Source organism: Streptomyces sp. TLI_55 (assembly GCF_900206255.1).
Classification (GTDB): Bacteria; Actinomycetota; Actinomycetes; order Streptomycetales; family Streptomycetaceae; genus Streptomyces; species Streptomyces aquilus.
Genome location: NZ_OAOJ01000001.1, coordinates 2,220,210 through 2,277,880, shown reverse-complemented (window position 1 = coordinate 2,277,880; position 57,671 = coordinate 2,220,210). Strand labels below are relative to the sequence as shown.

General features: G+C 70.8%; 50 protein-coding genes (2 of these 50 cut by a window edge). 29 read left to right on the top strand and 21 right to left on the bottom strand.

Annotated elements, in window-relative coordinates; all coding sequences use genetic code 11:
- The 4 genes from CRP56_RS10630 to CRP56_RS10615 all read left to right on the top strand — a co-directional run.
- Positions 1-369, top strand: partial view of a winged helix-turn-helix transcriptional regulator gene (locus CRP56_RS10630; protein ID WP_097262608.1) — the 3' portion only. The gene continues 3 nt to the left of window position 1, outside the view; only the last 369 of its 372 coding nucleotides appear in the window; the start codon falls outside the window, past its left edge; it ends in the stop codon at positions 367-369.
- A 198-nt stretch (positions 370-567) separates the two neighbouring features.
- Positions 568-1,209, top strand: a complete 642-nt coding sequence (locus CRP56_RS10625) for a uridine kinase (protein ID WP_097262606.1) — start codon at positions 568-570, stop codon at positions 1,207-1,209.
- Positions 1,210-1,288: 79 nt separating this feature from the next.
- Positions 1,289-1,702, top strand: a complete 414-nt coding sequence (locus CRP56_RS10620) for a PPOX class F420-dependent oxidoreductase (protein WP_079308809.1) — start codon at positions 1,289-1,291, stop codon at positions 1,700-1,702.
- A 124-nt stretch (positions 1,703-1,826) separates the two neighbouring features.
- On the top strand, positions 1,827-2,255 hold the full coding sequence (locus tag CRP56_RS10615; protein WP_097262604.1) for a CBS domain-containing protein: 429 nt from the start codon (positions 1,827-1,829) through the stop codon (positions 2,253-2,255).
- A 62-nt stretch (positions 2,256-2,317) separates the two neighbouring features.
- On the opposite strand, the gene corA is transcribed toward CRP56_RS10615, so the two are convergent.
- Positions 2,318-3,445, bottom strand: coding sequence for a magnesium/cobalt transporter CorA (corA, locus tag CRP56_RS10610; protein ID WP_097262601.1), 1,128 nt, complete (start codon positions 3,443-3,445; stop codon positions 2,318-2,320).
- A gap of 266 nt (positions 3,446-3,711) precedes the next feature.
- On the opposite strand from corA, the gene CRP56_RS10605 reads away from it, so the two are divergent.
- A complete protein-coding gene (locus CRP56_RS10605) occupies positions 3,712-4,506 on the top strand; it encodes a methyltransferase (RefSeq protein ID WP_097273909.1) in 795 nt (264 codons plus the stop codon).
- A gap of 150 nt (positions 4,507-4,656) precedes the next feature.
- On the opposite strand, the gene CRP56_RS10595 is transcribed toward CRP56_RS10605, so the two are convergent.
- The 5 genes from CRP56_RS10595 to CRP56_RS10575 form a co-directional block, all read right to left on the bottom strand.
- Positions 4,657-5,637 carry a carbohydrate kinase family protein gene (locus tag CRP56_RS10595; RefSeq protein WP_097273907.1) on the bottom strand — a complete coding sequence of 327 codons (981 nt, stop codon included), beginning with the start codon at positions 5,635-5,637 and terminating at the stop codon, positions 4,657-4,659.
- A 2-nt stretch (positions 5,638-5,639) separates the two neighbouring features.
- Positions 5,640-6,554 carry a pseudouridine-5'-phosphate glycosidase gene (locus CRP56_RS10590; RefSeq protein ID WP_059197381.1) on the bottom strand — a complete coding sequence of 305 codons (915 nt, stop codon included), beginning with the start codon at positions 6,552-6,554 and terminating at the stop codon, positions 5,640-5,642.
- Positions 6,555-6,743: 189 nt separating this feature from the next.
- On the bottom strand, positions 6,744-7,976 hold the full coding sequence (gene fdhA, locus CRP56_RS10585) for a formaldehyde dehydrogenase, glutathione-independent (protein ID WP_097262599.1): 1,233 nt from the start codon (positions 7,974-7,976) through the stop codon (positions 6,744-6,746).
- Between the two features lie 152 nt (positions 7,977-8,128).
- A complete protein-coding gene (locus CRP56_RS10580; RefSeq protein WP_097262597.1) occupies positions 8,129-8,683 on the bottom strand; it encodes a methylated-DNA--[protein]-cysteine S-methyltransferase in 555 nt (184 codons plus the stop codon).
- A gap of 81 nt (positions 8,684-8,764) precedes the next feature.
- Positions 8,765-9,640 (bottom strand): glycerophosphodiester phosphodiesterase, encoded by an 876-nt coding sequence (locus tag CRP56_RS10575; RefSeq protein ID WP_097262593.1) that lies wholly within the window; start codon positions 9,638-9,640, stop codon positions 8,765-8,767.
- 290 nt (positions 9,641-9,930) lie between these two features.
- Between CRP56_RS10575 and CRP56_RS10570 the strand changes: the two genes are divergently transcribed.
- From CRP56_RS10570 to CRP56_RS10540, 7 genes are all read left to right on the top strand, one after another.
- The gene (locus CRP56_RS10570) at positions 9,931-10,800 is read left to right on the top strand and encodes an MHYT domain-containing protein (RefSeq protein ID WP_097262590.1); all 870 of its coding nucleotides are present in this window, start codon (positions 9,931-9,933) and stop codon (positions 10,798-10,800) included.
- A 39-nt stretch (positions 10,801-10,839) separates the two neighbouring features.
- Complete coding sequence (gene uvrB, locus CRP56_RS10565; protein ID WP_097262587.1) at positions 10,840-12,975, top strand: excinuclease ABC subunit UvrB; 2,136 nt, start codon at positions 10,840-10,842, stop codon at positions 12,973-12,975.
- A 152-nt stretch (positions 12,976-13,127) separates the two neighbouring features.
- Positions 13,128-13,706, top strand: coding sequence for a TerD family protein (locus tag CRP56_RS10560; protein WP_097262584.1), 579 nt, complete (start codon positions 13,128-13,130; stop codon positions 13,704-13,706).
- A gap of 90 nt (positions 13,707-13,796) precedes the next feature.
- Positions 13,797-15,902 carry a TerD family protein gene (locus CRP56_RS10555; protein WP_097262581.1) on the top strand — a complete coding sequence of 702 codons (2,106 nt, stop codon included), beginning with the start codon at positions 13,797-13,799 and terminating at the stop codon, positions 15,900-15,902.
- Between the two features lie 234 nt (positions 15,903-16,136).
- Positions 16,137-17,138 (top strand): TerC/Alx family metal homeostasis membrane protein, encoded by a 1,002-nt coding sequence (locus CRP56_RS10550; protein WP_097262578.1) that lies wholly within the window; start codon positions 16,137-16,139, stop codon positions 17,136-17,138.
- A 128-nt stretch (positions 17,139-17,266) separates the two neighbouring features.
- Complete coding sequence (locus CRP56_RS10545) at positions 17,267-17,569, top strand: hypothetical protein (RefSeq protein ID WP_097262576.1); 303 nt, start codon at positions 17,267-17,269, stop codon at positions 17,567-17,569.
- Positions 17,570-17,639: 70 nt separating this feature from the next.
- Complete coding sequence (locus CRP56_RS10540; protein ID WP_097262574.1) at positions 17,640-18,740, top strand: calcium:proton antiporter; 1,101 nt, start codon at positions 17,640-17,642, stop codon at positions 18,738-18,740.
- A gap of 54 nt (positions 18,741-18,794) precedes the next feature.
- Here the strand turns inward: CRP56_RS10540 and CRP56_RS10535 are convergent, their stop codons facing one another.
- Together CRP56_RS10535 and CRP56_RS10530 are read right to left on the bottom strand one after the other, a co-directional pair.
- Positions 18,795-20,108 carry an MFS transporter gene (locus CRP56_RS10535; RefSeq protein WP_257040507.1) on the bottom strand — a complete coding sequence of 438 codons (1,314 nt, stop codon included), beginning with the start codon at positions 20,106-20,108 and terminating at the stop codon, positions 18,795-18,797.
- A 51-nt stretch (positions 20,109-20,159) separates the two neighbouring features.
- The gene (locus tag CRP56_RS10530) at positions 20,160-21,206 is read right to left on the bottom strand and encodes a S66 family peptidase (protein ID WP_097262571.1); all 1,047 of its coding nucleotides are present in this window, start codon (positions 21,204-21,206) and stop codon (positions 20,160-20,162) included.
- Positions 21,207-21,309: 103 nt separating this feature from the next.
- Between CRP56_RS10530 and aroQ the strand changes: the two genes are divergently transcribed.
- Positions 21,310-21,783, top strand: a complete 474-nt coding sequence (gene aroQ / locus CRP56_RS10525) for a type II 3-dehydroquinate dehydratase (protein ID WP_097262569.1) — start codon at positions 21,310-21,312, stop codon at positions 21,781-21,783.
- 73 nt (positions 21,784-21,856) lie between these two features.
- Here the strand turns inward: aroQ and CRP56_RS10520 are convergent, their stop codons facing one another.
- The 5 genes from CRP56_RS10520 to CRP56_RS10500 form a co-directional block, all read right to left on the bottom strand.
- Complete coding sequence (locus CRP56_RS10520; protein WP_179850978.1) at positions 21,857-22,615, bottom strand: amino acid ABC transporter ATP-binding protein; 759 nt, start codon at positions 22,613-22,615, stop codon at positions 21,857-21,859.
- Positions 22,612-23,508 (bottom strand): amino acid ABC transporter permease, encoded by an 897-nt coding sequence (locus CRP56_RS10515; RefSeq protein WP_097262567.1) that lies wholly within the window; start codon positions 23,506-23,508, stop codon positions 22,612-22,614. The genes CRP56_RS10520 and CRP56_RS10515 overlap by 4 nt, the downstream gene beginning before the upstream one ends.
- Positions 23,505-24,392, bottom strand: coding sequence for an ABC transporter substrate-binding protein (locus CRP56_RS10510; protein WP_097262565.1), 888 nt, complete (start codon positions 24,390-24,392; stop codon positions 23,505-23,507). Before CRP56_RS10510 ends, CRP56_RS10515 begins: the two co-directional genes overlap by 4 nt.
- Positions 24,393-24,725: 333 nt before the next feature.
- Positions 24,726-25,382, bottom strand: coding sequence for an MBL fold metallo-hydrolase (locus CRP56_RS10505; protein ID WP_097262562.1), 657 nt, complete (start codon positions 25,380-25,382; stop codon positions 24,726-24,728).
- A gap of 20 nt (positions 25,383-25,402) precedes the next feature.
- Entirely contained in the window at positions 25,403-26,089 is a 687-nt protein-coding gene (locus CRP56_RS10500) for a maleylpyruvate isomerase family mycothiol-dependent enzyme (protein ID WP_097262560.1), read from the bottom strand.
- A 224-nt stretch (positions 26,090-26,313) separates the two neighbouring features.
- Between CRP56_RS10500 and uvrA the strand changes: the two genes are divergently transcribed.
- Complete coding sequence (gene uvrA, locus CRP56_RS10495) at positions 26,314-29,376, top strand: excinuclease ABC subunit UvrA (RefSeq protein ID WP_097262558.1); 3,063 nt, start codon at positions 26,314-26,316, stop codon at positions 29,374-29,376.
- An 87-nt stretch (positions 29,377-29,463) separates the two neighbouring features.
- On the opposite strand, the gene CRP56_RS10490 is transcribed toward uvrA, so the two are convergent.
- The 4 genes from CRP56_RS10490 to CRP56_RS10475 all read right to left on the bottom strand — a co-directional run bounded on the left by CRP56_RS10490 (position 29,464) and on the right by CRP56_RS10475 (position 33,122).
- A complete protein-coding gene (locus CRP56_RS10490; protein WP_097262555.1) occupies positions 29,464-30,375 on the bottom strand; it encodes a carbohydrate kinase family protein in 912 nt (303 codons plus the stop codon).
- A complete protein-coding gene (locus CRP56_RS10485; RefSeq protein ID WP_097262553.1) occupies positions 30,372-31,445 on the bottom strand; it encodes a LacI family DNA-binding transcriptional regulator in 1,074 nt (357 codons plus the stop codon). Before CRP56_RS10485 ends, CRP56_RS10490 begins: the two co-directional genes overlap by 4 nt.
- 116 nt (positions 31,446-31,561) lie before the next feature.
- Positions 31,562-32,521: a hypothetical protein gene (locus CRP56_RS10480; protein ID WP_097262551.1), complete on the bottom strand. Its 960-nt coding sequence runs from the start codon at positions 32,519-32,521 to the stop codon at positions 31,562-31,564.
- 226 nt (positions 32,522-32,747) lie between these two features.
- Positions 32,748-33,122, bottom strand: coding sequence for a response regulator (locus tag CRP56_RS10475; RefSeq protein WP_097273901.1), 375 nt, complete (start codon positions 33,120-33,122; stop codon positions 32,748-32,750).
- 327 nt (positions 33,123-33,449) lie between these two features.
- On the opposite strand from CRP56_RS10475, the gene CRP56_RS10470 reads away from it, so the two are divergent.
- From CRP56_RS10470 to CRP56_RS10400, 15 genes are all read left to right on the top strand, one after another.
- Positions 33,450-36,230, top strand: coding sequence for a PAS domain S-box protein (locus CRP56_RS10470; protein ID WP_257040497.1), 2,781 nt, complete (start codon positions 33,450-33,452; stop codon positions 36,228-36,230).
- Between the two features lie 362 nt (positions 36,231-36,592).
- Positions 36,593-37,267 carry a response regulator transcription factor gene (locus CRP56_RS10465; RefSeq protein WP_097262549.1) on the top strand — a complete coding sequence of 225 codons (675 nt, stop codon included), beginning with the start codon at positions 36,593-36,595 and terminating at the stop codon, positions 37,265-37,267.
- Positions 37,268-37,507: 240 nt separating this feature from the next.
- The gene (gene uvrC, locus CRP56_RS10460) at positions 37,508-39,580 is read left to right on the top strand and encodes an excinuclease ABC subunit UvrC (protein WP_097262547.1); all 2,073 of its coding nucleotides are present in this window, start codon (positions 37,508-37,510) and stop codon (positions 39,578-39,580) included.
- Positions 39,577-40,563, top strand: coding sequence for an RNase adapter RapZ (gene rapZ, locus CRP56_RS10455; RefSeq protein ID WP_097262545.1), 987 nt, complete (start codon positions 39,577-39,579; stop codon positions 40,561-40,563). The genes uvrC and rapZ overlap by 4 nt, the downstream gene beginning before the upstream one ends.
- Positions 40,560-41,636, top strand: a complete 1,077-nt coding sequence (locus tag CRP56_RS10450) for a gluconeogenesis factor YvcK family protein (RefSeq protein ID WP_097262543.1) — start codon at positions 40,560-40,562, stop codon at positions 41,634-41,636. The genes rapZ and CRP56_RS10450 overlap by 4 nt, the downstream gene beginning before the upstream one ends.
- Positions 41,627-42,616 carry a DNA-binding protein WhiA gene (gene whiA / locus CRP56_RS10445; RefSeq protein WP_097262541.1) on the top strand — a complete coding sequence of 330 codons (990 nt, stop codon included), beginning with the start codon at positions 41,627-41,629 and terminating at the stop codon, positions 42,614-42,616. The genes CRP56_RS10450 and whiA overlap by 10 nt, the downstream gene beginning before the upstream one ends.
- Positions 42,617-42,762: 146 nt before the next feature.
- Positions 42,763-45,714, top strand: coding sequence for a M14 family metallopeptidase (locus CRP56_RS10440; protein ID WP_097262539.1), 2,952 nt, complete (start codon positions 42,763-42,765; stop codon positions 45,712-45,714).
- Between the two features lie 255 nt (positions 45,715-45,969).
- Positions 45,970-46,980 (top strand): type I glyceraldehyde-3-phosphate dehydrogenase, encoded by a 1,011-nt coding sequence (gene gap, locus CRP56_RS10435; protein WP_097262537.1) that lies wholly within the window; start codon positions 45,970-45,972, stop codon positions 46,978-46,980.
- Between the two features lie 122 nt (positions 46,981-47,102).
- The gene (locus CRP56_RS10430; protein WP_097262535.1) at positions 47,103-48,314 is read left to right on the top strand and encodes a phosphoglycerate kinase; all 1,212 of its coding nucleotides are present in this window, start codon (positions 47,103-47,105) and stop codon (positions 48,312-48,314) included.
- A 6-nt stretch (positions 48,315-48,320) separates the two neighbouring features.
- On the top strand, positions 48,321-49,097 hold the full coding sequence (tpiA, locus tag CRP56_RS10425; protein WP_097262532.1) for a triose-phosphate isomerase: 777 nt from the start codon (positions 48,321-48,323) through the stop codon (positions 49,095-49,097).
- Between the two features lie 102 nt (positions 49,098-49,199).
- The gene (gene secG / locus CRP56_RS10420) at positions 49,200-49,430 is read left to right on the top strand and encodes a preprotein translocase subunit SecG (protein ID WP_059197350.1); all 231 of its coding nucleotides are present in this window, start codon (positions 49,200-49,202) and stop codon (positions 49,428-49,430) included.
- Positions 49,431-49,629: 199 nt separating this feature from the next.
- Positions 49,630-49,965, top strand: coding sequence for an RNA polymerase-binding protein RbpA (locus tag CRP56_RS10415; RefSeq protein WP_003976875.1), 336 nt, complete (start codon positions 49,630-49,632; stop codon positions 49,963-49,965).
- Positions 49,966-50,158: 193 nt separating this feature from the next.
- Positions 50,159-51,427: an MFS transporter gene (locus CRP56_RS10410; RefSeq protein WP_097262530.1), complete on the top strand. Its 1,269-nt coding sequence runs from the start codon at positions 50,159-50,161 to the stop codon at positions 51,425-51,427.
- 53 nt (positions 51,428-51,480) lie between these two features.
- Entirely contained in the window at positions 51,481-53,133 is a 1,653-nt protein-coding gene (gene pgi / locus CRP56_RS10405; protein ID WP_097262528.1) for a glucose-6-phosphate isomerase, read from the top strand.
- A 103-nt stretch (positions 53,134-53,236) separates the two neighbouring features.
- Positions 53,237-54,205, top strand: a complete 969-nt coding sequence (locus CRP56_RS10400; protein WP_097262525.1) for a hypothetical protein — start codon at positions 53,237-53,239, stop codon at positions 54,203-54,205.
- A gap of 30 nt (positions 54,206-54,235) precedes the next feature.
- On the opposite strand, the gene pgl is transcribed toward CRP56_RS10400, so the two are convergent.
- The 4 genes in view from pgl to tal are tightly spaced (at most 3 nt apart) and all read right to left on the bottom strand, a layout consistent with a single transcriptional unit that may run on beyond the window.
- Positions 54,236-55,018 (bottom strand): 6-phosphogluconolactonase, encoded by a 783-nt coding sequence (pgl, locus tag CRP56_RS10395; protein ID WP_097262523.1) that lies wholly within the window; start codon positions 55,016-55,018, stop codon positions 54,236-54,238.
- Positions 55,015-56,094 (bottom strand): glucose-6-phosphate dehydrogenase assembly protein OpcA, encoded by a 1,080-nt coding sequence (gene opcA, locus CRP56_RS10390; protein WP_097262521.1) that lies wholly within the window; start codon positions 56,092-56,094, stop codon positions 55,015-55,017. The genes pgl and opcA overlap by 4 nt, the downstream gene beginning before the upstream one ends.
- Positions 56,091-57,629, bottom strand: coding sequence for a glucose-6-phosphate dehydrogenase (gene zwf / locus CRP56_RS10385; protein WP_097262519.1), 1,539 nt, complete (start codon positions 57,627-57,629; stop codon positions 56,091-56,093). Before zwf ends, opcA begins: the two co-directional genes overlap by 4 nt.
- Positions 57,630-57,632: 3 nt before the next feature.
- A protein-coding gene (tal, locus tag CRP56_RS10380) for a transaldolase (protein WP_097262517.1) crosses the window boundary here: on the bottom strand, positions 57,633-57,671 show its final stretch. 1,080 nt of this gene lie beyond the right edge of the window; only the last 39 of its 1,119 coding nucleotides appear in the window; its start codon lies beyond the right edge, outside the window; its stop codon occupies positions 57,633-57,635.

Here is a 57,671-nt window from a genome sequence, read left to right as displayed (position 1 = left end):
ACCGCTCCCCTCGACCCCGACATGTTCGACGCCTTGTGCCCTTCCTCCGCGATGCCCTTCCGGGTGGGGGACAAGTGGACCGGCATGGTCATCCGCTGTCTGGAGGGCGGCCCGCGCCGGTTCACCGAACTCCGCGTCCCGCTGCGGGCCGTCACCCCCAAGGTCCTCAGCGAGACCCTGCGCGCGATGGAGCGCGACGGCCTGCTCACCCGCACCGCGTACGACGAGAACCCGCCCCGCGTGGAATACGCCCTCACTCCGCTCGGCCGCACCCTGATCCCCCTCCTCGACGCCGCCCGCGCCTGGAGCGAGACCCACCTCCCGCACCTGCTCGCCGCCCGCCGGTCCCACGAGCGGGACGCGTCCTGACCGCCGGTCCCACGAGGGGAGGCGGCCCTGTCGTCGGTCCCACGAGGGGGCGCGTCCCTGCCGCCGGTCCCACGAGGGGAGGCGGCCCTGTCGTCGGTCCCACGAGGGGGCGCGTCCCTGCCGCCGGTCCTGCGAGGGGCGCGCGTCCCTGCCGCCGGTCCCACGAGGGGACGCGGCCATGTCGTCGGTTGACGCATCATGGGCCCTGTGCGACTCGAAGCGATCACCTGGGACCGGCTCGGCGACCTCCTCGCCGACCGCCTTCTCGACCTGAAGCCGGCCGACGGCGGCCCCTGGCCGCGCATCGCCTTCGACGGCGCCCCGACGGCTCGCCCCCAGGACCTCGCCGAACGCGTCGCGGAAGCGCTGCGCGTACGAGGCCGCCCCTCTGTCGTCGTCGGCACCCAGGGCTTCCTGCGCCCCGCCTCGCTCCGCTTCGAGTACGGCCACCAGGATGTGGAGGCCTATTACGACGGCTGGTTCGACACCGGCGCCCTGTGGCGCGAGGTCTTCGGCCCCCTCGAACCCGGCGGCGACGGCCGCGTCCTGCCCGACCTGTGGGACCCCGACACCGACCGCGCCACCCGCAGCCCCTACGTCCAACTCCCGCCCGGCGGTGTCCTGTTGCTGCACGGCCCCCTCCTGCTGCGGCACTGGTTCCCCTTCGACCTGACCGTCCACGTCCTCCTCTCCCCGGGCGCCCTGCGCCGCCGCACCCCCGAGCCCGAGCAGTGGACCCTGGAAGCCTTCGAGCGCTACGAGCGCGAGACCGACCCCGCGGGCACCGCCGACGTCCTGGTGCGCGCCGACGACCCACGGCACCCGGCATGGCGGGGCTGACCGGGCTCCCGGAGATCCGCTTCCGGAAGATCCAGCAAACCACTTTTATATGCGCGTGCATGTAACTACGCTGGGTGCCATGACGACTTCCACGAGCGGTCAGCTCTCTTTCGACGACTCCGTCCGAGCCCTCCTCGACGGCAAGAACTTCGCCAGCGTCGCCACCCTCGGCCCCGACGGCGCCCCGCAGAACTCCGTGGTCTGGATCAAACGCGAGGGCGACGCCGTCCTCTTCTCGTCCATCGACAACCGCCAGAAGATCCGCAACCTCCGCCGCGACCCCCGCATCAGCGTCTCGGTCTACGACCTGGCCAACCCCTACACCTCGGTCGAGATCCGCGGCACCGCCGAGATCCTCCCGGACCCCGACAAGCGCCTCCCGCACGACCTCGCGCACAAGTACCTCGGGATCGACCCGCCCGCCGAGAAGGAGGACGAGACCCGCGTGATCATCCGCGTCGTCCCCCGGAAGATCGTGGGCTTCTCCGCCTGATCCACCTCGCTCCCGGCTCTCGCCTCCGGGTGCGGCGGCGGCCCGGCGCGGCGAGAATGAACGGCGCCGGGACCAGCGGAGCACTCCCGCTCCGCGCCGGCCGTCCGGCACCGGGAGGTACTTCATGACCACCGCCGGAGACATCATGCACCGCGGCGCCCAGTGGATCCCCGCGCACGAGACCCTGGACCGCGCCGCCCAGCTGATGCGTGAGCTCAACGTCGGAGCCCTGCCCATCAGCGACGCGGACGAACGGCTCTGCGGCATCCTCACCGACCGCGACATCGTCGTCGGCTGTGTGGCCGTGGGGCACGACCCGGCCAAGGTCACCGCCGGTGAGATGGCCCAGGGGACACCCCGCTGGATCGACGCGGACGCCGATGTCAGCGACGTGCTCCGGGAGATGCAGGACCACCAGATCCGCCGGCTCCCCGTCATCGAGAACAAGCGCCTGGTCGGCATGATCAGCGAGGCCGACCTCGCCCACCATCTGACGGAGGACCAGATCGCGGCCTGGGTGGAGAGCGTCTACGCGAAGAGTGCGACGCGCTGACCTTCATCCACGGGTGCCGTCCACGGGCGTGCCGTCCACGGGCGTGCCGTCCACGGACGTGCTCAGAGCCAGCCGTTGCGCCGGAAGCCGCGGTACAGCACCAGGCACGCCACGGATATGACGCCGAGGACCATGGGGTAGCCGAACGTCCAGCGCAGCTCCGGCATGTACTTGAAGTTCATGCCGTACACCCCGCAGACCATCGTCGGCACGGCGACGATCGCCGCCCAGGCCGTGATCTTCCGCATGTCCTCGTTCTGCGCGACCGTCACCTGGGCGAGGTGTGCCTGGAGGATCGAGTTGAGGAGTTCGTCGAAGGCGGCGATCTGCTCCTTGGCGCGCAGCAGATGGTCCGAGACGTCGCGGAAGTACGCCTGTATCTCCGAGCTCACCACCCGTATCGGACGCGTGGACAACTCCTCGATCGGACGGGTCAGCGGCACCACGGCCCGCTTCAGTTCGAGGAGTTCACGCTTGAGCTGGTAGATCCGGCCCGGGTCGGCCCGCGCGCCGTCCGGCGAGAAGACGTCCGTCTCGACCTGGTCGATGTCCGCCTGGACCGCGTCCGTGACGTTCAGATAGTCGTCCACCACATGGTCCGCGATCGCGTGCAGCACCGCGGCCGGTCCCTTGGCCAGTTGCTGGGGGTCCGCCTCGAGTTCCTCGCGCAACGGGCCCAGTGAGCCGTGCATCCCGTGGCGCACGGTGATCACGAAGTCCTCGCCGACGAACACCATGATCTCGCCGGTGTTCACCACCTCGCTCGTCGCCGTGAGTTCCTCGTGCTCCACGTAGCAGACGGTCTTGAACACCGCGAACAGCGTCTCGTCGTACCGCTCCAGCTTCGGACGCTGATGCGCCTCGATCGCGTCCTCCACCGCCAGCGGGTGCAGTTCGAACAGCTCCGCGATGCCCGCGAACTCCTGGTCCGTCGGCTCATGGAGGCCGAGCCACACGAAACCGTCCCCGTGCTTGCGCACCCGCTCCACGGTGTCGACCAGGTCGCCGCCGCCCGGGACCCTGGCCCCGTCCCGGTACGACACGCAGTTCACCACCGAGGAGCCCAGCGGCGACCGGGCGGGATGGCTCAGGTCCACACGCGGGCGGCGCCGCGCCAGCCTCGCCACCCTGCGGAGGCCGCCGACCCTGCCGAGGTTCGTGACCTTCCGCAGATTCCCTGCCATGGACATCTGGATCTCCTTGCGTGGATCCCCGCTCGCCGCATTGCTGCGCCCTGGCGTGCCAGTGTGCCAGCCCTGCGTGAAACGCGGGTAAGCCTGTGGGAGCAGGGCATTCCGCTTTGTTCCCGCCTGTGGACGACGGGTTTCCGAGGCGGCGCGGGATACTCGGTCACCCCTCGTAGAGTTGCGTCGCCGTGCTGTCGTAGGCGTCGCCGTGCTGTCGTATCGGAGCGTCGACCACCATGGACAAGCAGGACAACTGGGATGATCGCGACATGATGCGAACCGACGGGTATCTCCTCGACAACCGGCAGACCGAGGCCGGAGAGCGCTTCGACGCCTTCGCCTCCCTCTTCGACCCCACGACGTTCCGGCACTTCGAACGATTCGGTATCGGACCCGGCTGGCGCTGCTGGGAGGTCGGGGCCGGTGGTACGTCCGTCGTGTCCTGGCTGGCCAAGAAGGTGGGGCCGACCGGCAGGGTCGTCGCGACCGACATCGACACCTCCCGGGTCGCCCCGGCGGCCCGGCCGCCGGTGGAGGTGCGGGTCCACGACGTCGGTGCGGAGGACCCGCCGGGGGAGGGCTTCGACCTCGTGCACGCGAGGCTCGTACTCGTCCATGTGCCGGACCGGGAGCGGGCGTTGCGGTCGATGGTGGAGTCCCTGCGGCCCGGCGGACGGCTGCTGATCGAGGACGCCGACCCCGCGCTGCAGCCCCTGACCTGCCCCGACGAACACGGTCCCGCCGAGCAGTTGGCGAACCGGCTGCGCACCGGATTCCGCCGGCTCCTCGCCGACCGCGGCGCCGACCTCTCCTACGGCCGCCGACTCCCGCGCCTTCTCCGGGAGGCCGGTCTGCGTCGCGTGGAGGCCGACGCGTACTTCCCGCTGACCTCACCCGCCTGCGCGGCCCTGGAGTCCGCCACGATCCGCCAGATTCGCACCGACCTCGTCACGGCGGACCTGGCCACGGACGAGGAGATCGACCGGCACCTGGCGAACGTCGAGTCCGGGGCGATGGATCTGGCTACCGCGCCGATGATTTCTGCGTGGGGGCGGAAGGCGTAGGGGGTGACTCGGGCGGAGGCGAGCCGGGGCGGCTGGGTGGAGGCGAGCCCGGGCGGCTGGGTGGAGGCGAGCCGGGACGGCTGGGTGGAGGCGAGCCGGGACGGCTTGTACGGAAGTGCGCCAGGGTGATCCGGACGTTCGGGGATCGGGTCACCCCTGCCCATCGGGTGGAGTGTCCCGCCCGTGCTGCGCGGGCCGGCGCGTCGCCGGTGGGCGGCCTCCTACCGTCTCGACCGCTCGCGCCCCCGCCCGGCACCCTTCCCGCGCCGCGTCCTCGGGATCGGCGCCGGTGAGAAGGGTGGCGAGGAAGGCGCCGGTGAAGGCGTCGCCGGCCCCGGTCGTGTCCGTGGGGGTGGCCGGGACCGCGGGGATGCGGGCGGACACCGTGCCCGAGCGGGCCACCAGCGCACCGTCCGCGCCCAGCTTGGTGACCACCAGCGGAACATGACGGCTGAGCTTGGCCGCCGCGTCGTCCGCGTCGGGCAGCCCCGTCAGCAGACAGACCTCGTCGCGGCTGGGCAGGAGGACGTCGATGCCCTCCACGAGCGCGAGGAACCGGTCGACGCCCAACTCCACGAGGAAGCCCGCCGACGCCGGATCCAGGCTCACCGGCACCCCACGCGCGCGTGCCGCCTCCAGAGCCACCGCCACGAACGCCCGGCTCCCCGCGGAGAACAGCAGATACCCCGACAGGTGCAGCCGGGTCACCCCGTCGAGCAGCGTGTCCGACCAGTCGTCCGGAGTGAGCCGCAGGGACGCCCCGCTGTCCGTGACCAACGTCCGCTCGGCGGCGGCGCTCGTGTCGACGAGACAGATCACCGTGCCGGTCGGCGCTTCCGGGTCGACGACGAGACGGGGCCGTACCCCGCACACCGTCAGCTCCCGCTCGTGCCAAGCCGCCGCATCCGAGCCCACCCGTCCGAGCAACCGGACCTCGCCACCACCCCAATGGGCCGCCCAACAGGCCACGTTGGCACCGGCCCCGCCGGGCAGCGTCCGAATCGCCGCGACGGTGTCCGTACGCGCCGCGAGCGGCCCCCGATGCCGGGCGACGATGTCGGTGATGACGTCCCCGACAACCAGCAACGCCCCGGCCGGCACCACCTCGCCCGCGCCCCTCACCGCGCTCACCCCTAGGCCCCGGCCCAAGCCCACGCCGCCGCGATCCGCCCCGCCAACCGCACATTGCCCCGGACCGCCGCCAGATTGGCCTCCAGTGAGGCGCCGTCGGTGTGTCGTACCAGGTAGTCGAGGAGGAACGGGGTGACGCCCTGGCCCGTGATGCCCCGTTCCTCGCACGCGTGCAGAGCGTCGGCCAGTACGCGCGCGTGCAGGTCGGGATCCAACTGCTCGGCCTCGGGCACGGGGTTGGCGACGATCAGCGCCGACTCCGGGCCGGCCACGGCGTCCTGAGCCCGCATCACGGCCGCCACCTGTTCCGGGGACTCCAGCGTCCAGTCCACCGGGTGGCCCGAGTCCGACAGGTAGAAGCCGGGGAAGCGGTCCGTGCCGTACCCGGCCACGGCGACGCCCAGCGTCTCCAGCCGTTGCAGGGTCGCCGGCACGTCCAGGATCGACTTCACGCCCGCGCAGACCACCGTGATCCGCGTCCGCGCCAGCAGCCCCAGGTCGGCCGACTCGTCCTGCGTCACCGTCCACTCCCGGTGCACCCCGCCGAGCCCGCCCGTCGCGAACACCCGGACGCCCGCCAGCGCCGCCAGCAGCGCGGTCGCCGACACCGTGGTCGCCCCGCTCGCCCCCGCGGCCACCGCGAGCGGCAGATCGCGATGACCCAGCTTTCGGATACCGTCCTCGTTCGCGACCCGCTCCAACTGCTGCTTGTCCAGGCCGACATGAGGCCGCCCGTCCAGCACCGCGATCGTCGCGGGAACGGCGCCCTCACGCCGTACGACGTCCTCCAGCTCCAGCGCCACCTGGAGATTGCGCGGCCGCGGCAGCCCGTGCGCGATGATCGTGGACTCCAGGGCCACCACGGGTCGACGCGCGTCGATCGCCTCGCGCACTTCTTCGGAAACCACCAGCACCACGCGCCTGCCTCCTGTCGATCGTCCTTCCCTCATCTCTGGCGGGCGGCACGCCCGGCCAAACCCCTGCGGGCCGTGGGGGACGACACCAGCCTGGGGTGCATGACGGGAACGTCTTCGAGGTACGGCACCACGACTGGCCCGCGCGCGAGGGGGCCCACACGCGTGGGCCCCCTCCTCGGGCGACAGATGTCAGACCGGTTGGACGCCCTTGAGCGCCCCATGCGGGTCGAGCACGTACTTGCGGCTCGCGCCCTGGTCGAACTCGGCGTAGCCGCGCGGCGCGTCCTCGATGCCGATGACGGTCGCGTTGACCGCCTTGGCGATGTGCACGCGCTCGTGCAGGATCGCCATCATCAGGCCCCGGTGGTACCTCATCACCGGGCACTGTCCGGTGGTGAACCGGTGACTCTTGGCCCAGCCGAGCCCGAGCCGCACCTTCAGCGTCCCGGACTTCGCGTCCTCGTCGACCCCGCCGGGGTCGTCCGTGACGTACAGACCGGGGATGCCGAGGGCGCCGCCCGCGCGCGTGAGCCCCATCAGCGAGTTGAGGACCGTGGCGGGCGCCTCCGGGGCCTCGGGGCCGTGGGCCCGGGCCTCGAAGCCGACCGCGTCGACCGCGGCGTCCACCTCGGGCTCGCCGAGGATCTGCTCGATCTGCTCGCCCACGTTGCCGCGCGAGACGTCGACGGTCTCACAGCCGAAGCTGCGCGCCTGCGCGAGCCGCTCGGCGTTGAGGTCGCCGACGATCACGACCGCGGCCCCCAGCAGCTGCGCGGACGCGGCAGCCGCCAGTCCGACCGGCCCCGCCCCGGCGACGTACACCGTCGAACCGACACCGGCGCCCGAACTCACCACGCCGTGGAAGCCGGTCGGGAAGATGTCCGACAGCATGGTCAGGTCGAGCAGCTTCGCGCGCGCCTGGTCCCGGTCCGGGAACTTCAGCAGGTTGAAGTCCGCGTACGGCACCATCGCGTACTCGGCCTGACCGCCGACCCAGCCGCCCATGTCGACATAGCCGTAGGCCGCCCCGGGCCGTGCCGGGTTGACGTTCAGACAGATGCCGGTGGCGCGCTCCTTGCAGTTGCGGCACCGGCCGCAGGCGATGTTGAACGGTACGGAGACGATGTCGCCGACGTCGATCGTCTCGACGTCCGGCCCCCGTTCGACGACCTCTCCGGTGATCTCGTGTCCGAGGACCAGTCCCTCGGGCGCGGTCGTCCGCCCGCGCACCATGTGCTGGTCGCTGCCGCAGATGTTGCTGGCGAGGACCTTGAGGATCACACCGTGCCGGCACTTCCGGCCGACGTTCTCGGGTGCCACCCCCGGTCCGTCCTGGAGTTCCAGCGTCGGGTGGTCGATGGTCCTGACCTCCACCGCTCCCGGCTTGAGATACGCGACTGCCCTGTTCCCGCTTCCGCTCATGCGTGATCGCCGTCCCTTCGGCTCCGAAGTCTTCGGATGCCAGTGGCTGTGCGCATGGCGGAGTCTGCTACCGGGTCGGCCTTCCGGCCAGCCGTCGCGCGCGGACCGGAGACAGTCGTTGCCGAGAACAGCGGACCGGAGACGGTCGGCTCCTAGAAGAGCGGTTCGGGGAGCACGCCCTCCAGGGCGAGCAGCTTCCGCTTGGTCTCCAGACCGCCCCCGAACCCGCCGATCCCGCCGTCGCTCTCCACGACCCGGTGGCAGGGCACGACCACCGGCAACGGGTTGGAGCCCATCGCCACCCCGACCGCCTGCGCCGCACCCGGCTGACCGACCCGGCCGGCCAGATCGCCGTACCCCACGACACTGCCGTACGGCACCCCGGCCGCCAGCTCGCGCAGCACCTGCCGGTTGAAGCCGGAGATCAGCGACCAGTCCAGGGGCAGCTCGAAATCACGCCGCCGACCCGCGAAGTACGCCTCTACCTGGTGTATCGGCTCGGCCAGCAGCGGGGAGCCGGGCGCCTCGACGGGCTCGCTGCCCAGACGGGAGGCGAGCCGGTCCAGCGCCTTGTCGCGCACCGGGTCGGTGGCGTGGAACACGACGTTGACGAGGCCCGCGCGGGTCGCGGCCAGGAGCAGGGGGCCGATGCCGGTGCCGACGACGGCCCATACGACCTGCTGCTCGTTCTGCCCATGGCTGTCCATGCGCCCACCGTACGACCCACCACTGACAACGCCCCGCGGAGCGGACCCGCGGGCCTCGGGGCCCGCCCGGTCCGGTGCGTCTCAGGACCCGCCGGTCGCGTCCCGCACCACGTCCGGCTTGTTGCTGATGACGCCGTCGACGTCGTACCCGGCGACCCGGCGGGCCGTCGCCGCGTCGTTGACGGTCCAGGCGAAGACCTTCAGCGGTTTGTCGTGCGCCCCGTCGAACGCGTGGACCGAGGCGACGTACCCGGGGGAGATGGTGCTGTACGACGGGTTGATCTGGTCGGTGAACGTCGCGTACGTCGCCAGGTTCGCGACGGACGGCGTACCGAGGATGGCGGTCTTGACGCCGGGCTTCAGCGCGTGGACGGTGCGCACGCTGTCCACGCTGAAGCTCTGCACGATCAGCCGGCTCGCGCGGTGCGCCTCGTCGAGCCAGCCCTCGTCGGAGAGGACCTTCAGCGTCTGCTGCTCGATGCCCGGGTAGAGCGCGGGGTTCTTGATCTCCAGGAGCAGGTTCTGGTGGTTGCGCTCGACCCTGCGCATGTACTGCTCCAGGGTCGGTACGCGCGCGCCCGCGTAGGAGGCGCCGAACCAGCTGCCCGCGTCGAGGCGCGCGATCTCGGCGGCGGTGAAGTCCTTCACCTTCCAGGGCGCCCGGCCGGGGAACACCTCTTCGACGTCGGTGGTGCGCTGGAGGCTGTCGTCGTGGATGACGACAAGCTCGCCGTCCTTGGTGCGCTGGACGTCGTTCTCGACCCAGTGGATGCCCAGCCGGGCCGCCGCGTCGACGGCGGCCAGGGTGTTCTCCGGCGCGTAGGCGGAGGCGCCCCGGTGGGCGATGACCGTGGGCGGCTCACCGTCCTCGGCGGCGCGGACGTCGGAGGAAGGCAGCAGGAGGGCGGCGGTCCCCAGAAGCGCGGTGGTCGTGGCGGCAACGGCGCGCGCGTGCATGCGTACTCCTTGCGTCGAGCGTGCACGGACAGCTCCACTGTGACAGCAGAGGGTCAACAGCAGCGGAGTACAGAATGGCCACAGATTGAATGGAGTTGCCCAACTCCGCTCACGGGTGCCGCACAACTGCGGCAACGGCGTGGCAAGGGCGTGTTTCTTTGCCGGAAAATCGTTCGACCATTCCGGTGGAGGTCATACTCTTCGCCTCGACCCTGACCGCTTCAGCGGTCCTGGGAAGGGGCGCTTTTCAGCACATTCCGGGACGCAAGAAGGCGGAAGGGTAGCCGCGCATGCAAGGCACGGTCGACGGATTCAGCTACGGACTCGTCACACCGCTGGTGGCCTACCTCATGGCTTGCCTGGGAGGCGCCCTCGGCCTGCGCTGCACCACCAGATCCATGCTGGTCTCGAACTCGTGGCGCCCGGGCTGGCTGGCCCTCGGCTCCGCCGCGATCGGCTCCGGCATATGGACCATGCATTTCGTCGCCATGATGGGGTTCACCGTCAAGGACGCCCCGATCCACTACGACAAGCCGACGACGTTCGCGAGCCTCGGCGTCGCGATCGTCATGGTGGGCGTCGGGATCTTCATCGTCGGCTACAAGGGCGCGAGGGGAACAGCCCTGTTCACCGGGGGCACCATCACCGGGCTCGGCGTCGCCTCCATGCACTACTTGGGCATGGCCGGCATGCGGCTCAACGGGAACCTGGAGTACAACACGCTCACCGTCACCGCCTCCGTCGTCATAGCCATGGTGGCCGCCACCGCCGCCCTGTGGGCGGCCGGCCAGGTCAGGGGGCTGATGTGGAGCGTGGGCGCGAGCCTCGTCATGGGGCTCGCCGTCACCGGCATGCACTACACGGGCATGGCCGCCCTCAACGTCCATCTGCACGGCAGCTCCGCCGCCCCGTCCGCGGGCGACTCGCCCGCGGAACTGCTCGCGCCCATGATGGTCGGCCCCCTCGCCTTCCTGCTGATCGCCGGCGTCGTCGTGATGTTCGACCCGCTGATGGTCATGGGCAAACCCGACTGGGCCCCCGTCGAGAACAAGCCAGGTATTCCGGCCCACGCCGAAGCCGCGCACACCGCCCGCCGCCCGACGGTCCGCACCCGCCGCGGCGTCGGCCCCCGAAGCTCCCGCACCCCGCAGAACCGCTGATCGGACCGCGTTGTCAGTGGGGGGTCGTACGGTGGTTCCATGCGGCCCGTTTCCCACATCGAACGCACGGTGGCGCCCTTCGAGGTCGTCAGCCCCTACCAGCCCAGCGGTGACCAGCCGGCGGCCATCGCCGAGCTGGCCAAGCGCATCGAGGCCGGTGAGAAGGACGTCGTCCTCCTCGGCGCGACCGGCACCGGCAAGTCCGCCACCACCGCGTGGATGATCGAGAAGCTCCAGCGGCCCACCCTGGTGATGGCCCCGAACAAGACCCTCGCCGCCCAGCTGGCGAACGAGTTCCGGGAGCTCCTGCCCAACAACGCCGTCGAATACTTCGTCTCGTACTACGACTACTACCAGCCCGAGGCCTACGTCCCGCAGTCGGACACCTACATCGAGAAGGACTCTTCGATCAACGAGGAGGTCGAGCGCCTGCGCCACTCCGCGACCAACTCACTGCTCACCCGCCGTGACGTCGTCGTGGTCGCCTCGGTCTCCTGCATCTACGGCCTCGGCACCCCGCAGGAGTACGTGGACCGGATGGTCCCCCTCAGGGTCGGCGACGAACTCGACCGCGACGAGCTGCTGCGCCGCTTCGTGGACATCCAGTACACGCGCAATGACCTGGCCTTCACCCGAGGCACCTTCCGGGTGCGCGGCGACACCATCGAGATCTTCCCGGTCTACGAGGAGCTCGCCGTCCGCATCGAGATGTTCGGCGACGAGATCGAGGCGCTGTCCACGCTCCACCCGCTCACCGGCGAGATCATCAGCGACGACCAGCAGCTGTACGTCTTCCCGGCCTCCCACTACGTCGCCGGTCCCGAGCGCATGGAGCGGGCCGTCAACGACATCGAGAAGGAGCTGGGCGAGCGCCTGACCGAACTGGAGAAGCAGGGCAAGCTCCTCGAGGCCCAGCGGCTGCGCATGCGCACCACGTACGACCTGGAGATGCTCCGCCAGATCGGCTCCTGCTCCGGCGTCGAGAACTACTCGATGCACTTCGACGGCCGGCAGCCCGGCTCCCCGCCGAACACCCTGCTGGACTACTTCCCGGACGACTTCCTCCTCGTCATCGACGAGTCCCACAACACCGTCCCCCAGATCGGCGCCATGTACGAGGGCGACGCCTCCCGCAAGCGCACGCTCGTCGACCACGGCTTCCGGCTCCCGTCCGCGCTGGACAACCGCCCCCTGAAGTGGGAGGAGTTCCAGGAGCGCATCGGGCAGACCGTCTACCTGTCGGCCACTCCGGGCAAGTACGAGCTCTCCCGGGCGGAGGGCGTCGTCGAGCAGATCATCCGCCCGACCGGCCTGGTCGACCCCGAGGTCGTGGTCAAGCCCACCGAGGGCCAGATCGACGACCTGGTGCACGAGATCCGCACCCGCACCGAGAAGGACGAGCGCGTCCTGGTCACCACGCTCACCAAGAAGATGGCCGAGGACCTCACGGACTACTTCCTGGAGCTAGGCATCCAGGTCCGCTATCTCCACAGCGACGTCGACACCCTGCGCCGCGTGGAACTGCTGCGCGAACTGCGCTCCGGTGAGTTCGACGTCCTGGTCGGCATCAACCTCCTCCGCGAGGGCCTCGACCTGCCCGAGGTGTCCCTGGTGGCGATCCTCGACGCCGACAAGGAGGGCTTCCTGCGCTCCGGCACCTCGCTGATCCAGACCATCGGCCGCGCGGCGCGCAACGTCTCCGGCCAGGTCCACATGTACGCCGACAAGATCACCCCGGCGATGGCGAAGGCCATCGACGAGACCAACCGGCGCCGGGAGAAGCAGGTCGCGTACAACACCGAGCGCGGGATCGACCCCCAGCCGCTCCGCAAGAAGATCAACGACATCGTGGCCCAGATCGCCCGCGAGGACGTCGACACCGAGCAGCTGCTCGGTTCCGGCTACCGCAAGCAGAAGGACGGCAAGGGCGCCAAGGCCCCCGTGCCCGCCCTCGGCGGCAAGGCGGCGGTCGGCAAGGCGGCCAAGGGCAAGGCCAAGGAGACCGTGCCGACCGACCGGCCCGCGGCCGAGCTGGCCGAGCAGATCGAGGAGATGACCGCGCGGATGCGCGCCGCCGCCGCGGACCTCCAGTTCGAGATCGCGGCCCGGCTGCGCGACGAGGTCTCCGAGATGAAGAAGGAACTGCGCCAGATGCGGGAGGCGGGTATCGCCTGACGGACACGCGACGCCCCTGTTGTACGCGCAGTGTTGCAAGACCGACACAAAGTGCGGCCCCGGGTAGCGGCACTGTCAGTGCTCCTGCGTAGGGTTCTGGTCAACCGCGGACTCCGCGGCAACAGGGGACAGTTCGAGAGGGGAATCAGCGCGTGACCGTCAACATGACCAAGGGTCAGGCCATCAGTCTGCAGAAGAACGACGGCGGCAGCCTGACCGCGGTGCGCATGGGTCTCGGCTGGCAGGCGGCCCCCCGTCGCGGCCTGTTCGGTTCGCGCACCCGCGAGATCGACCTGGACGCCTCCGCCGTGCTGTTCGCGGACAAGCAGCCCGTCGACGTCGTCTTCTTCCGCCACCTGGTGAGCGACGACGGCTCGGTGCGCCACACCGGTGACAACCTCGTCGGCGGTGTCGGCCAGGGCGGCGACGACGAGGCGATCCTCGTCGACCTCGCGCGCATCCCGGTCCACATCGACCAGATCGTCTTCACCGTGAACTCCTTCACGGGCCAGACCTTCCAGGAAGTGCAGAACGCGTTCTGCCGGCTGGTCGACGAGACCAACGGCCAGGAGCTGGCCCGCTACACCCTCGCGGGCGGCGGCGCCTACACGGCCCAGATCATGGCGAAGGTGCACCGCACCGGCGCCGGCTGGACGATGACGGCGCTCGGCACCCCGGCCAACGGCCGCACCTTCCAGGACCTGATGCCGGCGATCCTGCCGCATCTGTAGGCCGCCCGGCCAGGGCCCGTCCGCCGGCATGATCCGGCGGACGGGCCCTGGCGGCATCCGACACCGAAAGCGACACAGGGGGACGAAGGCATGACGGCCGAGCTGGTGCGGGGGCAGAACCACCCGCTCTCCCAGGCCCGCCTCGAGATCCGGGTCTCGGCCGGCAAGCCGGTCGTCGCCGGCGCGACGCTCAGCGACGAGCACGGCAAGATCCACGGCGCGGAGTGGGTGGCCCACCCGGGCGCCCCCACCCTGCCGGGCCTGGAGGTCTCCCGGCAGGCCGCCGCCGACCACCGTCTCGCGGTGGACCTCGGCGCCATGCCGGAGGCCGTGCACCGGATCAGCGTGCTGCTCGCCCTGCCCACCGGGGTGGGCGGACCCGTCCGGTTCGGCGGTCTCCCCGCCCCCTTCCTCGCGGTCACCGGCCTCGACGGCTCCGAGGTCGCCAACTACACCGTCACCGGCCTGGAGGCCGAGTCCGCCGTCATCGCCCTGGAGCTCTACCGCCGCCAGGGCGCCTGGAAGGTCCGTGCCGTCGGTCAGGGATACGCGGGCGGTCTCGCCGACCTCTTCGCCGACCAGGGCCTGCCCGAGGCCCACCAGCTGGCCGCCGGTATCAACGACGCGGTGGCCCAGGGCCTCGCCCGCTCGGTGCAGGCTCCCCGCACGACCGACGGCGACCGCACCCGACACGCGGCGACCCCGACCCTCGGCGCCGACCAGAACGGCGCCGCGACTCCGGGTGCCGTACCGCCCCCGCCCGTGTCGCCGTACGGCTCCCCGGCATCGGGCGCCCCCGGACAGTCGCCTGCCTCGCCGTACGCCACCCCGGCATCGAGCGCTCCGGGACAGCCGCTCGGCTCTCCGTACGACTCCCCGGCATCGGGCACCCCCGGACAGCCGCCTGCCTCGCCCTACGACCCCCCGGGCGCCCCGGACCCGTCCGCCACCCCGCAGCCCGGCTCCACCACCGGCGGCCCCGTCGACTACAGCCACCCGCGCCGCCAGACCACCGCCCCGCCGCCACCCCCGCCGACCGCGCCCCCGGCCCAGCCCGGACAGCCCGCGCAGCCCGTCGCGGGAGATGCGACCGGGTGGTCCATGGACGAGCGGCTCTACAACCAGGTGTGGGGCATGTTCGAGGACCTGGCCCGGACCATGGCCGCGTACCGCAGTGCCGTCGACTTCGCCGACTCGCGTATGGAGAAGGAGCTCGACCAGGCCCTGTCCGACCCGCGCAGCCGGATCGGCGGTCAGAGCGAGGCCGCGCGCGAGGCGGCCCGTGCCAAGCACACCCAGCTCGTCGACCAGGCCCGTACGGTCCTGGACCGGGACCTCGCCCAGCTCGCCGCCGAGGCCGACGTCGTCGAGCCCGCGCTGCCCGCGGCCTACGCCCGCTGGGACAACCCCGTCTGGCACGGCTACCGGGTGCCGATGGAGATCCCCATGGCCCTGCGCCTGGGCGACCTGCATCTTCCCGAGGCCCCGCAGCTGCGCATCCCGATGCTGGTCAGGCTGCCGCTGGAGCGCGGCTTGTGGATCGACAGCGGACGGGCCGACTCGCTCGACGGCTCCTTCACCGACTCCCATGAACTCAAGCGGCTGGCCATGGAGTCGGCGGTGGCGCACGCCGCCCGGCTGCTCGCCGTCTATCCGGCGCGCGAGTTCACCGTCCACGTCATCGACCCGGCCGGCTCCGGCGGACAGGCGCTCGTCCCGCTGGTGCAGAGCGGTGTGCTCGCAGGTCCGCCGGCCCTCGGCGCGGCCGGTGTCGTGGACGTCCTGGCCCGGCTCACCCAGCGCGTCGACCTGGTGCAGATGGCGGTGCGCGGAGGGGCGCCCGACGCGCTCCCGCCGGGCTTCGACACCTCCGAGCAGCTGCTGATCGTCAACGACTTCCCGCACGGCTTCGACGACCGCGCCGTGACCCAGCTGCGCTACCTCGCCGACGAGGGCCCGGCGGTCGGCGTCCATCTGATGATGGTCGCGGACCGCGAGGAGGCCTCCGCGTACGGCCCGTTGCTCGACCCGCTGTGGCGTTCGCTGCTGCGACTGAGCCCGGTGCCCGACGACCATCTCGCCGACCCGTGGGTGGGTCACGCCTGGACGTACGAGCCCTCGCTCGTACCGCAGGGCAGTCAGGTGCTCCAGCGGGTGCTCAATCAGGTGGCGGCTGCCCGTACCAAGTACACGTAAAGGCGCCTGACCAGCCACTTTGACCTTTCTTTTGCCAATCGCTTTACCTTTCCTTGGTGATTGGGGTACCGTTTTCCTCGCGGAGGGGAGTACTCCCTGTCGACTGCGGCGTACCCGTCAATACGGAACAGATCCGATGGATCTGCTCCCGGGGCGTCGGCCCATCCTGGGTGGAAGAGACCTCCGGCAGCGCGACGACGCTGTTATTTGCCGTTACGTAATGCCGGAGGATCAGTGGATGTTTCCGTGACCCTGTGGGTCCTGACCATCGTGGGCCTCGCCGCCCTCATCGCGGTCGACTTCTTCATCGGCCGCAAGCCGCACGACGTGTCCATCAAGGAAGCCGGAATCTGGACCGTCGTCTGGATCGCCCTGGCCGGCCTCTTCGGCCTCGGCCTGCTGATCTTCGGCGGGGGCCAGGCCGGCGGAGAGTTCTTCGCGGGCTTCATCACCGAGAAGTCGCTGAGCGTCGACAACCTCTTCGTCTTCGTCCTGATCATGGCGAAGTTCGCGGTGCCCTCGCAGTACCAGCAGCGGGTGCTCCTCGTCGGTGTCCTCATAGCCCTGGTCCTGCGGGCGATCTTCATCGCCGCGGGCGCCGCGATCCTCGCCAGCTTCGCGTGGGTCTTCTACCTCTTCGGTGCCTTCCTGATCTGGACCGCCTGGAAGCTCATCCAGGAGGCCCGGGCCGACGAGGACGACGAGGAGTTCGAGGAGAACAAGCTCCTCAAGGCCGCCGAGCGCCGCTTCGGCGTCGCCGACCGCTACCACGGCACCAAGCTGTGGATCGTGGAGAACGGCAAGCGGGTCATGACCCCGATGCTGGTCGTGATGCTCGCGATCGGCACCACCGACGTGCTCTTCGCCCTCGACTCCATCCCCGCGATCTTCGGCCTGACCCAGGACCCGTACATCGTCTTCACGGCCAACGCGTTCGCCCTGATGGGTCTGCGCCAGCTGTACTTCCTCATCGGCGGCCTGCTGAAGAAGCTGGTCCACCTCAGCTACGGCCTGTCGATCATCCTGGGCTTCATCGGAGTCAAGCTGGTCCTGCACGCACTGCACGAGTCCGGAGTCCACGTCCCCGAGATCAGCATCCCAGTCTCCCTCGGCGTGATCTGCGGTGTCCTCGTCGTCACCACGATCACCAGCCTCCGCGCCTCCAAGAAGCAGGCGGCGGCCGAGGCGGCGCAGACGCGGAGCGATGGCGCTCCGAAGGACAGCATCGACGCCTGACCACGTCGGACGTAGGAACAACCAGCACCGGGAGCGGCGTACGGCCGATTGCCGCTCACCGCTCCCGGTGCTTGCTTTGTTCTGAGCGCGTTCCCCGCTCGGGGACGCCCCGGCCGACGGAGGCAGCCATGAAGTTCGTGCAGATCATCGACTTCGAAACAGAGCGGCTCGACGAGATGGAGCAGCTGCTCGAAGGCGCCAGGCAGCGCATGGAGGGCCAGGAAGGCGGCCCCACCCACCGCATCCTGCTGAAGGACCGCGACACGCCCGGACGCTACCTCGCCGTGATCGAGTTCGAGTCCTTCGAGGAGGCCATGCGCAACAACGAACGCCCCGAGACGAGCAGGATGGCCGAGCAGTTGGGCGAGTTGTGTACCCGGGCGCCGCGCTTCGTCAACTGCGACCTGCTGGACTCGCGCGAGCTGAAGTAACTCGAAACCGCCGTATGAGGCCCCGCGGCGACGAAATGCGGGGCCTCTGTACCTTTGGGAGGATCCCTGCATGATCGTTCGGCTCAGGTCGCTCACCACCCAGTGGACGGTCCTCGTGCCGGTGCTCGCGGCCGTCCTCCTGGCGTTCACCTGGGGACGCGACCTGCCGGGCGCGGTCGTGGCCTTGGTGACGCTGGTGCTCGCGGGGGCGGTCCTGGCTGCCGTGCATCATGCCGAGGTCGTCGCCCACCGGGTCGGTGAACCCTTCGGCTCGCTCGTCCTCGCCGTCGCCGTCACCATCATCGAGGTCGCGCTGATCGTCACCCTCATGGCCGACGGCGGCGACAAGAGCTCGACCCTCGCCCGGGACACGGTCTTCGCGGCCGTCATGATCACCTGCAACGGCATCGTCGGCCTCTGCCTCCTGGTCGCCTCGCTGCGCCACGGTCTCGCGGTCTTCAACCCCGAGGGCACCGGCGCCGCCCTCGCGACCGTCGCCACCCTGGCCACCCTCAGCCTGGTGCTGCCGACGTTCACCACGAGCAAGCCGGGCCCGGAGTTCTCCGGCGTCCAGCTGACCTTCGCCGCGCTGTCCTCGCTGGTCCTGTACGGCCTGTTCGTCACGACCCAGACCGTGCGGCACCGCGACTACTTCCTCCCCATCACCCGGCAGGGCGAGGTCATCGCCGCCGACGACCACGCCGACGCGCCCACCGCCCGCACCGCCCTCATCAGCCTGAGCCTGCTGGGCGTCGCCCTGATCGGCGTCGTAGGACTGGCCAAGGGCGTGTCGCCCACCATCGAGTCCGGCGTGGCGGCCGCCGGTCTGCCGCATGCCGTCGTCGGCGTGATCATCGCCCTGCTGGTGCTGCTGCCCGAGACCATCGCCGCGCTGCGCTCGGCCCGCCGCGACCGCGTCCAGACCAGCCTCAACCTCGCGCTCGGTTCGGCGATGGCCAGCATCGGCCTGACCATCCCCGCGGTCGCGCTGGCCTCCGTCTGGCTCTCCGGCCCCCTCGTCCTCGGCCTCGGCGCCACCCACATGGTGCTGCTCGCCCTCACGGTGGTCGTGAGCTCCCTGACCGTGGTGCCCGGTCGGGCCACCCCGCTCCAGGGCGGCGTGCACCTGGTGCTGTTCGCGGCGTATCTGGAGCTGGCGATCAATCCCTAGGCGACCGGCTCTCGGCTCAGCCCAGGGCCGGTTCCGCCGCGCCCGGTCCCCGGCTCAGTCCAAGGCCGGTTCCGCCGCGCCCGCCACCGCGAGGGCCACCGGCCGCGTCTCCGGCAGCAGCGTGAAGCACCCCAGGCTGAGCAGCGCGATCCCCGTCAGATACGCCCCGACCCCCCACGGCACCCGACCGCCCTGTTCGGCCAGCGCCGTCGCCACGATCGGCGTGAGCGCGCCCCCGAGGACCCCGCCGAGGTTGTAGCCGACCGCGGCCCCCGTGCAGCGCACCCGCGGCTCGTACAGCTCCGGCAGGTAGGCGGCGATCACCGCGAACATGGTGATGAACGCGAGCATCGCGCCGAGGAACCCCAGGAACATCAGCAGGGGTTCACCGGTCGAGAGCAGCGCGACCAGGGGGAACATCCACAGGGCCGCCGCCGCACACCCGGTCAGGCACAGCGGCCGCCGCCCGTACCGGTCGCCGAGCAGCGCCACCACCGGCGTGAGCGAGCCCTTCACCAGGACCGCCGCCATGATGCAGGCCAGCATCACCGTACGGCTCACGCCCAGCCGTTCCGTGCCGTAGGCGAGGGACCAGGTCGTCACGGCGTAGAAGATCGCGTACCCGACCGCGAGCCCGCCGGCCGTCAGCAGGACCAGCCGCCAGTGGTCGCGCACGACCTCGACGAGCGGCACGCGCGCGTGGTCGTCTAGGGCGAGGAACGACGGGCTCTCGGCGAGCGACGACCGCAGCCACAAGCCCGCCAGGGCCAGCACCCCCGCCGCCCAGAACGGCACCCGCCACCCCCACGAAGCGAACTGCGCCTCGGTCAGGGTCGCCGACAGCACCAGCATCACGCCGTTGGCCAGCAGGAAGCCCAGCGCGGGTCCCACCTGCGGGAAGCTCGACCACAGCCCGCGCCGCCCGGCCGGCGCATGCTCCGCCGTCAGCAGCACCGCCCCGCCCCACTCCCCGCCGAGCCCCAGCCCCTGGAGGAACCGGAGCACAAGGAGCAGCAGGGGAGCGGCCACCCCGATCGAGCCGTACGCTGGCACGCAGCCGACCGCGACGGTGGCACCGCCGGTCAGCAGCAGCGACAGCACGAGGACCGGCCGCCGCCCGTGCCGGTCCCCGATGTGCCCGAACAGCACCGACCCCAGCGGCCGGGCGACGAAGCCCACACCGAACGTGCCGAACGCCGCCAGCGTCCCGGCCAGCGGCGAGAAGGTCGGGAAGAACAGTGGCCCCAGGACCAGCGCCGCCGCGGTCCCGTAGACGAAGAAGTCGTAGAACTCGATGGCCGTCCCGGCGAGCGAGGCGGCCGCGAGCCGCAGCATGGAGGGCGCCCTTACGGTGCGTACGTCGTGCATGCCGCGTCAACTACCCACGGTGACCGTGAGTTACGGGGGCGTACGGGAGCTTCAGTAGGTGACCGTGATGCGCCGGGCGGGTCCGTCGACGCGGACGAGCCCGCCGTAGGGGATGACCAGTTGGGGGTCGGTGTGGCCGAAGTCGACGTCGAAGACGATCGTGGTGTCGGGGGCGTACGTCCGCATGGCGCGCAGGACGGCCTCGCGCTGCTCGGTGGCGTAACGGGCGCCTTCCTCGGGGCTGTTGGGCTGCTCGAAGGACCAGGTCTTGGGGCGGCCCATCAGGAGCGCGGAGAAGCGCCGGAGCAGGCCGCGCTCGCCCATGTTGCGCAGGGTGCGGAAGACCTCCTCGCCGCTCGGCATCTCCTCGGAGGTCTCCAGGAGCAGCACGCCGCCGTCGTACGCGCTCAGGTCGCGTGCGATCTCGCGGTCGGCCATCAGCAGCCAGCCCAGGATCTCCAGGCAGCCGCCCCAACTGCGGCCCTCGATCACCCGGTCGGGATTCACCCAGGTCCAGCCGGCTCCGGGCCTGGTCTCCGGCTCCGCGTCGAAGGTCGCGGGGTCGGCCCAGTCCCGGTTGACGTCGTTCCAGCGCTCGGCGGGCCGGAGTTCGTACGGACCCGAGGTGAACAGCGCCGCCCGCAGCGACTCGGCGGTCAGCGGGTCCATGGCGACGGGCCGTCCGAGCTGCACCATCACGGTCGCGCCGTGGTAGCCGACGATGCCGGTGTTGCTGAGAAACGCCAGCAGGTTCGTGTTGTCACTCATCCCGAAGAACGGCTTCGGGTTCGCCCGGATCAACTCCCGGTCCAGGTGGGGCAGTACGGTGATCTGGTCGTCGCCCCCGATCGAGGCCATGATCACCTTGATGTCCGGGTCGGCGAAGGCGGCGTTCACGTCGGCGGCCCGTTCCTGCGGGGTCGCGCCCATCGTGCGGGTCGTCGGGTACTCGACGGGTTCGAGGCCGAACTCCTCGCGCAGCCGCTCCAGGCCCAGTTCGAAGGGGCGCGGGAAGAGCCCGGGCAGCCCGGCGCCGGGCGAGATGACGGCCATGCGGTCACCGGGGGAGGGCTTGGGCGGGTACGAGATCGTCGTCATTCGGGGAGGGTACGGGCCGTACCGCGTCCGGCGCACCGTGATAAACCGGGTCTGAGCAGCGGTCTTCAACGGACCGCCCACCCGTCACCGGACCGGAGGAACCGTGCCCCGCACCCTGGCCAACGCCCCGATCATGATCCTCAACGGCCCCAACCTGAACCTGCTCGGGCAGCGTCAGCCGGAGATCTACGGCAAGGACACCCTGGCCGACGTCGAGGCCCTGTGCGCCAAGGCGGCGGCCGCGCACGGCGGCACGGTGGACTTCCGCCAGTCCAACCACGAGGGCGAACTGGTCGACTGGATCCACGAGGCGCGGCTCAACCACTGCGGCATCGTCATCAACCCCGGCGCCTACTCGCACACCTCGGTCGCCATCCTGGACGCGCTCAACACCTGCGACGGACTGCCGGTGTTGGAGGTCCACATCTCCAACATCCATAAGCGCGAGACCTTCCGGCACCACTCGTACGTCTCCCTGCGCGCCGACGGCGTCATCGCGGGTTGCGGGGTGCAGGGGTATGTGTTCGGGGTCGAGCGGGTCGCGGCGCTGGTGGGGGCGGCACAGGCCGAGGTGTAAGGACCGTCGGCCTGGAGGGCGGTCATTACAGTCAGCCGTAGAGCCGCCCTATAGCTGCCCCATAGCCGCCTTCTTACAGCCGTCCCGCCTCCACGATCCGCCGCAGGAAGCGCCGCGTGCGCTCCTGCTGCGGGTCGCCGAAGATCTGCTCGGCGCTCCCGCGCTCCAGCACGACCCCTCCGTCCAGAAAACAAACCTGGTCGGCGACGTCCCGCGCGAAGCCCATCTCGTGCGTGGCCAGCACCATGGTCATGCCGTCGCCCTTGAGGTCGCGGACGACATTCAGCACCTCGCCCACCAGCTCCGGGTCGAGCGCGGCGGTGATCTCGTCGAGCAGCAGCAGCCGGGGCCGTACGGCGAGCGCGCGCACGATCGCCACGCGCTGCTGCTGGCCGCCGCTCAGCCGGTCCGGGTACTCGCCCGCCTTGCCGGCGAGCCCGAGCCGCTCCAGCAGCTCCCTGCCGCGCTCCTCGGCCTCCGCGCGGGACACCCCGTGCACCCGGCGCGGGGCGAGGGTGATGTTCTCCAGCACGGTCATGTGCGGGAAGAGGTTGTACGCCTGGAAGACCACGCCGATACGGCGGCGTACCGCGTCCTGGTCGACGCGTGGGTCGGTGATCTCCTCGCCGTCCAGCCAGATCGCGCCGTCGTCGATCTCCTCCAGGAGGTTCGCGCAGCGCAGCAGCGTCGACTTGCCGGAACCGGAGGCGCCGATCAGCGCGGTCACCGTGTGCGGGGCGACCTCCAGATCGACGTCCCGCAGCACGACCGAGCCGCCGAAGGTCTTGCGGACGGACTCCATCCGCAGCACCGGTGCGTCCGTGTCGCTCATGCGATCCCTCCCTGGGCCCGCCGCCGGTCCATCCGCGCCGTCACCCAGTCCGTGAAACGGGTCATCGGGATGGTCAGCGCCACGAACACCAGGCCCGCGACGATGTACGGCGTGTAGTTGAGGCTGCGGCCCACGATGATGTCGGCGGCCCGTACGGCGTCCACCGCGCCGCCGATCGACACGAGGCCGGTGTCCTTCTGCAGCGACACCAGGTCGTTGAGCAGCGGCGGCACCTGGCGCCGTACGGCTTGCGGCAGCACCACGTAGCGCAGCGCCTGCCGGTTGGAGAGGCCGAGCGAGCGGGCCGCGGCGCGCTGCGAGGGGTGGATGGACTCGATGCCGGCGCGGAACACCTCGGCGACGTACGCCGAGTAGGTCAGCGTCAGCGCCGTGCCGCCCAGCCACACCGGGTCGACCGTCACGCCCTGGAGCCGCAGCGCGGGGACGCCCAGGACGACGATCATCAGGTTGATGATGAGCGGGAGCCCGCGGAAGAAGTCCGTGTAGGCGGCGGCCAGGAAGCGCAGCGGGAAGAACACCGGCCCGCGCAGCGTGCGGGCGACGGCGATGAGCATGCCGAGGACGAGCACGGCCACGCCGCAGATCAGCAGCAGCCGGACGTTGAGCCAGAGCCCTTCGAGGACCTTGGGCAGCGCCTCGCGCGCGTACTGCCCGTTGAAGAAGGTCTCCTTGGTGCGCGGCCAGCCGGGCGCGTTGACGACGACCAGGTAGAGCACGACCGCGGTGGCGAGCGTCGAGACGGCGGCGATCGCCGTGGCGCGGCGGGAGCGGGCGCGCTTGTGGCGCTCGCGCTCCAGCCGCCGCGCGGACGGCGTGTACGTGTCGACCGGGTCCGGCGTCTCCGCGCCGGACTCGTCCTTCGTGAGCGTCACTTGAGGACCGGGGCGTCGACGGCGTCGGACAGCCACTGCTTCTCGATCTTCGCCAGGGTGCCGTCCTTGCGCAGGGCGTCCACGGCGCCGGTCACGCAGGAGGTGAGCGCGCTGCCCTTGTCGAGGACGAGGCCGAACTGCTCCGGAGTGCCGCCCTGGTTCTCGAACTGGCCGACGATCTTGGCGTCCGTGACCTCGGCCGCGGTGATGTAGAAGGCGGTCGGCAGGTCGACGACGATCGCGTCCACCTGGCCGTTCTTCAGGGCGGACTTGGCCTGGTCGTTCTTGGCGTAGGCGGCGGCCTCCTGCGTCGGCTTCACCACGTCCTCGATGTAGTTGAGGCTGGTCGTGCCGACCTGGGCGCCCAGCTTGAGGCCCTTGAGGTCCGCGATGCTCGTCGCCTTGGCGGCCTTGGAGCCCTTGAGGGCGATGACGGCCTGGCGCACGTCGTAGTAGCCGGACGAGAAGTCCACGGCCTTCTTGCGCTCGGCGCTGATCGACACCTGGTTGATGTCGAAGTCGAACGTCTTCTCCCCGGGCGCGAAAGCCTTGTTGAAGGGGACGCTCTGCCAGACCACGGCGCTCTTGTCGTAGCCGAGGTGCTCCGCCACGGCGTAGGCGACCGCGGACTCGAACCCCTTGCCGTTGGCCGGCTTGTCGTCCTTGAACCAGGGCTCGTACGCCGGCTCGTCGGTGGCGATCGTCAGCTTGCCGGACGTCTTGGTGGCGAGTTTGCCCTTGGCGCACGCGGCGCCCGTCGTCGACCCCGAGGGCTTGGCGGCGGAGTCGCCCTCGGGCTGCGGAGCACAGCCGACGGCGGTGGCGAGCAGGGCTGTCGTTGCGGCGACTACGGCGCGGCGCAGGGCGCGAGGGGCGAGGTGCATGGCGGGAGATTGACAGCACGCCGCCCCGTTTGTCGAGGTCACGTCGGCTTTTGTCCGCATACTGGGAACGCGTGTTGCGTTCTCGTGAACGTTCCCTGTGCGGGCGGTTCGCCGGGGCCGCCGGTCGAGGGCGGGGATCGGAAGACCGGCGGCCCGTACCGCGCAGGAGCCGTCATCCTGTGCGGGGCTGCCCCCAGTTGACCCCGCAACAACGTGCGCCGGGAGCGTGCGGATGACACCGGCGTGTGCGAAGGGTTCACACGGGGCGCGCGAGACCCGCCGCGCGCCCGTCGTTCACCACCCGCGCGCGTGCCGCGTCAGCAGTCCCTGCGCTCACCACCCGCGCGCGTGCCACTCCGGCAGATGCGGTCGCTCCGCGCCCAGACTGGTGTCGTTGCCGTGGCCCGGGTAGACCCACGTCTCGTCGGGGAGGACGTCGAAGATCTTCGTCTCCACGTCGTGGATGAGGCTGGCGAACGCCTCGGGGTCCTTGCGGGTGTTGCCCACGCCACCGGGGAACAGGCAGTCACCGGTGAAGACATGCGGGTGGCCGTGCGGGTCGTCGTAGACCAGGGCGATCGAGCCCGGTGTGTGGCCGACCAGGTGGCGGGCCGTGAGCTCGACGTGGCCGACGCGGAGGGTGTCGCCGTCGTCGACGAGGACATCGGTCGGCACGGGGATGCCGGTGGCGTCGTCGCGGCCCGCGTACGTGCGCGCGCCCGTCGCCTCGACGACCCGGGCGAGCGCCTGCCAGTGGTCGCCGTGCTGGTGGGTGGTGACGACGGAGGCGATGCCGTCGTCACCGATCATCCCGAGCAGGGTGTCCGCGTCGTTGGCCGCGTCGATCAGCAGCTGCTCGTCCGTGGCCCGGCAGCGCAGCAGATAGGCGTTGTTGTCCATCGGGCCGACCGCGATCTTGGTGATCATCAGGTCCTTGAGCTCATGCACGTCCGCCGGGCCACCGACGGTCACCTGTCCGCTGTACGTCATGACGGCAGTCTAGGACGCGCTCACAGCGGAGGAAGCTCCGGCAGCTCTCCGTCCGTCACCCGCAGCGTCGTTCCGTCCCGGCGTCCGGCGAGCCATCCGAGGAGGTCCGCGGGGGACCCCGTCACGGTGGCCGCGACCGCCTCGCCCACCCGCCCCGTCGACCACGCGCGCGTGCCGTCCGTCAGCCGTGTCGGCGGTACGTCGGGATGCCCGGTGAAGCGGTCGGCGAGGAACGCGATCTCCCGCTCCGTGAACTCCTGAGGCAGATCCTCCAGCTCGTACCCGATCCCCAGATCCACGTGGTGCAGCTCCACCTCCACCCACCGCCGGAACGGCACCCGCGACGCCGAGTCCGTGACCCCGTGGCGCAGCTCCACGGTGCGCGTCCAGTCCGCCGGGACCGCCCCCGCCTCCTGGAAGCGGGCCGCGCTGTCGCGGACGTCCGCGAGCTGGACGTCGAGGGGGCGCGGGGCGTCCCGCTCGATGTCGGCGTCCCGGGCGGCGCCGGAGGCGTACATGGGCAGGCCCCGCAGAACATTCACGAGGGCGTCCGCGTTGCGGGCGAGGTGAGCGAGGATGTGACCCCGGCTCCACCCGGGAAGCCGTGACGGCTCGGCCACCGACGCGTTGTCCAGCTTGGCGACTGCGGTGAGCAGTCGATCCGTAGCGTCACGTACAGACGCCAGGTCATGCGCGTGATCAATCATGGTGCTGACCCTAGACCCGCCACACCTTTGGGTGAAGGTGGTGAAGCAGTGCCGTAAATCGAATGCGCGTGCTATATGGTCGGGCGTGGCGTCGGGCATGCTGGATGGTCCGGGATTGTTCTCCCATTCGGGAATCCGACCGGCGTTGTCAGTGGCTCCCCCTAGTGTGAGAAGACACGGGGGCCTCGCCCCTGTCACTTCTCTCAAGAAAGGTGCGGACCGGCGTGGCCGACCGTCTCATCGTCCGTGGCGCGCGCGAGCACAACCTGAAGAACGTCTCGCTCGACCTGCCACGCGACTCGCTCATCGTCTTCACGGGCCTGTCCGGGTCGGGCAAGTCCTCCCTGGCCTTCGACACCATCTTCGCCGAGGGCCAGCGTCGCTACGTGGAATCGCTCTCCTCGTACGCCCGCCAGTTCCTCGGCCAGATGGACAAGCCGGACGTCGACTTCATCGAGGGCCTCTCCCCGGCGGTCTCGATCGACCAGAAGTCGACCTCCCGCAACCCGCGCTCGACGGTCGGCACCATCACCGAGGTCTACGACTACCTCCGGCTGCTCTTCGCCCGCATCGGCAAGCCGCACTGCCCCGAGTGCGGCCGGCCCATCGCGCGCCAGTCGCCGCAGGCCATCGTCGACAAGGTCCTGGAGCTGCCGGAGGGGAGCCGCTTCCAGGTGCTGTCGCCGCTGGTGCGCGAGCGCAAGGGCGAGTTCGTCGACCTCTTCGCCGACCTCCAGACCAAGGGCTACTCCCGCGCGCGCGTGGACGGCGAGACCATCCAGCTCTCCGAGCCGCCCACGCTGAAGAAGCAGGAGAAGCACACCATCGAGGTGGTCGTCGACCGGCTCACGGTGAAGGACTCCGCCAAGCGCCGCCTCACCGACTCCGTGGAGACCGCCCTCGGCCTGTCCGGCGGCATGGTCGTGCTCGACTTCGTCGACCTCCCGGCCGACGACCCCGAGCGCGAGCGCATGTACTCGGAGCACCTGTACTGCGCCTACGACGACCTGTCCTTCGAGGAGCTGGAGCCCCGCTCCTTCTCCTTCAACTCGCCCTTCGGCGCCTGCCCCGAGTGCACGGGTATCGGCACGCGCATGGAGGTCGACCCGGAGCTGATCGTCCCGGACGAGGACAAGTCCCTCGACGAGGGCGCCATCCACCCCTGGTCGCACGGCCACACCAAGGACTACTTCGGCCGACTGATCGGCGCCCTGGCGGACGCGCTCGGCTTCCGCACGGACATCCCGTTCGCCGGGCTGCCGCAGCGCGCCAAGAAGGCCCTGCTCTACGGCCACAAGACGCAGATCGAGGTGCGGTACCGCAACCGGTACGGCCGCGAACGCGTGTACACGACGCCCTTCGAAGGCGCCGTCCCCTTCGTCAAGCGCCGGCACAGCGAGTCCGAGAGCGACGCCAGCCGCGAGCGCTTCGAGGGCTACATGCGCGAGGTGCCCTGCCCCACCTGTCAGGGCACGCGCCTGAAGCCGATCGTCCTCGCCGTCACCATCATGGGGAAGTCGATCGCCGAGGTCTCCGGCATGTCCATCAGCGACTGCGCGGACTTCCTGGGCGAGCTCAAGCTCAACGCCCGCGACAAGAAGATCGCCGAGCGGGTCCTGAAGGAGGTCAACGAGCGGCTGAAGTTCCTGGTCGACGTCGGCCTGGACTACCTCTCGCTCAACCGCGCGGCCGGCACCCTCTCCGGCGGCGAGGCCCAGCGCATCCGCCTGGCCACCCAGATCGGCTCCGGCCTCGTCGGCGTGCTGTACGTCCTCGACGAGCCGTCCATCGGTCTGCACCAGCGCGACAACCACCGGCTGATCGAGACCCTCGTCCGGCTCCGCGACATGGGCAACACGCTCATCGTCGTCGAGCACGACGAGGACACCATCAAGGTCGCCGACTGGGTCGTCGACATCGGCCCCGGCGCCGGTGAGCATGGCGGCAAGGTTGTGCACAGCGGCTCCATGAAGGAGCTGCTCGCCAACGCGGAGTCGATGACGGGCCAGTACCTGTCCGGCAAGAAGGCCATCCCGATCCCGGACATCCGCCGCCCGCACGACCCGTCCCGGCGGCTCACCGTGCACGGCGCCCGGGAGAACAACCTCCAGGACATCGACGTCTCGTTCCCGCTCGGCGTCTTCACCGCGGTCACCGGCGTCTCCGGCTCCGGCAAGTCCACCCTGGTCAACGACATCCTGTACACGCACCTGGCCCGTGAGCTGAACGGCGCCAGGAGCGTTCCGGGTCGGCACACGCGCGTGGACGGCGACGACCTCGTCGACAAGGTCGTGCACGTCGACCAGTCGCCCATCGGCCGCACCCCGCGGTCCAACCCGGCGACGTACACCGGCGTCTTCGACCACGTCCGCAAGCTGTTCGCCGAGACCACCGAGGCGAAGGTCCGCGGCTATCTGCCGGGCCGCTTCTCCTTCAACGTCAAGGGCGGCCGCTGCGAGAACTGCGCGGGCGACGGCACCATCAAGATCGAGATGAACTTCCTCCCGGACGTCTACGTCCCGTGCGAGGTCTGCCACGGCGCCCGGTACAACCGGGAGACCCTGGAGGTCCACTACAAGGGCAAGTCCATCGCCGAGGTCCTGAACATGCCCATCGAGGAGGCGATGCACTTCTTCGAGGCCGTTCCGGCGATCAACCGCCACCTGAAGACGCTCAACGACGTCGGTCTCGGCTATGTCCGCCTCGGCCAGTCCGCGACGACCCTCTCCGGTGGTGAGGCCCAGCGCGTGAAGCTCGCCAGCGAGCTCCAGAAGCGCTCCACCGGACGTACCGTCTACGTCCTCGACGAGCCGACCACCGGTCTGCACTTCGAGGACATCAGCAAGCTGCTGAAGGTCCTCTCCGGCCTGGTCGACAAGGGCAACACGGTCATCGTCATCGAGCACAACCTCGATGTGATCAAGACCGCCGACTGGATCGTCGACATGGGTCCCGAGGGTGGCGCGGGCGGCGGTCTCGTCGTCGCCGAGGGCACACCCGAGGAGGTCGCCGGAGTCCCCGCCAGCCACACCGGCAAGTTCCTCCGCGAGATCCTCGGCGCCGACCGCATCAGCGACGGAGCCTCGGTGAAGGCCCCGCGCCGGGCGGCGACGAAGACGGCGGCCAAGAAGACCGCGGCCACGAAGACGACGGCCAAGACGGTCGCGGCCAGGTCGACGGCGAAGAAGACGGCGACGGCCAAAACGGGCACCTCGACCGCCAAGAAGGCAGCCGCTGCGAAGAAGGCGGCTCCCGCGAAGAAGGCGACCCGAGCCCGCAAGGCCTGACAGGGAAGAACACCGGAAACCGGGAGGCGGCTGGCCACAGCCGCCTCCCGGCGCCGTTTCAGGCCCCGGCCTCTGGATTCCCGCCCGCTAGATCCCCGCCACCTCGTCGGCGTACGGCGGCTCCGCCCCGGCCCGTGAGCAGGTGACCGCCGCCGCGCGCGCCGCGAACCGCAGCAGCCGCGTCCAGTCGTCCCGGCGCAGCGCCTCGACCCCCTCCACGGACAGGGCGTCGAGGGCGGAAAGCCCGTGCAGCAGGGCCGCGTTCACCGTGTCGCCCGCGCCGATCGTGTCGACGACGTCGACCTCCTCACCCGGCACCGTGTGCACGCCCCCGTCCCGGGTGAACGCGGTCAGCCCGTCACCGCCCTGCGTGATGACCACGGCCGAGGGGCCCGACGCCAGCCACTCGCGCGGGGTGCCGCCCAGCCACAGCGCGTCCTCCTCGGAGAGCTTCAGCAGCGACACCGACGGCAGCCAGCTCTTGAAGCGGGCCCGGTAGGCGTCCGGGTCCGGGATCAGCCCGGCGCGGATGTTGGGGTCGAGCGCGGTGAACACGCCCTGCGCGGCCGCCGCCCGCATCAGCTCCTCGTAGGCGCTCGCCCCCGGCTCCAGCACCAGCGAACAGGTGCCGAAGGACACCGCGCGCGTACCGGCGGGAAGCCGGTCGGGGGCCGTGAACAGGCGGTCGGCGGTGCCGTCGACGTAGAAGGAGTAGGCGGCCGAGCCGTGCGCGTCGATCGTCGCCACCGCCAGGGTGGTCGGTTCCGGGCCGCGCTGAACGGCCGACACGTCCACCGACGCCCGCCGCAGCCCGTCCAGCAGCGCCTCGCCGAACGCGTCGGACGACGTACGGGAGCAGAAGGCGGTGGGGGAGCCGAGGCGGCCGAGGGCGATCGCGGTGTTGTACGGGCCGCCGCCGAGCGCCGGCGTGAGCCCTGCCAGGGCGCCCGTGCCCTGCGGTACCAGATCGATGAGGGCCTCACCGGCGACGACGATCACGAGTCGGGTCCTTTCTCGGACTGTGTGAACTTCTCGGACAGCTCGAACTTCTCGGATTTCTCGGTGGTTTCGGCGCAGCCGCACGAGCTGCGGTGGACGAACGCGCACGGCAGGCGCACGGTCCCGGCCGGCCGGTCCGGGGCGGCCAGCCGCGCCAGGAGCACCCGGACCGCCTCGGCGCCCAGCTCCTTGCTGGGCTGGGCGATCGCGGTGAGCCGGGGCGAGAAGAGGTCGGCCCAGGCGAAGTCGTCGAAGCAGCACAGCGCGAGGTCGCCGGGCACGGACAGGCCACGGTCGCGCAGGGTGCGCAGGGCGCCGATGGTCATCGCGTTGTTGGCCGTGACGAGGGCCGTGGGCGGTTCGGCGAGGGACAGCAGCGCGGCGGTCGCCCGCTCGGCACCGGCCGACGCGGAGTCGCCGTACGCGACGAGCTGTTCGTCGTACGGCAGTCCGGCGGTCGTGAGGCCGGAGCGGTACCCGGCGAGCCGCTCGCCGCTGGTGCTCAGCCCCGGCAGGCCCGCGACCAGGCCGATCCGTCGGTGGCCGAGTCCGGCGAGGTGGGTGACGAGCTTGCTCGTCGGCCCGGTGTTCTCGGCGCAGACCTGGTCGAAGTGCGGCGGGCCCTCGACCACCCGGTCCAGGAGCACGGTCGGCACCCGGTGGCGGTCGAGGTAGGCGAGCAGGTCGCCGGGCTCCGCGGAAGGGGCGACGATCAGGCCGTCCACCCGCCGCTCGTGCAGCAGCTGGACGACCTTGCGCTCATGGGCGGGGTCGTCGTGCGGGTCGGCGATGAGCAGGCTGTAGCCGTGCCGCAGGGTCTCGGCCTCGACGCCCTGGAGGATCTCCGTGAAGTACGGGTTGCTGATCGCCGACACCGCGAGGCCGATGGACCGGGTGCGGGACGTCACCAGGGAACGGGCGAGGGTGTTGGGCGTGTAGCCCAGCTCGTCCATGGCGTCCAGGACGGCCTGGCGGGTGTGGGGGAGGACCGGGCGGGTGCCGTTGAGCACATGCGAGACGGTCGCCACGGAGACGCCCGCGCTGCGCGCCACGTCGGCCATGGTCGCCATGTCGCCCCCGTTCCCTGCCTGAATCTCCTTCAGGCCGGGAACGTATCCCATCCGGGGCTGCGCGTAAACGCTTGCGCAAGCGTTTACGCGCAGTACCCGACGTCAACTGGCGCGCTCTACTCCCAGTCCCACCCGATCCCCACGATCCCGCTGCGCACCCGTGGCTCGACGATGTGGACCGAGCGGTGCAGGCCGGTGAGGGCCAGTTCCTGGCGGCCGCTGCGCGGGGCCGCCGGTGAGTGCTGGGTGAAGCGGTGGCAGCGGGTCGGCAGCGCGTTCTCGTCGAACCGCACCTGGAGCGCGTACTGGCCGCCGGCCGGCCCGAACCCGCGGACGTACTCGCGGGAGACGCCGGCCGTGCCGTCCTCGACGGCGTAGCGGAACAGGAACGTCTCACCGGCCCGGAGCCGGGTGTCGAAGAGCAGCTCGGCGACGAGCACCCCGGTGTCGTGGTGCAGCCGGACGCGTCCCGTCCGGCAGTTCTCCAGGGCGTGCACCCGCATCCGCTCCGGCACGCATCCCGGGTCGCCGTGGTGGACGGCGACGAAGCGGTCGACGCCGTCCTTGTGGGCGCGCACGATGTGGTGCGACTCGCGCCCGAGGAGTTCGCGGCGCCCGCCTATCCGTACCCACTCATGGTGGCCGAGGGTGTGCAGGCCGCCGTCCACGGGCGAGTCCAGTTCGGCGAGCAGCCGGTGCAGCACGCCCGAGGCCTCGACCAGGGAGCGGTAGGAGCGGGCGGCGGCGCGCTGGCCGGCCGCGGTGTCGTCGCTCTCGGCGAGCAGCCTGATCAGCGACTCCTCGGGCAGCTGGAGGATCTCCTCCAGGGCGCGGACGGCGCGCAGCGACTCGGGGCGCTGGGGACGCCGCGCGCCCTGCTGCCAGTAACTCAGGCTGGTGACGCCGACTTTGACCCCGTGACGTGACAGATGGTGCTGCACCCGCTGGAGCGGCAGACCGCGGGCGGCGATGGCGGCACGCAGGGCCACGTGGAAGGGGCCGCCTCGCAGGGCCGAGTCCAGTTCCGCGGTGGCGACGACGGCGGCGACGTCCGCGTGCTGTGTGGCGTGCGGCATGCAGGGGCCTTTCTGTGGGTGTTCGCAACGGCTGGTCAGACCGTGCGCGGGGATGTCCTCGGGGTCACCCGTCGGCGCGGCGGCGTCTTTGGGTAGGTACGCCGTGGCTTGCGTGCGCCGTCGTTCACGGCCCCGAGTTCCCCCGCATTGAAGCGTGTTGACCTAGTCCCGACAACACCTCGGGTCCAACAGCGGCCCGTGCGCGGCTGATACGCGACCGGTCAGGTCAAGTCGGCGCGCCGGAACCGTCGTTGTCGAGTACGGCTCTGATCGCCCGGGCGGAGAGCGCCGACTTGTGCAGGAAGCCGCGGGCCGGGCTGGCGGCGACGAGTTCCTCGAAGTCGTCCAGCGCGTGCGTGGAGATCAGGATGATCACGGACGTGACGCGGCTGGTCAGGGTGACGGCGAGGTCGAAGCCGCTCTCGCCGTCGAGGTCGATGTCCACCAGGACGATGTCCGGGGTCAGTTCGGCGGCCCGCGCGAGAGCCTCCGGCCCCGACCGGGCGACGCCGACGACGGCGACACCGTCGCGCTCCAGCAGGGCGCGGGCGGCCTCCAGGAACCGGATGCTGTCATCGACGAGAAGACAGCGCATGGACATGCTCACAGGGTGCCAACGGGTCGGCGGACGCGCTTTCCGGCTAGCGGGAAAGAGTTGTCGCGCGTCGCTACCTGTCAGCTGGAAGGTGCCGAAGTCCGTTGCCGGACAGGGCGGTTCACGCTCACCCAGAGCCATGGCGCATCACGCGCGGTAGCATGTGGGCTGCCCTGGAGTGGCCGTGGACGTCCGGTCGGGTGGGGGTGTGCGATGAGAACGTCGGTCGGGAACGACGGAGCGGTCGCCATCGGCCGCCGGGACGGTCCGGGCACCGAACACCGCGGCCGGGACCATCCGGGCGCCGGGCACCGGGGACACTGAGGGCCGGCCGTGCGTCCCCCGCTTCTCTCCCGACTCCGCGCGGGCCGCAAGCTCCTGCTCCTCGTGCTGGTGCCGGTGACCGGGCTGCTGGCCCTCGTCGTCCGGAGCGCCGAGGACCAGTGGGAGGCCGCCGAGACGCTGCGGACGTTCCACGCCGCGACCGACGTGGCGTTCGCGCTCACCGATGTCTCCGACGCCGTCGCGCGCGAGCGGATCACCGCTGTGCAGGCCGTGCTGCGTCCCGGGCCGGACACCCCGGCGCAGCGCGCCGCGGCCGAGCGGGCCACCGGCCGCGCACTGGACCGGGCCGCCGACCGCGCCGCCTCCTGGACCAGGACCGACGTCACCGGTGTCCTCGCCACCGTGGGCCGCCGACTCCAGGCCGTGCGCACCGACACGGACACGGGCACGCTCTCCGCGCCCACGGTGGCGCGCCGGTACGCGCAGGACGAGGACGCCCTGCTCGACGCCGTCGCCGCCCTCGAATCCGGACGCCCCACCCGGAGGGCCGGCCGCGCCGCCGACGCCCACATCGCGCTCCTGCGCGCCGTGGAGGCCGCGGAACGCGAACGCGCGGACCTCGCCGTCCTGCTCGACACACCGTCCCACCCGCGCCCCACCGCCGCCGCCCGCTGGAGCGTCCTGGAGGACGCCGAGCTGGACGTCTTCGGGCAGAACGCCTCGGACGCACTGCGCGGCGAGCTCCACGGCGTCGCGTCCCGGGCCCCGGCCCGGGCCGTCCGCGAGGTCCGCGACCTGCTGGACGCCGAGGCTCCCGAGACGGCCCGCCTGCCCTCGTACGAGGACTGGACGGCAGACTCCGGGGCCCGCATCACCGCCCTGCGCGGCATCCAGGACGGGGCCGCGCGGGAACTCGCCGACGCGGCCGCAGAGGACCGCCACAGCGCGCAGACCCGGGTCGCGCGCGACCTCGGCCTCGCGCTCGGGCTCGTCGTCGCCGTCACCGCCCTCGCCCTGGCGCTGCGCCGGTCTCTCACCCGCCCGCTCGGCGAGATCTCCGGGGCCGCGCGGGCGCTGTCGTACGGCGAACTGTCGTACGACATCCGGTACGCGGGCCGCGACGAACCGGGCGACCTCGCCGACGCCTTCCGCGAACTGCGCATCACCACCGAGTGGTTGGCCGGCGAGATCCGTGCAGTGACCACGGCGATCGACCGCGACCACCTGGACCACCGGGCCGACGTCGCCGCCTTCGACGGCGCCTGGGCCCAGCTGCTCGCCGGCATGAACGGCACCATGGCCTCCTACGCGGCGGAGCACGGAAGGCGTGAGAAGGCCGAACAGGAGCTGGCGACCCTCTTCGAACTCTCTCCCGACCCGCTGTGCGTCTGCGGACTCGACGGCTGCCTCGAGCGGGTCAACCCGGCCTTCGAACGCACCCTGGGCTACCCGCGCGACGAGCTCCTGGGCCGGCCGTTCCTGTCGTTCGTGGACGAGCGGGACGAGGCGAGCGTCCAGGAAGGCCTCGCCCGACTGGACGAGGACACCGAGCTCACCGATGTCCAGAACCGTTTCCTGCGGCGGGACGGCACCGAGCTCTGGCTGCGGTGGAGCGCCCGGCTGGTCCGGCGCGAAGGGCTCGTCCACATCGTCGCCCGGGACGTCACCGAGAGCAGGCGGACCGCCTCGGAACAGGCCGCCCTGCGCCGGGTCGCCGTTCTGGTGGCCCGCGGCGCGCCGCCGCACGAGGTGTTCCAGACGGTGGCGGCGGCGGTCGGGGGCCTGTTCGGCACCGCCGCGGCGGTCCTGCGGCAGGAGTCCGACGCCCGCCAAACGGTCCTCGGGAGCGCGCTCGGCGTCCCGGAGGGGATCGAACGGGCCACGCGCGAGGAGCGCTCGCACGCCGGGCGGAAGGCGATACGCGAGATGGCCCGGACGCGGCTCCCGGTGCACGTGGGGCATGCGGCGGGCGCTCCCATCGAGGTCGACGGCCGGCTCTGGGGGTTCGTCCTCGTGACCTCTCCGTCCGAACCGCTGCTCTCCGGCACCGAGACGAGGCTGGCCGGCTTCACCGAACTCGTCGCCACCGCGCTCGCCAACGCCGACGTCCGCGGCCAGTTGGCGGCGTCACGCGCGCGCCTGGTCGCCGCGGCCGACGCCTCCCGGCGCCGCATCGAGCGCGACCTGCACGACGGGGTGCAGCAGCGGCTGGTCGCCCTGCGGCTCGAGTTGAGGCTGGCCGAGTCGTTGCTGGCGGATCTGGTGGAGCTGGTGAACGTGCAAGGGCAGGTGGACCCACCGGGCCGGTCACGCGCGTCCGGCACGCCGCCGGAGCTGGCCCGGCAGCTCACCCGGCAACTCGCCCACGTCGGCCAAGGCCTCGACGACGCCTTTCAGGAGCTGCTCCAGGTGGCCCGTGGCATCCACCCGGCCATCCTGTCGCAGGGCGGCCTGGGCCCGGCCCTGCGATCCCTGGCCCGGCGCTCCGCCGTCCCCGTGGAACTCGACCTGAAGCTGCCGCCGGGCCGGCTGCCCGAACAGGTCGAGGTGGCCGCGTACTACGTCGCCTCCGAGTGCCTCAACAACGCCGCGAAACACGCGCACGCGCGCGTGGTGGAGGTTCGGGCCGGTGTCGAGGACGGGGTGCTGGAGCTGGTGGTCGGGGACGACGGCGTCGGGGGCGTCGAGACGGGCCGCGGTTCCGGACTGATCGGGCTCGTCGACCGGGTCGAGGCGATCGGCGGCAGGGTGGAGCTCGGCAGTCCGCCCGGCGCGGGCACCACCCTGCGGGCGCGGCTGCCGCTGGACGCGCCCTCGACGGACGGGTGACCGCCCGGGGCGCACGCGGGGGGAGCCGTCCAGGCGGGGGGACCTCGGACGTGTGACGTTCGCGTACGCACCGGGCGGTCGGTTCGGACGGATGGGGCTGCCGTGCGGTCCGGGGGCGGGAGCGTGTGACCGGGCCCTTCCGCATCGCGGTGTCGTGACCGGCCTTTCCGCAGCGATGTCCAGACCGGCCCTTCCGTCCGGCCCTCCGGACCTTCCGCCTCGCGTCGCTACGAGCATCGCTCGCCCACGCGCGCGTGTCGTCACGGCAGGCTTCCAATTCCGCTTCCGGCTAGCCGTAACCCCGATGGTGGGGCAGGCTGTTGGACGCGCACCGCTCCGTTCGGGCAAGGGGAGCCGGGACCATGGACGACGCATCGCAGCGGCGGACGCGGGGACGGGTCGTCCTCGCCGACGACGACATCCTGCTCAGGGAAGGCCTCGCGAGTCTGTGCGAGCGGGTCGGGTACGAGGTCGTGGGCCAGGCCGGTGACGCGACGGGGCTCCTGGAGCTCGTCCACGAACACCGCCCCGACCTGGCGATCGTCGACATAAGAATGCCGCCCGACCACGCCACGGAGGGCCTGAAGGCGGCCCGCACGATCCGCGAGCGCCACCCCGGCACCGGCATCCTCGTCCTGTCGGCGTTCGTCGAGGTCGAGGACGCTCTGGAGCTGCTGGCCAGCGGCCGGGGCATCGGCTACCTCCTCAAGAGCCGGGTCACCGTGGTCGAGGAGTTCATCGAGGCCCTGGACCGCATCGGCCGGGGCGGCTCGGTGGTCGACCCCTCCCTGGTCCACGAGCTCTTCACGGCCCAGCGCCGCGACGACCCGCTGGCCCACCTCAGCTCCCGCGAGCGCGAGGTCCTCGCCCTCATGGCCGAGGGCCGCTCCAACGCCGGCATCGGACGCCGCCTGTGGGTCACCGAGGGCACCGTCGAGAAACACGTCCGCAGCATCCTGGGCAAACTCCGCCTCACCGAGGACACGGACGACCATCGGCGGGTACTGGCCGTTCTCACGTTCCTGGAGTCGCACTAGGGCCTGTCCGGCGGATCAGGTCGCGGACGCGGGGTGTGGCACCCCGATCTGCGGCGTTGTCGTCGGTCCCCGACGCTCCGCGTCGACTCCCTCCTCCGCCTTGCAGCTCGACGCACCACACCCCGCTCACCTGCATCACATCGGGCGCCGCGGCTTCCCCGCGACCTGATCCGCCGGACAGGCCCTAGCGTCGTCCACAGCCCCGCCGGACTGTCACCGCCCGCCAGTAGGGTGTGAAGCATGGCCGACCCCTCCAGCTACCGCCCCGTGCCGGGACAGATCCCGGACTCTCCCGGGGTCTACAGGTTCCGCGACGAGCACCGCCGGGTGATCTACGTCGGAAAGGCGAAAAGCCTGCGCCAGCGCCTGGCGAACTACTTCCAGGACCTGGCGAACCTCCACCCCCGCACCCGCACGATGGTGACGACCGCCGCGTCCGTGGAGTGGACGGTGGTGTCCACGGAGGTCGAGGCCCTGCAGCTGGAGTACTCCTGGATCAAGGAGTACGACCCCCGGTTCAACGTCAAGTACCGCGACGACAAGAGCTACCCGTACCTCGCGGTGACGATGAACGAGGAGTTCCCGCGCGTGCAGGTGATGCGCGGTCACAAGAAGAAGGGCGTCAGGTACTTCGGCCCGTACGGGCACGCGTGGGCGATCCGCGACACCGTCGACCTCCTGCTGCGCGTCTTCCCCGTCCGGACGTGCTCCGCCGGCGTCTTCAAGAACGCCGCCCGCACCGGCCGCCCCTGCCTGCTCGGCTACATCGGCAAGTGCTCGGCGCCCTGTGTGGGCCGGGTCTCGGCCGACGAACACCGCGAACTGGCCGAGGAGTTCAGCGACTTCATGGCCGGCCGCACCGGCACCTACCTCCGCCGTCTGGAGAAGCAGATGACGGAGGCCGCCGAGGAGATGGAGTACGAGCGGGCGGCCCGCCTGCGCGACGACATCGAGGCCCTGAAGAAGGCCATGGAGAAGAACGCGGTCGTGCTCGCCGACGCGACCGACGCCGACCTGATCGCGGTCGCCGAGGACGAGCTCGAAGCGGCCGTCCAGATCTTCCACGTGCGCGGCGGACGCGTGCGTGGCCAGCGCGGCTGGGTCACCGACAAGGTCGAGGAGATCACCACCGGCGCCCTCGTCGAGCACGCCCTGCAACAGCTCTACGGCGAGGAGACCGGCGACTCCGTCCCCAAGGAGGTCCTCGTCCCGGCCCTGCCCGACCCGCTCGAGCCGGTCCAGGACTGGCTCACCGGCCGCCGCGGGTCGAACGTCTCGCTGCGCATCCCGCAGCGCGGCGACAAGAAGGCCCTCATGGAGACCGTGGCGCGCAACGCCCAGCAGGCCCTCGTGCTGCACAAGACCAAGCGCGCCTCCGACCTGACGACCCGCTCGCGCGCCCTGGAGGAGATCGCCGAGGCCCTCGACCTGGACAGCGCGCCCCTGCGCATCGAGTGCTACGACATCTCCCACCTCCAGGGCGACGACGTCGTGGCCTCCATGGTCGTCTTCGAGGACGGCCTCCAGCGCAAGAGCGAGTACCGCCGCTTCCAGATCAAGGGCTTCGAGGGCCAGGACGACGTCCGCTCCATGCACGAGGTCATCACCCGCCGCTTCAAGCGGTACCTCGCCGAGAAGGAGAAGACCGGCGAGTGGGTCGACGAAGCCTCCCAGGAGGATGTTCAGGACGACTTCCGGGACGCCGCCGGCAACACCCTCACCGAGGACAACGGCCGGCCCAAGAAGTTCGCCTACCCGCCCCAGCTCGTCGTCGTCGACGGCGGCCGGCCGCAGGTGACCGCCGCCAAGAAGGCCCTCGACGAGCTCGGCATCGACGACGTCGCCGTCTGCGGCCTGGCCAAGCGCCTGGAAGAGGTCTGGCTGCCCGACGAGGAGGACCCGGTCGTCCTGCCCCGCACCAGCGAGGGCCTCTACCTCCTCCAGCGCGTCCGTGACGAGGCCCACCGCTTCGCGATCACCTACCAGCGCACCAAGCGGACCAAGCGGTTCCGGTCGAGCCCCCTGGACGACGTACCCGGGCTGGGGGACACCCGTAAGCAGGCGCTTCTGAAACATTTCGGCTCGTTGAAGAAACTTCGGTCTGCCACCATCGATCAGATCTGCGAGGTTCCCGGCATAGGCCGCAAAACGGCCGAAACCATTGCCGTGGCGCTCGCCCAGGCGGCACCGGCCGCCCCTGCTGTGAACACGGCCACTGGAGAGATCATGGAAGAGGAACCCGGCACCATGGGTTCCACAGGGGAGCCCGCGACGGCGGGTGCCCCGGACGAACGACGGGGGCAGGAGACATGAATGTGAACGAGCACGAAGGCCAAGAGACCCCAGGCCCAGAGAGCCAGGGCGGAGACGGAGCACAGGTGAGTACGGGCACGAGTACGGGCGCGAACGGCGACGCCGCCGGGATCCCGGAGGCGGCCATCCCCGAGCTGGTGATCATCTCCGGGATGTCCGGAGCCGGCCGGTCGACCGCCGCGAAGTGCCTGGAGGACCTCGGCTGGTTCGTCGTCGACAACCTGCCGCCCGCGCTGATCCCCACCATGGTGGAGCTCGGCGCCCGCTCCCAGGGCAATGTCGCCCGGATCGCGGTGGTCGTCGACGTCCGCGGCCGGCGCTTCTTCGACAACCTCCGCGAGTCCCTCGCCGATCTGGAGGCCAAGCACGTCACCCGGCGGATCGTCTTCCTGGAGTCCTCCGACGACGCCCTGGTGCGCCGCTTCGAGTCCGTGCGCCGCCCGCACCCCCTCCAGGGCGACGGCCGCATCGTCGACGGCATCGACGCCGAGCGCGAACTGCTGCGCGAGCTGCGCGGTGACGCCGACCTGGTCATCGACACCTCCAGCCTCAACGTCCACGAACTGCGCGCCAAGATGGACGCCCAGTTCGCCGGCGAGGAGGAGCCCGAGCTGCGGGCCACCGTCATGTCCTTCGGCTTCAAGTACGGCCTCCCCGTCGACGCCGACCTCGTCGTGGACATGCGCTTCCTGCCCAACCCGCACTGGGTCCCGGAGCTGCGCCCCTACACCGGCCTCAACGAGGAGGTGTCGGCGTACGTCTTCAACCAGCCCGGCGCCAAGGAGTTCATCGACCGCTACAGCGAACTGCTCCAGCTCATCGCGGCCGGCTACCGCCGCGAGGGCAAGCGGTACGTGACCATCGCGGTCGGCTGCACCGGCGGCAAGCACCGCTCCGTCGCCACCTCCGAGAAGCTCGCCGCCCGCCTCGTCTCCCAGGGCGTGGAGACGGTGGTCGTACACCGGGACATGGGACGCGAATGACCGCACGTTCTCCGCGGCTGGCCCGGCTCGGCAGGCTGGGCCGGACGGTGCCCGAGTCCCGCGCGGGCCGGCCCGTCGAGGTCCGGGGCGCCCGGCCCCGCCGCCGCGGCGCCCAGCCCAAGGTCGTCGCCCTCGGCGGCGGCATGGGCCTGTCCGCCTCGCTCGCCGCGCTGCGCCGCATCACCGGTGACCTCACCGCCGTCGTCACCGTCGCCGACGACGGCGGCTCCAGCGGACGGCTCCGCGACGAGCTGGGCGTTCTGCCGCCCGGCGACCTGCGCAAGGCGCTGGCCGCGCTGTGCGGCGACGACGACTGGGGCCAGACCTGGGCCCGCGTCATCCAGCACCGCTTCCACTCCAAGGGCGACCTGCACGACCACGCGGTCGGCAATGTGCTGATCGTCGCCCTGTGGGAGCAGCTCGGCGACCATGTCCAGGCCCTGGACCTGGTCGGCAAGCTGCTCGGCGCGCACGGACGCGTGCTGCCCATGTCCGCCGTGCCCCTGGAGCTCCAGGCCCTGGTCAAGGGCCACGACCCGGAGCGGCCGGAGGAGGTGGACACCGTCCGCGGCCAGGCCACCGTCGCCCTCACCCCCGGTGAGGTGCAGTCGGTGCACGTGGTGCCGCACGACCCGCCCGCCGTCCCCGAGGCGGTGGCCGCGGTCATGGACGCGGACTGGGTGGTGCTCGGCCCCGGCTCCTGGTTCTCCTCGGTCATCCCGCACCTGCTGGTGCCGGAACTGCTGGACGCCCTCACCGAGACGAAGGCGCGCCGGGTACTCTCGCTGAACCTCGCACCGCAGCCCGGAGAAACCGATGGCTTCTCCCCGCAGCGTCATTTGGAGGTTTTGGGACGACACGCCCCTAAACTCGCCCTGGACGTGGTGCTGGCCGACGAGGCCGCCGTGCCCGACCGTGACTCGCTCACCGATGCCGCCAAGCGGTTCGGCGCCGCGGTCGAGCTGGCCCCGGTGGCCCGGCCCGACGGAACCCCGAGGCACGACCCGGAGCTGTTGGCCGCCGCGTACGACCGTATTTTTCGGATGCATGGAAGGATCGGCCCATGGCGATGACGGCAGCGGTGAAGGACGAGATCTCCCGGCTCCCCGTCACCCGTACCTGCTGCAGAAAGGCGGAGGTCTCCGCCATCCTGCGGTTCGCCGGCGGCCTTCACCTGGTGAGCGGGCGCATCGTGATCGAGGCGGAGCTGGACACCGCGATGGCGGCCCGCCGCCTCAAGCGGGACATCCTGGAGATCTTCGGCCACAGCTCCGAGCTGATCGTGATGGCGCCGGGCGGACTGCGCCGCGGCTCGCGTTACGTCGTCCGGGTCGTCGCCGGCGGTGACCAGCTGGCCCGGCAGACCGGCCTGGTCGACGGCCGGGGCCGCCCGATCCGCGGCCTGCCCCCGCAGGTCGTCTCCGGGGCCACCTGTGACGCGGAGGCCGCCTGGCGCGGGGCGTTCCTGGCGCACGGCTCGCTCACCGAGCCCGGCCGCTCCTCCTCCCTGGAAGTGACCTGCCCGGGCCCCGAGGCCGCGCTCGCCCTGGTCGGCGCCGCCCGCCGGCTGTCGATCGCCGCGAAGGCCCGTGAGGTGCGCGGCGTGGACCGCGTGGTCGTCCGGGACGGCGACGCGATCGGCGCGCTGCTCACCCGGCTCGGCGCCCATGAGTCGGTGCTGGCCTGGGAGGAGCGCCGGATGCGCCGCGAGGTGCGGGCGACGGCGAACCGGCTCGCCAACTTCGACGACGCCAACCTGCGCCGCTCGGCCCGCGCGGCCGTCGCCGCCGGTGCCCGGGTGCAGCGCGCGCTGGAGATCCTCGCCGACGACGTGCCCGAGCACCTCGCCGCCGCCGGGCGCCTGCGCATGGAGCACAAGCAGGCCTCGCTGGAGGAGCTGGGCGCCCTCGCCGACCCGCCGCTGACCAAGGACGCCGTCGCCGGCCGTATCCGCCGACTGCTGGCGATGGCCGACAAGCGGGCCCAGGATCTCGGCATTCCGGGCACGGAGTCCAGCCTCACCGAGGAGATGGCCGACAACCTGGTGGGTTGATCAACCGTCAGGAAGCCGGTGCCGCCGCCCGCTTGGGTGAACGGCACCGGCTTTTGCCTGTCGGTGAGGCGCCCTTGACTGGATCATGAAGTGTCATGAGCCTGGCATCTGTTCGCTGCTGTGGCGGACCACTGCAAGGGGGGCACATGAGTCGAAGAGCGAGACCGATCCTCGCCGTTGGCGCACTCCTCCTGGGCGGCGCGGGCCTCGCGCCCCTCGCCCAGGCCGCGGAGAGCAGCGGCTCTCCCGGTCCCGACGAGATCAAGGTCTACCGGGCCGACGTCACCAGCGCGCAGGTACCCCTGCTGCTGGCAGCCGGTCAGGACGGCCATGAACTGAGCGAGCAGGTACCCGCCAAGGGCACCGCGACCGTCGAGGTCTACCTCACCGACAAACAGGCCGACAAGCTGGAGAAACAGGGCGTCGACCTCACCGAGCACACCCTCTCCGCCAAGGCCGAGGCCCGCGTCGAGGACGCCGCCGAGGGCGTGTACCGCCCCTACAGCGGCAGCGGCGGCCTCAAGCAGGAGATCCTCGCCACCGCCCAGGCCAACCCGGGCCTCACCAAGGCCGTCTCCATCGGCAAGACGGTGAACGGGCAGGACATCCTCGCGCTCAAACTGACCAAGAACGCGAAGCAGACCAAGGACGGCGGCAAACCCGCCGTCCTCTATCTGTCCAACCAGCACGCGCGCGAGTGGATCACGCCGGAGATGACCCGCCGACTGATGCACTACTACCTGGACCACTACAAGACCGACAAGCGGATCAAGAAGATCGTCGACTCCACCGAACTGTGGTTCGTCCTCTCGGCCAACCCCGACGGCTACGACTACACGTTCACCGGCACCGACCAGCGCCTGTGGCGCAAGAACCTCCACGACAACAACGGCGACGGCTCCATCGCCATCGGCGACGGCGTCGACCTCAACCGCAACTTCTCCTACAAGTGGGGCTACGACAACGAGGGTTCGTCCCCCAACCCCACCAGCGAGACCTACCGCGGCACGGCCCCGGGCTCCGAGCCCGAGACCAAGGCGCTGGACGCGTTCGAGAAGCGGATCGGCTTCACGTACGGCATCAACTACCACTCCGCCGCCGAACTCCTCCTCTACGGGGTCGGCTGGCAGGTGGCCACCGACACGCCCGACGACGTCATGTACAAGGCGCTCGCCGGCACCCCCGACAACTCCGCGATCCCCGGCTACCGTCCGCAGGTCTCCTCGGAGCTCTACACCACCAACGGCGAGGCGGACGGCCACGCGTCGAACGTCAACGGCCTGGCGATGTTCACCCCCGAGATGTCGACCTGCCAGACCGCCTCGAACCTCGACCCCAATGACCAGTGGAACGCGGCCGATTGCCAGTCGGTGTTCAACTTCCCCGACGACGAGAAGCTGATCCAGCAGGAGTTCGAGAAGAACATCCCCTTCGCGCTCTCCGTCGCCGAGTCGGCCAAGCAGCCCGACCAGCCGAAGTCCTCACTCGGCCTGAAGGCCGCCGACTTCACCCCGAAGACCTTCGCCACGTCCTACTCGCGCGGCGCCGACCAGGAGGTCTCCGTCGTCGTACGCAGGGCCGTGCGCGACAAGGAGCTCAAGTACCGCGTCAACGGCGGCCACACGCACGCCGTGCCGCTGCGCGCCTGGAAGGGCGGCGAGACGTACGGCGGTGAGGACAACCTCTACTTCGACGAGTACCGCGCCAAGGTCCCCGAAGGCGACCCGGGCGACAAGGTCGAGGTGTGGTTCACCGGCTGGACGCCCGACAAGAAGCGCACCTCCAGCGAGCACTTCACCTACACGGTCGCCGAACGGCCGCGCGCGGACACCCTCGTGGTCGCCGAGGAGGGCGCGACCGCGACCCAGGCGCAGACCTACGTCGACGCCCTGAAGGCCAACGGCCGCAAGGCGATCGTCTGGGACGTCGCCACCCAGGGCGCGCCCGACGCGCTCGGCGTGCTCGACCACTTCAAGACCGTCGTCCACTACACGGGCGCGAGCATTCCCGGCAACGCCACCCAGCTCCAGCTGCGCGCCTTCCTCAACGAGGGCGGCAAGCTGATCGAGGCCGGTGAGCGGGCCGGCGGCAACGTCGACCTCGGCGGCGGCACCCTGTCGAACGACTTCAGCCAGTACTACCTGGGCGCCTACACCCGCACCTCCCTGCCGAACGCCACCGCCTTCCAGGGCAGCGGCAAGCTCGCCGGAGCCGGCGCGGCCCTCGGCGCGGCGCCGGGCAACCCGCTCGACACCGCCGGGTCGTTCAGCGTGACCTCCGACAACCTGCCGGCCGCCACGTTCCCGCAGTTCGCCAGCGCGGGCGGGGGCGGCTACCCCGGCACCGTCAACCCGTACGGCCCCTACGAAGGCGCCTCCATGGCCGCCGTCACGCACAGCGACTACGCCTGGAACCGCCTCACCCGCACCATCGACCTCACCAACGTGACCGCCGCGCAGGCGCCCACGTTCCAGACCCGGATGCTGTGGAACACCGAGGAGGGCTACGACCACGCCGTCCTGGAGGCCCACACGACCGGGGCCGACGACTGGACCACCCTCCCGGACAAGAACGGCGGCACCAGCACCGCGGTGCCCGCCGAGTGCGAGGCCGGGTACTTCATCGCGGCCCACCCCGCGCTCAAGCGGTATCTGACCCTCGGCTCCGGCGGCTGCACCAACACCGGCACCAGCGGCCAGTGGAACAGCTTCACGGGGGCCTCGGCCGGATGGCAGCAGGTCGCCTTCGACCTGTCCGCCTACGCCGGCAAGAAGGTCGAGATCTCCATCAGCTACATCACCGACCCCGGCAGCGGCGGTCGCGGCGTCCTCGTCGACAACGCCTCCGTCGTCATCGGCGGCCAGGCCGTCGAGACCGAGGGCTTCGAGACCTCGCTGGGTGCCTGGAGCGTCCCCGGACCGCCCGCGGGCAGCCCGGCGGTCGTCAAGGACTGGGGACGCTCCGGTGAACTGTTCAAGACGTACGGCGCGGTCACCACGGACGACACCGTGCTGCTGGGCTTCGGCCTGGAGCACGTCACCGCGGCGGCCGACCGCACGGCACTGCTCGGAAAGGCGCTCGCCGCACTCAACGGATGAGCGCGGACAAACACGTACGAGCGGGGAGCGCACTGGTCAACAGTGACTGACTCTCCGTAGTCAATTCGAGCTATACGGCCTTTCGGCCCGGGCGGTCCGTACCCCTACTGGCGGGTACGGACCGCCTGCCCGTGTATGGGGCATCTCGATGTCACCGAGGAGGCGTCGGAGAGGTAGGGTCGTAGGCGGTCGGGGACATCCCAAACAGAGCTCGCCGGCACCGCATAGCCGGCGTACCAACGAGGAGATCGGTTCGTGACGATCCGCGTAGGCATCAACGGCTTCGGTCGTATCGGTCGCAACTACTTCCGCGCACTGCTGGAGCAGGGTGCTGACATCGAGATCGTGGCAGTCAACGACCTGGGTGACACCGCGACCACCGCTCACCTGCTGAAGTACGACACCATCCTGGGCCGCCTCAAGGCCGAGGTGTCGCACACCGCCGACACGATCACGGTCGACGGGCACACCATCAAGGTGCTGTCGGAGCGCAACCCCGCCGACATCCCGTGGGGCGAGCTGGGCGTCGACATCGTCATCGAGTCGACCGGCATCTTCACCAAGAAGGCCGACGCCGAGAAGCACATCGCCGGTGGCGCGAAGAAGGTCCTCATCTCGGCTCCGGCCAAGGACGAGGACATCACCATCGTGATGGGCGTCAACCAGGACAAGTACGACCCGGCGAACCACCACGTCATCTCCAACGCCTCCTGCACCACCAACTGTGTGGCGCCGATGGCCAAGGTTCTGGACGAGAACTTCGGCATCGTCAAGGGCCTGATGACGACGGTCCACGCCTACACCAACGACCAGCGCATCCTGGACTTCCCGCACTCGGACCTGCGCCGCGCCCGCGCCGCCGCCGAGAACATCATCCCGACCACGACCGGTGCCGCGAAGGCCACCGCCCTGGTCCTGCCGCAGCTCAAGGGCAAGCTCGACGGCATCGCGATGCGCGTGCCGGTCCCGACCGGCTCCGCCACCGACCTCGTCGTGACGCTCCAGCGCGAGGTCACCAAGGACGAGGTCAACGCCGCGTTCAAGAAGGCCTCCGAGGACGGCGACCTCAAGGGCTACCTGGCCTACACCGAGGACCCGATCGTCTCCTCGGACATCGTCAGCGACCCGGCCTCCTGCACCTTCGACTCCTCCCTGACCATGGTCCAGGAGGGCAACTCGGTGAAGATCCTCGGCTGGTACGACAACGAGTGGGGCTACTCCAACCGCCTCGTCGACCTGACGGTCTTCGTCGGCAACCAGCTCTGATCGACAGAGCAGGCCGCTTGATGTGAGTGCGGGGCTCGGGCAGCGCTAGGGCGCGTTGTCCGAGCCCTCGCTCATGTGATCAGCTTTCGTACGAGTCAGAGCCCTCCCCAGGAGTCCCCTATATGAAGACGATCGACGAACTTCTCGCCGAAGGCGTCGCAGGCAAGCGGGTCTTCGTCCGCGCCGACCTCAACGTGCCGCTGGACGGCACCACCATCACCGACGACGGCCGCATCCGCGCCGTGCTGCCCACCGTCAAGGCGCTGGCCGAGGCCGGCGCCCGGGTGGTCGTCGCCTCGCACCTGGGCCGCCCCAAGGGCGCCCCGGACCCGGTGTTCTCCCTCGCCCCGGCCGCCGCGCGCCTCGGTGAACTCCTCGGCGCCGACGTCGCGTTCGCGACCGACACGGTCGGCGAGTCCGCCACGGCCACCGTCGCCGGCCTCGCCGACGGCCAGGTCGCGGTCGTCGAGAACCTCCGCTTCAACGCCGGCGAGACCTCCAAGGACGACGCCGAGCGCGCCGCCTTCGCCGACCAGCTCGCCGCCCTCGCCGACGTCTACGTCGGTGACGGCTTCGGCGCCGTGCACCGCAAGCACGCCTCGGTCTTCGACCTCCCGGCCAAGCTGCCGCACTACGCCGGCTACCTCATCGCCACCGAGGTCGGCGTCCTGAAGAAGCTCACCGAGGACGTCCAGCGGCCCTACGCAGTGGCGCTCGGCGGCTCCAAGGTCTCCGACAAGCTGGCCGTCATCGACCAGCTCCTCGGCAAGGCCGACCGCATCCTCATCGGCGGCGGCATGGCCTTCACCTTCCTCAAGGCACAGGGCCACGAGGTCGGCACCTCCCTCCTTCAGGAGGACCAGATCCCGGCCGTCACCGAGTACCTGGAGCGCGCCGAGAAGCTCGGCGTCGAGCTGGTCCTCCCGGTCGACGTCGTGGTCTCCCCGGGCTTCCCGGACCTGAAGGCCAAGGCGTCCACCGAGCACACCGCCGTCGACGCCGACAAGATGCCCGAGGGCCAGCTGGGCCTCGACATCGGCCCGAAGACCGGTGAGCTGTACGCGAGCAAGCTCGCCGACGCCAAGACCGTGTTCTGGAACGGCCCCATGGGCGTCTTCGAGCACCCCGACTACGCCGAGGGCACCAAGGCGGTCGCCCAGGCCCTCATCGACTCGGACGGCTTCACCGTCGTCGGCGGCGGAGACTCCGCCGCCGCCGTGCGCACGCTCGGCTTCGACGAGAACGCGTTCGGCCACATCTCGACCGGCGGCGGCGCCTCCCTCGAATACCTCGAGGGCAAGACGCTCCCCGGCCTCGCCGCACTGGAGGACTGACCCCGCATGACCACTCGCACGCCGATCATGGCGGGCAACTGGAAGATGAACCTCAACCACCTCGAGGCCATCGCGCACGTCCAGAAGCTCGCCTTCGCCCTCGCGGACAAGGACTACGAGGCCGTCGAGGTCGCCGTCCTGCCGCCCTTCACCGACCTGCGCTCCGTGCAGACCCTGGTCGACGGCGACAAGCTCAAGATCAAGTACGGCGCCCAGGACCTCTCGGCGCACGACTCCGGTGCCTACACCGGCGAGATCTCCGGCGCCATGCTGGCCAAGCTGAAGTGCACGTACGTGGCCGTCGGCCACTCCGAGCGCCGCCAGTACCACGCCGAGACCGACGAGATCGTCAACGCCAAGGTCAAGGCCGCCTACAAGCACGGCCTGACCCCGATCCTGTGCGTCGGCGAGGAGCTGGACGTCCGCGAGGCGGGCAACCACGTCTCCCACACCCTCGCCCAGGTCGAGGGCGGTCTGAAGGACCTCCCGGCCGAGCAGGCCGAGTCCGTCGTGATCGCCTACGAGCCCGTGTGGGCCATCGGCACCGGCAAGGTCTGCGGCGCCGAGGACGCCCAGGAGGTCTGCGCCGCCATCCGCGGCAAGCTCGCTGAGCTGTACACGCAGGAGCTGGCCGACCAGGTCCGCATCCAGTACGGCGGCTCGGTGAAGTCCGGCAACGTCGCCGAGATCATGGCGCAGGCCGACATCGACGGGGCGCTCGTGGGCGGCGCGTCGCTCGACGCCGACGAGTTCGTCAAGATCGTGCGCTTCCGCGACCAGTAAGTATGCGGTAGCGGCGATCCGTCGTACCCTTGCGGGGGCACAGCCCGGTGGCTGTGCCCCTGTCGTCCGTCCAGATCCGAGGAAGTTGGTCCAGCCGTGGTTATGGGGTTCTCGATCGCCCTGATCGTCTTCAGCGCGCTGATGATGCTGCTGGTGCTGATGCACAAGGGCAAGGGTGGCGGCCTCTCCGACATGTTCGGCGGCGGCATGCAGTCGTCCGTCGGCGGTTCCTCCGTCGCCGAGCGCAACCTCGACCGGATCACCATCGTGGTCGGTCTGCTCTGGTTCGCGTGCATCATCGTGCTCGGTCTCCTGATGAAGACGAACAACTGACCGCCACGCACATTCCGTACGTAAGGCCCCATGTTCGGTACGCGCCCCTGGACGCGGCCTATCATGGGGCTTGCGTCTGGATGTGGGGGCGGTAACTCCAAGCACTGGACGCGCGTTGGGCCTTACGTAGACTGAGGCGCTCGCAACGAAGCGAAACGCCGACTCGCTTCGCGGCACCATCACGCAGGGAGTTACGACCGTGGCAAGTGGCAACGCGATCCGAGGAAGCCGGGTCGGGGCGGGGCCGATGGGCGAGGCCGAGCGGGGCGAGTCCGCGCCCCGCCTGCGCATCTCCTTCTGGTGCTCCAACGGGCACGAGACGCAGCCCAGCTTCGCCAGCGACGCGCAGGTTCCCGAAACCTGGGACTGCCCGCGCTGCGGCTTCCCCGCCGGACAGGACCGGGACAACCCGCCGGACCCGCCGCGTACCGAGCCGTACAAGACGCACCTCGCGTATGTACGGGAGCGGCGCAGCGACGCGGACGGCGAGGCGATCCTCGCCGAGGCGCTCGCCAAACTGCGGGGCGAAATCTAGGAGTTGAGGCCGGCCGGGCACCCAGGGGTGTCTGGCCGGAGCTGTTTCAGCGCCGGGCCGTTCCGGCCGGGGCGCGCTTCGGCCCTGGCCCGGCAGCGGTTCGCCCGGGTTATCCACAGGCCCGACCGACTGTCAGTGGTGACCTCTACGGTTTGTGCATCGCTTCGGTGCAGGTGAATCGTGAGGGGGAGCTGTGGCTACGGTCGAGGCTGCGGGCGTGCGTGCGCCCGCGTGGCGCGGGGGGTTCGGGCGGCTGTGGGGTGCCGCCGTGCTCTCCAGCTTCGGAGACGCGCTGCGTACGGCGGCGCTGCCCCTGCTGGCCACCACCCTGACCGACGAACCCCTGGCGATAGCGGCGGTCACCGCCTGTGGCTATCTGCCCTGGCTGGTCTTCGGACTGCTCGGCGGCGCCGTCGCCGACCGCGTGGACCAGCGGCGCGCGATGGGGACGGTGGATGCCCTGCGCGGGCTGCTCGTCGCCTGCTTCGCGGTCGCCGTCGGCCTGGGCCACGCCTCCATCGGCCTGATGATCGCGCTCGCCTTCGCGCTGACCACGTTCCAGACCCTCTTCGACAACGCCTCCACGGCCCTGCTGCCGTCCCTGGTCGACGCCGACGCCCTCGGCAGCGCCAACGCCCGGCTGATGACCGGGCAGCGGATCGCGGGCGGACTGCTGGGCGCCCCCGTCGTGCCGCTGCTGCTCGCGGGCGGCGCCGCGGTGCCCTTCGCGGCCGACGCGGCTACCTTCCTGCTGGCCGCCGCGTTGGTGGCCTCGCTGCGGCCGGCGTCCCCCGCACGCGGGACCAGACCGGCGGGCAGCACCCTGCGCCGGGAGATCGCCGAGGGCCTGCGCGCCCTCGCCGGTGACCGCGCCCTGCGCGGCCTGTGCGCCGCCACCGCGCTGTGCAACATCGGCGTGGGCGCCCTCATCGCGACCCTGGTGCTGCTGGTCACCGGCTGGCTGGACGCGGGCCACACCGGGTTCGTGGTGGCGACGACCGCCTACACCGTCGGCTCGCTGGCCGGGGGAGCGGTCAACCGGCTGCTGGTCTCCCGGGTGGGCCGGGTGCGGGCGGTGCTGCTCGCGGGGAGCGTGCAGATCGGCGCGCTCGTCGTCATGGGAACGGTCCGCAGCCTGCTCGCGCTGGTCGCCGCGATGGCCCTCTTCGGGCTCATGGGCATGGTGTGGAACGTGAACACCACGACCCTCATGCAGCAGCGCAGCCCCGCCGACATGCTGGGCCGGGTCAGCTCGGCCTTCCGGACCCTCGGCGTGGCCGGGGCGCCGATAGGGGCGCTGTTGGGCGGCGCCGTCGCCACCGCCTGGGGACTCAACACCCCGGCCCTGCTCGCCGCCGCGTTCTTCACGCTGTCCGTCGCCTCGTTGATACCGGCGTTCAAGCGGGACGTACCTGTTGTTGCACCGCAGGACAGCGCCACGACAGCTCACGTCACCCGCTGATCAACTAGGTTGGACCAGCTGGGACAGGCACGAAATGAAGGCGGAAGTCGGACATGAACGCAGACGGCCGTACCAGGCTCAACCAGACGCCCGAGTGGACCGCTCTGGCCAAGCACCGCGAGGAACTCGGCGAGGTGCGGCTGCGCGAGCTGTTCGCCGCCGACCCCGGGCGCGGCACCGGCTACACGGCACAGGTGGGCGACCTGCACATCGACTACTCCAAGCACCTGATCACCGACGAGACCCTGCGGCTGCTGCGCGAACTGGCCGCCGCGACGGACGTGTTCGGGCTGCGGGACGCCATGTTCCGCGGCGAGAAGATCAACACCACCGAGGACCGTGCCGTCCTGCACACCGCGCTGCGGGCGGCGCGCGACGCGGTGGTCGAGGTCGACGGGGAGAACGTCGTGCCGCAGGTGCACGCGGTCCTCGACAAGATGGCCGGCTTCGCCGACCGGGTCCGCTCGGGGGAGTGGACGGGCCACACCGGCAAGCGCATCAAGAACGTCGTCAACATCGGCATCGGAGGCTCCGACCTCGGCCCCGCCATGGCGTACGAGGTGCTGCGCGCCTACACCGACCGCGACCTCACCGTCCGCTTCGTGTCGAACGTCGACGGCGCCGACTTGCACGAGGCCACCCGCGACCTGGACGCGGCGGAGACGCTGTTCGTCATCGCGTCCAAGACCTTCACCACCATCGAGACGATCACCAACGCCACCTCGGCGCGGGAGTGGCTGCTCGGTGAGCTGAAGGCCGGTCAGGAAGCCGTCGCCAAGCACTTCGTGGCGCTGTCGACAAACGCGGGGAGGGTCGCCGACTTCGGGATCGACACGGCGAACATGTTCGAGTTCTGGGACTGGGTCGGCGGGCGGTACTCCTACGACTCGGCGATCGGCCTGTCCCTGATGATCGCCATCGGCCCGGACCGCTTCCGGGAGATGCTCGACGGCTTCCGCATCGTCGACGAGCACTTCCGCACCGCACCCGCCGAGTCCAACGTGCCGCTGCTCCTCGGCCTGTTGGGCATCTGGTACGGCAACTTCCACGACGCGCAGTCGCACGCGGTGCTGCCCTACAGCCACTACCTGTCCAAGTTCACGGCCTACCTGCAGCAGCTGGACATGGAGTCCAACGGAAAGTACGTCGGACGCGACGGGCGCGCCGTGGACTGGCAGACCGGGCCGGTGGTGTGGGGCACGCCCGGCACCAACGGGCAGCACGCGTACTACCAGTTGATCCACCAGGGCACCAAGCTGATCCCGGCGGACTTCATCGGCTTCGCCGAGCCCGTGGCCGAGCTGAGCGAGGGGCTGAAGGCGCAGCACGACCTGCTGATGGCCAACTTCTTCGCCCAGACACAGGCGTTGGCCTTCGGCAAGACGCCGGACGAGGTGCGGGCCGAGGGGGTGCCGGAGGAGCTGGTGGCCCACAAGACGTTCCTGGGCAACCACCCCACGACGACGATCCTCGCCAAGGAGCTCACGCCGTCGGTGCTCGGGCAGCTCGTCGCGCTGTACGAGCACAAGGTGTTCGTGCAGGGCGCCGTGTGGAACATCGACTCCTTCGACCAGTGGGGCGTCGAGCTGGGCAAGGTGCTCGCCAAGCGGGTCGAACCGGCGCTGACCGAGGGCGCGGACGTCCCCGGTCTCGATGCCTCGACGCAGGCGTTGGTCGCCAAGTACCGGGAGCTGCGTGGCCGGTAATCGCCGCGGATGATGTCGATGCGGGAAAGCGGACGGTGCGCGGGCGTCCGCTTCCCGTAGAATCCCCGACGATCATGGAGGCCATGGCTCGGGGGAGTGCAAAGTGGCTGGTTCGCAAGGCAGTTGGACAGGCGGCTCGCTGGCGGCGAGAGACCTGTGGAAACCCAAGCACGTGGCGCGGGCCGTGTTCCACCCGGCGTGGATCCCGGAGTCGATCGACCCGGCCGTCGAGCAGCTCAAGAAGATCCGCCTCATCGCCGGGACGGTCGCGGCGGTCGGCGTGTACACCTTCGTCGAGGGCGGCTTCGCCTTCGACGAGATGCTGGAGAACATGCTGACGGCGTCCGTCGTGCTGCTCTTCATCACCCCACTGACGGTCGGCGTCATGCTGCTGGTGTGGAAGCGCGAGGGCGACATCCGAGTGCTGAAGCCCCCGCTGTTCAACTCGCTGAAGCTGCTGCTGGCCTTCGTGGGATCGATCGTGATCACGGTGCTGCTGCTGCAGTCGGCGGGCAGCGCCGGGCTGCTCATCCTGCTCCTCGGACCGCTGGTGATCTGGCTGGCCGGATTCGTGGCCCGCGGTGCCTGGCACGTCGGCGCGAACTTCTTCGGCACCGCGGGTGTGCACCGCTGCCTGCCGCCGCTGCTCGCCACGGTCACCAGCTGGCTGATGGCCCTCCCCGACCTGCTCACCGGTGATCTGCACGGCCTCAGCCTCGGGATGGGCGTCCTGTTCATCCTGGGCGCGCCGGTGACGGTCACCGCGATCGCGCTGCTGGAGATGCGCCGTCTGGACCAGCACTACGGCATCCGCCTGAAGGCCCACCCGGCCACACAGACGCCGTACGTCCCGCCGATGCCGCCGAACGCCCCACCCATGCCGCCGGGCACCCCGCCGTACGTGCCGCCGCAGGGCAACCCGTACGGCGGCAGTCCCTACGGCAACCCGTACGGCCCGCCGCCCGGCAACCCGTACGGGCCCCAGCCGGGGCGCCCGTACAACCAGGGGAGCAACCCGTACGGCCCGCCCTCCGGAAACCCCTACAACGGCGGGAACCCGTACGGAAGTTGACCGTACGGGTTCCTCAGGGGGCCGAAGGCGTCAGGGGGACGCCGGCGGGTACAACGAGCGCGGTAGCTGTGAGGCCGCTGCCGCGTCCAGGAGCCACAGGGTGCGGGAGCGGCCCTGAGCGCCGGCCGCCGGGGCCTGGATCTCACCCGCGCCCGACAGGGCGATCGCCGCGGCCTGGGCCTTGTCCTCGCCCGCCGCCAGGAGCCAGACCTCGCGGGCGGCGCGGATGGCGGGCAGGGTGAGGGTGACCCGGGTCGGCGGCGGCTTCGGGGCGCCGCGGACGCCGACCACCGTGCGGTCCGTCTCGCGCACCGCGGGGAGCTCCGGGAACAGCGACGCCACGTGCGTGTCCGGGCCGACGCCCAGCATCAGGACGTCGAAGGTCGGCACCGAACCGTGGTTCTCGGGGACGGCCGCGCGGGCCAGTTCCTCCGCGTACCCGGCCGCCGCCGCGTCCACGTCGGCGCCGTAGGGGCCGTCCGAGGCGGGCATGGCGTGCACCCGCTTCGGGTCGAGCGGCACCGCGTCCAGCAGGGCCTCGCGGGCCTGCGTGACATTGCGGTCCGGGTCGCCCTCGGGCAGGAAGCGCTCGTCTCCCCACCACAGGTCCAGCCGCCCCCAGTCGATCGCGTCCCGGGCCGGAGCCGCCTCCAGCGCGGCCAGCAGGCCGTTGCCGTTGCGGCCGCCGGTGAGGACCACGGACGCCTGGCCCCGGGAGGCCTGGGCGTCCACGATCTTCGTGATGAGACGGGCCGCGGCGGCCTGGGCCATCAGCTCCTTGTCGCGGTGCACGACCAGCTGCGGAGTGCTCACTTCGCCGCCGCCTTCTTGGCCGGGGCGCGCTTGGCGGCCGCCTTCTTCGCCGGAGCCTTCACGGCCTCCTCCACAGGCGTCTCGACGGCAGCCGGCGCACCGCCCGCGGCCGAGGTGCCGTCCGCGGCCGGGGCGCCGCCCGGCACCGAAGCGCCGTTCAGCTTCTCCACCCCGAACCGCAGCGCGGACGCGTACGTGTCGTCCGGGTCGAGGCGCCGCAGCTCCTCCGCGATCAGCTCGGCCGTCTCGCGCCGCTTGAGCGCCACCGCACGGTTCGGCTGGCCCTCGATGGACAGCGTCGCGAGGGCGCCGTCCGCGCGGTCGAGGACGATCGGGCCGTGGTTGGTGTCCATGCGGACCGCGGTGAGGCCGGGGCCCGAGGACAGCGACCGCTTCACCGGCACGTCCAGCCGGTCCGCGAGCCACATCGCCAGCAGCTCGCAGCTCGGGTTGAACTCCTCGCCCTCCACCTCGACGCCCTTGACGTCCACGGTGACCTGGTCGAGGGCCGCCGCAAGCATCGAGCGCCAGGGCGTGATGCGGGTCCAGGACAGGTCGGTGTCGCCGGGGGTGTAGGTGTCGGCACGGGCGCCCAGGTCCCGTACCGGCTGCTCGGAGGCGTAGGTGTCGGTGACCCGGCGCTGGGCCAGCGCGCCCAGCGGGTCGTTCGCCGGGTCGAGCGGCGCGTCCACCGGCCACCAGACGACCACGGGGGCGTCGGGCAGCAGCAGCGGCAGGACGACCGACTGGGCGTGGTTGACGACTTCGCCGTACAGCCGGAGCACGACGGTCTCGCCGGTGCCCGCGTCCGCGCCCACCCGTACCTCGGCGTCCAGGCGGGACTGCGTCCGGTCGCGGGGTGAGCGCGAGACCCGCTTGATGACCACGAGCGTGCGCGAGGGGTGCTCGCGCGACGCGTCGTTGGCGGCCTTCAGGGCGTCGTACGCGTTCTCCTCGTCCGTGACGATGACCAGCGTCAGGACCATGCCGACGGCCGGCGTGCCGATGGCCCGGCGGCCCTTGACCAGCGCCTTGTTGATCTTGCTGGCGGTGGTGTCCGTGAGGTCTATCTTCATGGTCGGCGCCAGCTCCGTCCCTCGCGTGCGAGCATTTCGTCCGCCTCGACCGGCCCCCACGTACCGGACGGGTACTGGGCGGGCTTGCCGTGCTTGTCCCAGTACTCCTCGATCGGGTCGAGGATCTTCCAGGACAGCTCGACCTCCTCGGTGCGCGGGAAGAGGTTCGAGTCGCCGAGCAGCACGTCGAGGATCAGACGTTCGTACGCCTCGGGCGAGGACTCCGTGAAGGACTCGCCGTACGCGAAGTCCATCGACACGTCCCGGATCTCCATGGACGTACCGGGGACCTTGGAGCCGAAACGGACCGTGATGCCCTCGTCCGGCTGGACGCGGATGACGATCGCGTTCTGCCCGAGCTCCTCGGTGGCCGTGGAGTCGAAGGGGGAGTGCGGGGCCCGCTGGAAGACGACCGCGATCTCCGTCACCCGGCGGCCGAGCCGCTTGCCGGTGCGCAGGTAGAAGGGGACGCCCGCCCAGCGGCGGTTGTCGACCTCCAGCTTGATCGCGGCGTACGTGTCGGTCTTCGACTTGGGGTCGATGCCCTCCTCCTGGAGGTAACCGACCGCCTGCTCGCCGCCCTGCCAGCCCTCGGCGTACTGGCCGCGGACGGTGTCCCGGCCCAGGTCCTTCGGCAGCCGGACGGCGCCGAGCACCTTGGTCTTCTCGGCGGCCAGCGCGTCCGCGTCGAAGGACGAGGGCTCCTCCATGGCCGTCAGGGCCATGAGCTGGAGGAGGTGGTTCTGGATGACGTCACGGGCCGCGCCGATGCCGTCGTAGTACCCCGCGCGACCACCGATGCCGATGTCCTCGGCCATGGTGATCTGCACGTGGTCCACGAAGGACCGGTTCCAGATCGGCTCGAACATCTGGTTGGCGAAGCGGAGCGCCAGGATGTTCTGGACGGTCTCCTTGCCCAGGTAGTGGTCGATGCGGAAGACCTGGTCCGGGGCGAAGACCTCGTGGACGACCTTGTTGAGGTCCTCGGCCGACTTCAGGTCGTGGCCGAACGGCTTCTCGATGACCGCGCGCCGCCAGGAGCCGGAGGACTGGTCGGCGAGGCCGTGCTTCTTCAGCTGCTGGATGACCACCGGGAAGGAGCGCGGCGGCACCGACAGGTAGAAGGCGAAGTTGCCGCCCGTGCCCTGTGCCTTGTCGAGCTCCTCGATGGTGCCGCGCAGCCGCTCGAACGCGTCGTCGTCGTCGAAGGTGCCCTGGACGAAGCGCATCCCCTGGATGAGCTGCTGCCAGACCTCCTCACGGAACGGCGTACGGGCGTGCGCCTTGACGGCGTCGTGGACCTCGGCGGCGAAGTCCTCGTTCTCCCACTCCCGGCGTGCGAAGCCGACCAGGGAGAAGCCCGGCGGCAGCAGACCCCGGTTGGCGAGGTCGTACACGGCGGGCATGAGCTTCTTACGGGACAGGTCGCCCGTGACGCCGAAGATGACCAGGCCCGACGGCCCCGCGATACGCGGGAGCCGTCGGTCCGCGGGGTCACGAAGCGGGTTCGCTCCGGAACCGGAAAAGGCTGGCAAGGTTTAGCCCTCCGAGGGTGCGAGGCGCTCCAGCTCCGCCTC

Coding starts and splice junctions, on each gene's coding strand:
- CRP56_RS10625 (WP_097262606.1), top strand. CDS start 568: ATGGGCCCTGTGCGACTCGAAGCGATCACCTGGGACCGGCTCGGCGAC.
- CRP56_RS10620 (WP_079308809.1), top strand. CDS start 1,289: ATGACGACTTCCACGAGCGGTCAGCTCTCTTTCGACGACTCCGTCCGA.
- CRP56_RS10615 (WP_097262604.1), top strand. CDS start 1,827: ATGACCACCGCCGGAGACATCATGCACCGCGGCGCCCAGTGGATCCCC.
- corA (WP_097262601.1), bottom strand. CDS start 3,445: ATGTCCATGGCAGGGAATCTGCGGAAGGTCACGAACCTCGGCAGGGTC.
- CRP56_RS10605 (WP_097273909.1), top strand. CDS start 3,712: ATGATGCGAACCGACGGGTATCTCCTCGACAACCGGCAGACCGAGGCC.
- fdhA (WP_097262599.1), bottom strand. CDS start 7,976: ATGAGCGGAAGCGGGAACAGGGCAGTCGCGTATCTCAAGCCGGGAGCG.
- CRP56_RS10580 (WP_097262597.1), bottom strand. CDS start 8,683: ATGGACAGCCATGGGCAGAACGAGCAGCAGGTCGTATGGGCCGTCGTC.
- CRP56_RS10575 (WP_097262593.1), bottom strand. CDS start 9,640: ATGCACGCGCGCGCCGTTGCCGCCACGACCACCGCGCTTCTGGGGACC.
- CRP56_RS10570 (WP_097262590.1), top strand. CDS start 9,931: ATGCAAGGCACGGTCGACGGATTCAGCTACGGACTCGTCACACCGCTG.
- uvrB (WP_097262587.1), top strand. CDS start 10,840: ATGCGGCCCGTTTCCCACATCGAACGCACGGTGGCGCCCTTCGAGGTC.
- CRP56_RS10555 (WP_097262581.1), top strand. CDS start 13,797: ATGACGGCCGAGCTGGTGCGGGGGCAGAACCACCCGCTCTCCCAGGCC.
- CRP56_RS10545 (WP_097262576.1), top strand. CDS start 17,267: ATGAAGTTCGTGCAGATCATCGACTTCGAAACAGAGCGGCTCGACGAG.
- CRP56_RS10540 (WP_097262574.1), top strand. CDS start 17,640: ATGATCGTTCGGCTCAGGTCGCTCACCACCCAGTGGACGGTCCTCGTG.
- CRP56_RS10535 (WP_257040507.1), bottom strand. CDS start 20,108: ATGCACGACGTACGCACCGTAAGGGCGCCCTCCATGCTGCGGCTCGCG.
- CRP56_RS10530 (WP_097262571.1), bottom strand. CDS start 21,206: ATGACGACGATCTCGTACCCGCCCAAGCCCTCCCCCGGTGACCGCATG.
- CRP56_RS10520 (WP_179850978.1), bottom strand. CDS start 22,615: ATGAGCGACACGGACGCACCGGTGCTGCGGATGGAGTCCGTCCGCAAG.
- CRP56_RS10510 (WP_097262565.1), bottom strand. CDS start 24,392: ATGCACCTCGCCCCTCGCGCCCTGCGCCGCGCCGTAGTCGCCGCAACG.
- CRP56_RS10505 (WP_097262562.1), bottom strand. CDS start 25,382: ATGACGTACAGCGGACAGGTGACCGTCGGTGGCCCGGCGGACGTGCAT.
- CRP56_RS10500 (WP_097262560.1), bottom strand. CDS start 26,089: ATGATTGATCACGCGCATGACCTGGCGTCTGTACGTGACGCTACGGAT.
- CRP56_RS10485 (WP_097262553.1), bottom strand. CDS start 31,445: ATGGCGACCATGGCCGACGTGGCGCGCAGCGCGGGCGTCTCCGTGGCG.
- CRP56_RS10480 (WP_097262551.1), bottom strand. CDS start 32,521: ATGCCGCACGCCACACAGCACGCGGACGTCGCCGCCGTCGTCGCCACC.
- CRP56_RS10475 (WP_097273901.1), bottom strand. CDS start 33,122: ATGTCCATGCGCTGTCTTCTCGTCGATGACAGCATCCGGTTCCTGGAG.
- CRP56_RS10465 (WP_097262549.1), top strand. CDS start 36,593: ATGGACGACGCATCGCAGCGGCGGACGCGGGGACGGGTCGTCCTCGCC.
- uvrC (WP_097262547.1), top strand. CDS start 37,508: ATGGCCGACCCCTCCAGCTACCGCCCCGTGCCGGGACAGATCCCGGAC.
- rapZ (WP_097262545.1), top strand. CDS start 39,577: ATGAATGTGAACGAGCACGAAGGCCAAGAGACCCCAGGCCCAGAGAGC.
- CRP56_RS10450 (WP_097262543.1), top strand. CDS start 40,560: ATGACCGCACGTTCTCCGCGGCTGGCCCGGCTCGGCAGGCTGGGCCGG.
- whiA (WP_097262541.1), top strand. CDS start 41,627: ATGGCGATGACGGCAGCGGTGAAGGACGAGATCTCCCGGCTCCCCGTC.
- CRP56_RS10440 (WP_097262539.1), top strand. CDS start 42,763: ATGAGTCGAAGAGCGAGACCGATCCTCGCCGTTGGCGCACTCCTCCTG.
- CRP56_RS10430 (WP_097262535.1), top strand. CDS start 47,103: ATGAAGACGATCGACGAACTTCTCGCCGAAGGCGTCGCAGGCAAGCGG.
- tpiA (WP_097262532.1), top strand. CDS start 48,321: ATGACCACTCGCACGCCGATCATGGCGGGCAACTGGAAGATGAACCTC.
- secG (WP_059197350.1), top strand. CDS start 49,200: ATGGGGTTCTCGATCGCCCTGATCGTCTTCAGCGCGCTGATGATGCTG.
- pgi (WP_097262528.1), top strand. CDS start 51,481: ATGAACGCAGACGGCCGTACCAGGCTCAACCAGACGCCCGAGTGGACC.
- opcA (WP_097262521.1), bottom strand. CDS start 56,094: ATGAAGATAGACCTCACGGACACCACCGCCAGCAAGATCAACAAGGCG.